The organism is Synechococcus sp. UW106, assembly GCF_900474015.1.
Taxonomy (GTDB): Bacteria; Cyanobacteriota; Cyanobacteriia; order PCC-6307; family Cyanobiaceae; genus Parasynechococcus.
The window spans coordinates 486,747-529,006 of record NZ_UCNV01000008.1 but is presented as its reverse complement, the minus strand read 5'-3'; the positions used below and the strand labels follow the sequence as shown (position 1 = coordinate 529,006).

At 55.8% G+C, this 42,260-nt stretch carries 71 protein-coding genes (1 of these 71 only partly in view); 40 read left to right on the top strand and 31 right to left on the bottom strand.

Translation table 11 applies throughout. The features are described from left to right. Positions 1-335: hypothetical protein (locus DXY30_RS14320; RefSeq protein ID WP_206749523.1), on the top strand; the 335-nt coding region annotated here is incomplete at its 5' end. 80 nt (positions 336-415) lie between these two features. On the opposite strand, the gene DXY30_RS07760 is transcribed toward DXY30_RS14320, so the two are convergent. Beyond that, the gene (locus DXY30_RS07760; RefSeq protein ID WP_115094158.1) at positions 416-1,030 is read right to left on the bottom strand and encodes a helix-turn-helix domain-containing protein; all 615 of its coding nucleotides are present in this window, start codon (positions 1,028-1,030) and stop codon (positions 416-418) included. Between the two features lie 737 nt (positions 1,031-1,767). Between DXY30_RS07760 and DXY30_RS07750 the strand changes: the two genes are divergently transcribed. Beyond that, the gene (locus tag DXY30_RS07750; protein ID WP_115094156.1) at positions 1,768-1,941 is read left to right on the top strand and encodes a conjugal transfer protein TrbI; all 174 of its coding nucleotides are present in this window, start codon (positions 1,768-1,770) and stop codon (positions 1,939-1,941) included. Here DXY30_RS07750 and DXY30_RS14315 read toward each other — a convergent pair. The 6 genes from DXY30_RS14315 to DXY30_RS07720 form a co-directional block, all read right to left on the bottom strand. Further along, positions 1,861-2,022 carry a hypothetical protein gene (locus tag DXY30_RS14315; protein ID WP_206749524.1) on the bottom strand — a complete coding sequence of 54 codons (162 nt, stop codon included), beginning with the start codon at positions 2,020-2,022 and terminating at the stop codon, positions 1,861-1,863. The two genes, DXY30_RS07750 and DXY30_RS14315, sit on opposite strands and share 81 nt — an antisense overlap. Further along, positions 2,013-2,285: a hypothetical protein gene (locus tag DXY30_RS07745; protein WP_115094155.1), complete on the bottom strand. Its 273-nt coding sequence runs from the start codon at positions 2,283-2,285 to the stop codon at positions 2,013-2,015. Before DXY30_RS07745 ends, DXY30_RS14315 begins: the two co-directional genes overlap by 10 nt. Next, positions 2,282-2,503 (bottom strand): DUF3721 domain-containing protein, encoded by a 222-nt coding sequence (locus DXY30_RS07740; RefSeq protein ID WP_115094154.1) that lies wholly within the window; start codon positions 2,501-2,503, stop codon positions 2,282-2,284. Before DXY30_RS07740 ends, DXY30_RS07745 begins: the two co-directional genes overlap by 4 nt. A 4-nt stretch (positions 2,504-2,507) precedes the next feature. Beyond that, positions 2,508-2,765 (bottom strand): hypothetical protein, encoded by a 258-nt coding sequence (locus DXY30_RS07735; protein WP_115094153.1) that lies wholly within the window; start codon positions 2,763-2,765, stop codon positions 2,508-2,510. A 68-nt stretch (positions 2,766-2,833) separates the two neighbouring features. Then, the gene (locus tag DXY30_RS07730; protein WP_115094152.1) at positions 2,834-3,544 is read right to left on the bottom strand and encodes a phosphoesterase; all 711 of its coding nucleotides are present in this window, start codon (positions 3,542-3,544) and stop codon (positions 2,834-2,836) included. A 2,537-nt stretch (positions 3,545-6,081) separates the two neighbouring features. After that, entirely contained in the window at positions 6,082-6,450 is a 369-nt protein-coding gene (locus DXY30_RS07720) for an AbrB family transcriptional regulator (RefSeq protein ID WP_115094150.1), read from the bottom strand. 162 nt (positions 6,451-6,612) lie between these two features. Between DXY30_RS07720 and DXY30_RS07715 the strand changes: the two genes are divergently transcribed. Next, positions 6,613-7,335, top strand: coding sequence for a hypothetical protein (locus DXY30_RS07715; protein ID WP_115094149.1), 723 nt, complete (start codon positions 6,613-6,615; stop codon positions 7,333-7,335). 189 nt (positions 7,336-7,524) lie between these two features. On the opposite strand, the gene DXY30_RS07710 is transcribed toward DXY30_RS07715, so the two are convergent. The 4 genes from DXY30_RS07710 to DXY30_RS07695 all read right to left on the bottom strand — a co-directional run bounded on the left by DXY30_RS07710 (position 7,525) and on the right by DXY30_RS07695 (position 11,453). Further along, positions 7,525-8,046, bottom strand: a complete 522-nt coding sequence (locus tag DXY30_RS07710; protein ID WP_115094148.1) for a DUF1269 domain-containing protein — start codon at positions 8,044-8,046, stop codon at positions 7,525-7,527. A gap of 110 nt (positions 8,047-8,156) precedes the next feature. Next, positions 8,157-9,635 carry a hypothetical protein gene (locus tag DXY30_RS07705; RefSeq protein ID WP_115094147.1) on the bottom strand — a complete coding sequence of 493 codons (1,479 nt, stop codon included), beginning with the start codon at positions 9,633-9,635 and terminating at the stop codon, positions 8,157-8,159. A 217-nt stretch (positions 9,636-9,852) separates the two neighbouring features. Further along, entirely contained in the window at positions 9,853-10,668 is an 816-nt protein-coding gene (locus DXY30_RS07700) for a metallophosphoesterase (protein WP_115094146.1), read from the bottom strand. Positions 10,669-10,673: 5 nt separating this feature from the next. Then, on the bottom strand, positions 10,674-11,453 hold the full coding sequence (locus DXY30_RS07695; protein ID WP_115094293.1) for a GTP-binding protein: 780 nt from the start codon (positions 11,451-11,453) through the stop codon (positions 10,674-10,676). 151 nt (positions 11,454-11,604) lie between these two features. On the opposite strand from DXY30_RS07695, the gene DXY30_RS07690 reads away from it, so the two are divergent. Beyond that, positions 11,605-11,874 (top strand): hypothetical protein, encoded by a 270-nt coding sequence (locus DXY30_RS07690; RefSeq protein WP_115094145.1) that lies wholly within the window; start codon positions 11,605-11,607, stop codon positions 11,872-11,874. A 617-nt stretch (positions 11,875-12,491) separates the two neighbouring features. Here DXY30_RS07690 and DXY30_RS13610 read toward each other — a convergent pair. Both DXY30_RS13610 and DXY30_RS14155 read right to left on the bottom strand, forming a co-directional pair. Continuing rightward, positions 12,492-12,683 carry a hypothetical protein gene (locus tag DXY30_RS13610; protein ID WP_137006817.1) on the bottom strand — a complete coding sequence of 64 codons (192 nt, stop codon included), beginning with the start codon at positions 12,681-12,683 and terminating at the stop codon, positions 12,492-12,494. Between the two features lie 130 nt (positions 12,684-12,813). Further along, positions 12,814-12,990: a hypothetical protein gene (locus tag DXY30_RS14155; protein WP_166017056.1), complete on the bottom strand. Its 177-nt coding sequence runs from the start codon at positions 12,988-12,990 to the stop codon at positions 12,814-12,816. A 173-nt stretch (positions 12,991-13,163) separates the two neighbouring features. Between DXY30_RS14155 and DXY30_RS07680 the strand changes: the two genes are divergently transcribed. Both DXY30_RS07680 and DXY30_RS14150 read left to right on the top strand, forming a co-directional pair. Next, positions 13,164-13,583, top strand: coding sequence for a hypothetical protein (locus DXY30_RS07680; protein ID WP_115094143.1), 420 nt, complete (start codon positions 13,164-13,166; stop codon positions 13,581-13,583). A gap of 548 nt (positions 13,584-14,131) precedes the next feature. Continuing rightward, positions 14,132-14,296: a hypothetical protein gene (locus tag DXY30_RS14150; RefSeq protein ID WP_170951195.1), complete on the top strand. Its 165-nt coding sequence runs from the start codon at positions 14,132-14,134 to the stop codon at positions 14,294-14,296. Between the two features lie 28 nt (positions 14,297-14,324). Here the strand turns inward: DXY30_RS14150 and DXY30_RS07670 are convergent, their stop codons facing one another. Together DXY30_RS07670 and DXY30_RS14145 are read right to left on the bottom strand one after the other, a co-directional pair. Continuing rightward, complete coding sequence (locus DXY30_RS07670; RefSeq protein ID WP_244281325.1) at positions 14,325-15,164, bottom strand: GNAT family N-acetyltransferase; 840 nt, start codon at positions 15,162-15,164, stop codon at positions 14,325-14,327. 97 nt (positions 15,165-15,261) lie between these two features. Next, entirely contained in the window at positions 15,262-15,435 is a 174-nt protein-coding gene (locus DXY30_RS14145) for a hypothetical protein (protein ID WP_170951194.1), read from the bottom strand. Positions 15,436-15,527: 92 nt separating this feature from the next. On the opposite strand from DXY30_RS14145, the gene DXY30_RS13605 reads away from it, so the two are divergent. Together DXY30_RS13605 and DXY30_RS07665 are read left to right on the top strand one after the other, a co-directional pair. After that, positions 15,528-15,755 carry a hypothetical protein gene (locus DXY30_RS13605; protein WP_170951193.1) on the top strand — a complete coding sequence of 76 codons (228 nt, stop codon included), beginning with the start codon at positions 15,528-15,530 and terminating at the stop codon, positions 15,753-15,755. A gap of 144 nt (positions 15,756-15,899) precedes the next feature. Next, positions 15,900-16,292, top strand: coding sequence for a DoxX family protein (locus DXY30_RS07665; RefSeq protein WP_115094291.1), 393 nt, complete (start codon positions 15,900-15,902; stop codon positions 16,290-16,292). Positions 16,293-16,308: 16 nt separating this feature from the next. Here DXY30_RS07665 and DXY30_RS07660 read toward each other — a convergent pair whose 3' ends face one another. The 3 genes from DXY30_RS07660 to DXY30_RS07650 form a co-directional block, all read right to left on the bottom strand. After that, entirely contained in the window at positions 16,309-18,036 is a 1,728-nt protein-coding gene (locus tag DXY30_RS07660; RefSeq protein ID WP_115094289.1) for a gamma-glutamyltransferase family protein, read from the bottom strand. 442 nt (positions 18,037-18,478) lie between these two features. Next, a complete protein-coding gene (locus DXY30_RS07655) occupies positions 18,479-18,712 on the bottom strand; it encodes a hypothetical protein (protein WP_115094140.1) in 234 nt (77 codons plus the stop codon). Between the two features lie 13 nt (positions 18,713-18,725). Continuing rightward, entirely contained in the window at positions 18,726-19,130 is a 405-nt protein-coding gene (locus DXY30_RS07650; protein WP_371638725.1) for a DUF1651 domain-containing protein, read from the bottom strand. A 21-nt stretch (positions 19,131-19,151) separates the two neighbouring features. Between DXY30_RS07650 and DXY30_RS14310 the strand changes: the two genes are divergently transcribed. The 3 genes from DXY30_RS14310 to DXY30_RS07635 all read left to right on the top strand — a co-directional run bounded on the left by DXY30_RS14310 (position 19,152) and on the right by DXY30_RS07635 (position 20,008). Next, positions 19,152-19,361 (top strand): hypothetical protein, encoded by a 210-nt coding sequence (locus DXY30_RS14310; RefSeq protein WP_115094139.1) that lies wholly within the window; start codon positions 19,152-19,154, stop codon positions 19,359-19,361. Between the two features lie 112 nt (positions 19,362-19,473). Beyond that, positions 19,474-19,761 carry a hypothetical protein gene (locus DXY30_RS07640; protein WP_115094284.1) on the top strand — a complete coding sequence of 96 codons (288 nt, stop codon included), beginning with the start codon at positions 19,474-19,476 and terminating at the stop codon, positions 19,759-19,761. Beyond that, on the top strand, positions 19,754-20,008 hold the full coding sequence (locus DXY30_RS07635; protein WP_115094138.1) for a hypothetical protein: 255 nt from the start codon (positions 19,754-19,756) through the stop codon (positions 20,006-20,008). The genes DXY30_RS07640 and DXY30_RS07635 overlap by 8 nt, the downstream gene beginning before the upstream one ends. Before the next feature lie 280 nt (positions 20,009-20,288). On the opposite strand, the gene DXY30_RS14140 is transcribed toward DXY30_RS07635, so the two are convergent. From DXY30_RS14140 to DXY30_RS14130, 3 genes are all read right to left on the bottom strand, one after another. After that, positions 20,289-20,456 carry a hypothetical protein gene (locus DXY30_RS14140; RefSeq protein WP_170951192.1) on the bottom strand — a complete coding sequence of 56 codons (168 nt, stop codon included), beginning with the start codon at positions 20,454-20,456 and terminating at the stop codon, positions 20,289-20,291. Between the two features lie 141 nt (positions 20,457-20,597). Next, positions 20,598-20,774, bottom strand: coding sequence for a hypothetical protein (locus DXY30_RS14135; protein WP_170951191.1), 177 nt, complete (start codon positions 20,772-20,774; stop codon positions 20,598-20,600). Between the two features lie 40 nt (positions 20,775-20,814). Continuing rightward, on the bottom strand, positions 20,815-20,991 hold the full coding sequence (locus DXY30_RS14130; protein ID WP_166017045.1) for a hypothetical protein: 177 nt from the start codon (positions 20,989-20,991) through the stop codon (positions 20,815-20,817). A 197-nt stretch (positions 20,992-21,188) separates the two neighbouring features. Between DXY30_RS14130 and DXY30_RS14125 the strand changes: the two genes are divergently transcribed. Then, positions 21,189-21,359 (top strand): hypothetical protein, encoded by a 171-nt coding sequence (locus DXY30_RS14125; RefSeq protein WP_170951190.1) that lies wholly within the window; start codon positions 21,189-21,191, stop codon positions 21,357-21,359. A gap of 708 nt (positions 21,360-22,067) precedes the next feature. On the opposite strand, the gene DXY30_RS07620 is transcribed toward DXY30_RS14125, so the two are convergent. Then, complete coding sequence (locus DXY30_RS07620; protein WP_170951189.1) at positions 22,068-22,796, bottom strand: class I SAM-dependent methyltransferase; 729 nt, start codon at positions 22,794-22,796, stop codon at positions 22,068-22,070. On the opposite strand from DXY30_RS07620, the gene DXY30_RS14120 reads away from it, so the two are divergent. The 9 genes from DXY30_RS14120 (at position 22,795) to DXY30_RS07575 (ending at position 27,150) form a co-directional block, all read left to right on the top strand. Next, the gene (locus DXY30_RS14120) at positions 22,795-22,965 is read left to right on the top strand and encodes a hypothetical protein (RefSeq protein ID WP_170951188.1); all 171 of its coding nucleotides are present in this window, start codon (positions 22,795-22,797) and stop codon (positions 22,963-22,965) included. The two genes, DXY30_RS07620 and DXY30_RS14120, sit on opposite strands and share 2 nt — an antisense overlap. A gap of 89 nt (positions 22,966-23,054) precedes the next feature. Further along, positions 23,055-23,240: a hypothetical protein gene (locus DXY30_RS07615; protein WP_115094134.1), complete on the top strand. Its 186-nt coding sequence runs from the start codon at positions 23,055-23,057 to the stop codon at positions 23,238-23,240. A 25-nt stretch (positions 23,241-23,265) separates the two neighbouring features. Further along, the gene (locus DXY30_RS07610; protein WP_115094133.1) at positions 23,266-23,976 is read left to right on the top strand and encodes a response regulator transcription factor; all 711 of its coding nucleotides are present in this window, start codon (positions 23,266-23,268) and stop codon (positions 23,974-23,976) included. A gap of 93 nt (positions 23,977-24,069) precedes the next feature. Beyond that, a complete protein-coding gene (locus DXY30_RS07605) occupies positions 24,070-24,303 on the top strand; it encodes a hypothetical protein (RefSeq protein ID WP_115094132.1) in 234 nt (77 codons plus the stop codon). A 197-nt stretch (positions 24,304-24,500) separates the two neighbouring features. Continuing rightward, a complete protein-coding gene (locus tag DXY30_RS07600; protein WP_115094131.1) occupies positions 24,501-25,373 on the top strand; it encodes a phycobilisome rod-core linker polypeptide in 873 nt (290 codons plus the stop codon). Between the two features lie 191 nt (positions 25,374-25,564). Further along, positions 25,565-25,804 (top strand): hypothetical protein, encoded by a 240-nt coding sequence (locus DXY30_RS07595; RefSeq protein ID WP_115094283.1) that lies wholly within the window; start codon positions 25,565-25,567, stop codon positions 25,802-25,804. 180 nt (positions 25,805-25,984) lie between these two features. Continuing rightward, on the top strand, positions 25,985-26,593 hold the full coding sequence (locus tag DXY30_RS07585) for a hypothetical protein (RefSeq protein ID WP_115094129.1): 609 nt from the start codon (positions 25,985-25,987) through the stop codon (positions 26,591-26,593). A gap of 12 nt (positions 26,594-26,605) precedes the next feature. Beyond that, entirely contained in the window at positions 26,606-26,830 is a 225-nt protein-coding gene (locus DXY30_RS07580) for a hypothetical protein (protein WP_115094128.1), read from the top strand. Between the two features lie 65 nt (positions 26,831-26,895). Next, entirely contained in the window at positions 26,896-27,150 is a 255-nt protein-coding gene (locus tag DXY30_RS07575; protein ID WP_115094127.1) for a hypothetical protein, read from the top strand. Here the strand turns inward: DXY30_RS07575 and DXY30_RS07570 are convergent. Continuing rightward, entirely contained in the window at positions 27,132-28,370 is a 1,239-nt protein-coding gene (locus tag DXY30_RS07570; RefSeq protein ID WP_115094126.1) for a cytochrome P450, read from the bottom strand. The genes DXY30_RS07575 and DXY30_RS07570 overlap by 19 nt on opposite strands. An 82-nt stretch (positions 28,371-28,452) precedes the next feature. Here DXY30_RS07570 and DXY30_RS07565 point away from each other — a divergent pair, with 82 nt between their 5' ends. Then, positions 28,453-28,710, top strand: a complete 258-nt coding sequence (locus tag DXY30_RS07565; protein WP_244281324.1) for a hypothetical protein — start codon at positions 28,453-28,455, stop codon at positions 28,708-28,710. A 19-nt stretch (positions 28,711-28,729) separates the two neighbouring features. Here DXY30_RS07565 and DXY30_RS07560 read toward each other — a convergent pair whose 3' ends face one another. Beyond that, a complete protein-coding gene (locus DXY30_RS07560) occupies positions 28,730-29,185 on the bottom strand; it encodes a lipocalin-like domain-containing protein (RefSeq protein ID WP_115094125.1) in 456 nt (151 codons plus the stop codon). Positions 29,186-29,777: 592 nt separating this feature from the next. On the opposite strand from DXY30_RS07560, the gene DXY30_RS07550 reads away from it, so the two are divergent. From DXY30_RS07550 to DXY30_RS14110, 5 genes are all read left to right on the top strand, one after another. Next, the gene (locus DXY30_RS07550) at positions 29,778-30,143 is read left to right on the top strand and encodes an AbrB family transcriptional regulator (RefSeq protein ID WP_115021855.1); all 366 of its coding nucleotides are present in this window, start codon (positions 29,778-29,780) and stop codon (positions 30,141-30,143) included. Between the two features lie 77 nt (positions 30,144-30,220). Further along, positions 30,221-30,412, top strand: coding sequence for a hypothetical protein (locus DXY30_RS07545; protein WP_115021857.1), 192 nt, complete (start codon positions 30,221-30,223; stop codon positions 30,410-30,412). A gap of 65 nt (positions 30,413-30,477) precedes the next feature. After that, complete coding sequence (locus tag DXY30_RS14115) at positions 30,478-30,645, top strand: hypothetical protein (RefSeq protein WP_170951187.1); 168 nt, start codon at positions 30,478-30,480, stop codon at positions 30,643-30,645. 29 nt (positions 30,646-30,674) lie between these two features. After that, positions 30,675-30,914, top strand: a complete 240-nt coding sequence (locus tag DXY30_RS07540) for a hypothetical protein (protein WP_115094124.1) — start codon at positions 30,675-30,677, stop codon at positions 30,912-30,914. 78 nt (positions 30,915-30,992) lie between these two features. Beyond that, entirely contained in the window at positions 30,993-31,142 is a 150-nt protein-coding gene (locus tag DXY30_RS14110) for a hypothetical protein (RefSeq protein ID WP_166017022.1), read from the top strand. A gap of 57 nt (positions 31,143-31,199) precedes the next feature. Here the strand turns inward: DXY30_RS14110 and DXY30_RS07535 are convergent, their stop codons facing one another. Next, entirely contained in the window at positions 31,200-31,643 is a 444-nt protein-coding gene (locus DXY30_RS07535) for a tellurite resistance TerB family protein (protein WP_115094123.1), read from the bottom strand. Positions 31,644-31,753: 110 nt separating this feature from the next. After that, positions 31,754-31,915 carry a hypothetical protein gene (locus DXY30_RS14105; protein ID WP_170951186.1) on the bottom strand — a complete coding sequence of 54 codons (162 nt, stop codon included), beginning with the start codon at positions 31,913-31,915 and terminating at the stop codon, positions 31,754-31,756. 106 nt (positions 31,916-32,021) lie between these two features. Between DXY30_RS14105 and DXY30_RS14100 the strand changes: the two genes are divergently transcribed. From DXY30_RS14100 to DXY30_RS14090, 3 genes are all read left to right on the top strand, one after another. Then, on the top strand, positions 32,022-32,174 hold the full coding sequence (locus DXY30_RS14100) for a hypothetical protein (protein WP_170951185.1): 153 nt from the start codon (positions 32,022-32,024) through the stop codon (positions 32,172-32,174). Positions 32,175-32,255: 81 nt separating this feature from the next. After that, positions 32,256-32,417: a hypothetical protein gene (locus tag DXY30_RS14095; RefSeq protein ID WP_166017019.1), complete on the top strand. Its 162-nt coding sequence runs from the start codon at positions 32,256-32,258 to the stop codon at positions 32,415-32,417. Positions 32,418-32,420: 3 nt separating this feature from the next. Continuing rightward, the gene (locus DXY30_RS14090; protein WP_170951184.1) at positions 32,421-32,597 is read left to right on the top strand and encodes a hypothetical protein; all 177 of its coding nucleotides are present in this window, start codon (positions 32,421-32,423) and stop codon (positions 32,595-32,597) included. Between the two features lie 27 nt (positions 32,598-32,624). Here DXY30_RS14090 and DXY30_RS14085 read toward each other — a convergent pair whose 3' ends face one another. Further along, entirely contained in the window at positions 32,625-32,771 is a 147-nt protein-coding gene (locus DXY30_RS14085) for a hypothetical protein (protein WP_170951183.1), read from the bottom strand. Between the two features lie 107 nt (positions 32,772-32,878). On the opposite strand from DXY30_RS14085, the gene DXY30_RS07525 reads away from it, so the two are divergent. Both DXY30_RS07525 and DXY30_RS07520 read left to right on the top strand, forming a co-directional pair. Then, positions 32,879-34,552, top strand: a complete 1,674-nt coding sequence (locus DXY30_RS07525; protein WP_115094122.1) for a protein adenylyltransferase SelO family protein — start codon at positions 32,879-32,881, stop codon at positions 34,550-34,552. Then, entirely contained in the window at positions 34,549-35,076 is a 528-nt protein-coding gene (locus DXY30_RS07520; protein WP_115094121.1) for a DUF924 family protein, read from the top strand. Before DXY30_RS07525 ends, DXY30_RS07520 begins: the two co-directional genes overlap by 4 nt. Positions 35,077-35,323: 247 nt before the next feature. Here DXY30_RS07520 and DXY30_RS14080 read toward each other — a convergent pair whose 3' ends face one another. Continuing rightward, positions 35,324-35,494, bottom strand: a complete 171-nt coding sequence (locus DXY30_RS14080; RefSeq protein ID WP_166017014.1) for a hypothetical protein — start codon at positions 35,492-35,494, stop codon at positions 35,324-35,326. Between the two features lie 141 nt (positions 35,495-35,635). On the opposite strand from DXY30_RS14080, the gene DXY30_RS07515 reads away from it, so the two are divergent. From DXY30_RS07515 to DXY30_RS07505, 3 genes are all read left to right on the top strand, one after another. Beyond that, on the top strand, positions 35,636-35,953 hold the full coding sequence (locus DXY30_RS07515) for a DUF3303 domain-containing protein (RefSeq protein WP_115022096.1): 318 nt from the start codon (positions 35,636-35,638) through the stop codon (positions 35,951-35,953). A gap of 30 nt (positions 35,954-35,983) precedes the next feature. Continuing rightward, on the top strand, positions 35,984-37,177 hold the full coding sequence (locus tag DXY30_RS07510) for a glycosyltransferase family 2 protein (RefSeq protein WP_115094120.1): 1,194 nt from the start codon (positions 35,984-35,986) through the stop codon (positions 37,175-37,177). 441 nt (positions 37,178-37,618) lie between these two features. Further along, complete coding sequence (locus DXY30_RS07505; protein WP_115022097.1) at positions 37,619-37,864, top strand: RNA-binding protein; 246 nt, start codon at positions 37,619-37,621, stop codon at positions 37,862-37,864. Positions 37,865-37,960: 96 nt separating this feature from the next. Here DXY30_RS07505 and DXY30_RS07500 read toward each other — a convergent pair whose 3' ends face one another. Beyond that, positions 37,961-38,218 (bottom strand): hypothetical protein, encoded by a 258-nt coding sequence (locus DXY30_RS07500; RefSeq protein ID WP_115094119.1) that lies wholly within the window; start codon positions 38,216-38,218, stop codon positions 37,961-37,963. A 111-nt stretch (positions 38,219-38,329) separates the two neighbouring features. Here DXY30_RS07500 and DXY30_RS14070 point away from each other — a divergent pair, with 111 nt between their 5' ends. Further along, complete coding sequence (locus tag DXY30_RS14070; protein WP_170951181.1) at positions 38,330-38,500, top strand: hypothetical protein; 171 nt, start codon at positions 38,330-38,332, stop codon at positions 38,498-38,500. 221 nt (positions 38,501-38,721) lie between these two features. On the opposite strand, the gene sodC is transcribed toward DXY30_RS14070, so the two are convergent. Then, complete coding sequence (sodC, locus tag DXY30_RS07495; protein WP_115094118.1) at positions 38,722-39,258, bottom strand: superoxide dismutase family protein; 537 nt, start codon at positions 39,256-39,258, stop codon at positions 38,722-38,724. Positions 39,259-39,343: 85 nt separating this feature from the next. On the opposite strand from sodC, the gene DXY30_RS07490 reads away from it, so the two are divergent. Beyond that, positions 39,344-39,580: a hypothetical protein gene (locus tag DXY30_RS07490; protein WP_115094279.1), complete on the top strand. Its 237-nt coding sequence runs from the start codon at positions 39,344-39,346 to the stop codon at positions 39,578-39,580. Between the two features lie 465 nt (positions 39,581-40,045). Continuing rightward, positions 40,046-40,399 carry a hypothetical protein gene (locus DXY30_RS07485; RefSeq protein ID WP_115094117.1) on the top strand — a complete coding sequence of 118 codons (354 nt, stop codon included), beginning with the start codon at positions 40,046-40,048 and terminating at the stop codon, positions 40,397-40,399. Here DXY30_RS07485 and DXY30_RS07480 read toward each other — a convergent pair whose 3' ends face one another. Then, positions 40,400-40,810: a YccF domain-containing protein gene (locus DXY30_RS07480; protein ID WP_115021881.1), complete on the bottom strand. Its 411-nt coding sequence runs from the start codon at positions 40,808-40,810 to the stop codon at positions 40,400-40,402. 65 nt (positions 40,811-40,875) lie between these two features. Here DXY30_RS07480 and DXY30_RS07475 point away from each other — a divergent pair, with 65 nt between their 5' ends. Both DXY30_RS07475 and DXY30_RS07470 read left to right on the top strand, forming a co-directional pair. Beyond that, positions 40,876-41,736: an SDR family oxidoreductase gene (locus DXY30_RS07475; protein WP_115094116.1), complete on the top strand. Its 861-nt coding sequence runs from the start codon at positions 40,876-40,878 to the stop codon at positions 41,734-41,736. A 313-nt stretch (positions 41,737-42,049) separates the two neighbouring features. Continuing rightward, positions 42,050-42,260 carry the 5' portion of a hypothetical protein gene (locus tag DXY30_RS07470; protein ID WP_115094115.1) on the top strand. Its footprint extends 59 nt past the window's final position, so 211 of the gene's 270 nt are visible here — the first part of the coding sequence; it begins with the start codon at positions 42,050-42,052; its stop codon lies beyond the right edge, outside the window.

Below are 42,260 nucleotides of genomic sequence, written 5' to 3'. Positions count from 1 at the left end.
AGGCCAGAAGGCCAAGGGCGGCAGGAGCCACCAGCAGTTGCTGGAAAAGCTTCATTGAATTCCTCACACAGGAAAGCCCAAATTGGGCACGCCCATACTGCCGTTGCGCTGTATTTGCTGCTACTCGTATAGAGCAATTCCAAGTAGCTTTTTATACGTCTGTCTGTTCTTTTCTGTTATCAGCCTCATCGCAGTCCCTTTTGCAGATGTCTGTGCTCTGCTTGGGGCTTCGCTTTGTCTCTTCAGGCATCAATAAGAAGACTGACGGGCTTGTGTCATTTGTTACTCACTTCCATGTTTTGGGCCTGTTGGAGCGATTAGAGTTAAAAAGTTGATTCCCATCGGATCTTGGCCAATTCATCCGACGACAATTTACGGCAGAGCAAGAAAAAGGGCTGTAAAAAGTCAAAGTGTTCTAAATGGAAGGGTGGAACATGTCGGTGTGGTCATTGATTTGATTTGCCGGCAATATCAGTTGATTCTTTAGTTCGTCAATATAAATTTTATTAGATTTCCTGAGAGAGCTTATGCTTCTGGAAACAGTTGATCTTGTAGTTCCAATGATTTCAGCGATGCGCCCATGAGAGAGAGTGTGCTCTAGCAAATAGCCATCGGTTGTACGTATACCAAGTCTGGTCGTTAATAGTTGGAATAATTTCATGAGACGACTTTCTATGTTTGTTTCGAGTCTGACAATGTGTAGTTGTAACACCCATTCCAAGATGCTGTCATTGGATCTTTGTTCTGGATCATGGCCATAGCTTGCTTGGCATTTTGTTTCTGTTATCGCCTCTATCCTGATCCATAATTCTTCAGGGTAATTGAACCTGCATGGTTCAGATTTGCATGCAAAAGCTAAAGTCAAATCAATTGTCTTGCCTTCTTGGTAGGCGCCAATTCTTACGATTCCATCTTCTACTGTTATTTCTACGTCTTCTCTGCCTCTAGGCCTATCGAGAAGCACTGTTTCCGAGGCATTAAGGAATATTGGCCTGTTCTGCCTGGGGTTATGTCCGCCCTTCGTATTCATTGACGTGCTGACGTGTGCTTTTTGATACTTGCTGATGTAGTTGCGTTACCGCCTATTTATTTACTGTTCTGTATAAACAAGTCATCGTGGTTTTGTGTTGAATGGATTTTATAGCACGTTGTGGATTGTTGGCTTTGTTCGTTGTTGTGATATTTGCTCTTTTTGAAGTTCGATATGACACATTGCGGCGTCGTGATAACGGTTCTCTGCCTGTTAATGCTTCAACCACAGCATTTTTTCCGGCCTAATTGTCTCAAGGGCTTCCATGTGCTCGTTGGTTAGTGCCTGAGCGGCCTGATGTTGACCTGCAAGAGACAGGTGCGACGCTCGTCCGAAACACCAGTCTTTGATGTCATTGAGTGTCTTGGCTCTATGGCGATTTTTGTTGATATTTTCTGATGGCATGTCTTCACTTGATGGTCCTCTTATTTTCTCGCGTTGTATTTCTAGCTTTCTTTTTTTGTGAACGTTTGAACGTAGTCAATTGTTGCCTCCCCTGTAACCATTGGTTTTCTTCTCTTTTGGGCCTGCCTTTTGAAGCTTTTTGATTTTAACCCCACTTTTGGTCTTCAACGTTTTTGTTAGCGGCGCCTATCTGCACGTGCTTTGTAGCCCTTGGTCGCGTTTTTTGCTGATAATCATTCTCGCTATTTTCTTCGCTCTTTGTGTTGGTTTGTTCTTTTATCTGTCTCTGATGTTTCAAGCCTCTATAGATATCCGCAGATCATCCGTCCGTTATGCCTTCAGCCCTTCTGCGTTGTGCTTGTGAGCGTTGCACCTGCGAGGTTCAGGAGACTAAAGCTGTGATCCTTCATGGCCTGAACTTCTGTTCAGAGGCCTGTGCCAGCGGTCACCCCAACAATGAGCCATGCCATGGCAGCGGTTCCTGTGGATGCACCTGCGCGGATTGAGCGAGTTGGATTGAGCTCAACTCCCTTACTTGCTGTTTGTTTTGCCTGCTGTTTTTTGACTGCCGTGTCGTTCAGCGGCATGGCTTCAGCAGCATCGTCAGCCCTGACACGGTGACAACAATGGTCAGCCCTCCCAGCAGGATTGGATAAATCGGTTGGAGGTTCAGCCAGCCGAATTGTCCCGTGTGCAGCTTGAGCAGCCAGAAGGCATCGATGTTCCGCTCAAGGAGCAAGCTGTAGAGGGAGCCAGTGCCCGCTGTAATCAGTAGTGGTGCTGCGGCGATTGGCACAAGCCAGCGGTGGATGCGTCGTGCCTGACGGCTCGTTGTTCTGGAGGTTTTCATTGCTTGCGCAGCTGTTGATGGAGTTCCCTTTCATCAGCGCAAGGCATCCAGCGTCCGTTGTTCTCGTGAACGCTTTTACAACCGATTTCGGCAGCTCGCTGCTCAGCTTCCGCCTTGGTGGCGTAGAGCCCTTTGCCGTGGGCCAATCCTGGCGTTTGGTTCACCAAGAGGGTCACGACACCGACGGCAAGAGCCGTTAAAGGTTGGATGGCGGGCATTGGTTCAGAAGCCTTCGCAGTGTTCGATGGCTTTCAGGTAATTCATCTTGCCGGGCTGCGTGTGTCCGTCGGTGTTGATCGCGACCCGCATGGCGATCTGGGCATCGACGCAGCGGTTGTAGCGATCGGTTTTGACGGCTTGCGGAATCAACAGAACAGCAATGCTGACCAGGCTGAGGCTGCTCACTGCAGCCAGCAGCGGGTAAGCGTGGGCTCTCACCATTTCACGCACCGTGAGCTGTTGTTGGTTGTGATCGTTCATGTACTGATTGCGATTGCCCCAGCGTATGAACGCCCTTTCGGTTCGTTTGGCCTGAATGAACGAGGCAGTCAGCCAAAGCCCCGCCCCGCGGCGTGGACGGGTTCTCCCGCAATCCGAAACTCGATGTGATCCGTTGCGGGGTCGTACAGGGTGTAGTTCCTCCCTCCGCCAATCCCGATCACACTGCGCTTGGGTACGGCCTGTTCGCTCTGCTCTTCTCCGGCATGGTCCTTCACATGCGATTGGATCGATCCACCGGAGAGTTCAAGCCGGAACTGACGCTGGCAGCGTGCTGTGAAGAGGCGATTGACATCCAGCCGCGTCAGGCGATCCAGTAACACCAGGGCAGAAGTGTCTTCTGTCAGCCGGTCACCAACATCAGCTGAACTGCCATGGATAAGGGCGCAGTCGAGTTCGATGAAACCGAATTGCAGCGATGCCAGCCAGTTGAGATGGTCTGCATCCACGGCAGCAAGAAGTGCGTTGACGCTAGCCTCGCCGTGCTTTTGTCTGAGACCTTCAGCCTTGCGCTCCCCTCGGTAGCCAGACTCAGCAAGCAGCTGCTCTTCCCACCAGCCATAGATGCATTCGGGCTGGAGATCCGAGCGTTGTGGATGCCGTAGGCGCTCGAGCAGTGCATTGCACTCGCGTTGTGATCCGATCAAATCACCAAGAACAAAGAGATTGGCGACTCCTCGTTGTTGCATTAACTCCTTCTGGATCTGCTCGTACAGATCCAGGTCTCCTTGGAGACCACTCACCAGGGCCCAGCGTTCCATCAGCGCTCACACACAGCGTCAGCGTTCATAAGACTGTCCTTGAGACTCCAGTGATGGCAATGGTTCTTGATTTCATCCCGAAGGACGTAGTGCCTACTGTTGTGCCTACGTAGTGCGTCCTTTGCTGGCATTTCTCCAGGTATGTGAGAACGATTCTCGCTGTGCTTTATAGCCACGTGCGTCAAATGAGGCAGCCCTTCGTGACATAGGTGGCAAGTCGCCGCTTTTCTGTAGTAGTACAGATATATTGCTGCGCATTCAAGGGTGGAGGACTGGAGCTTTCTCGATGAGCGTGACCTCGTCAGCTTTCGTGGCATGCAGAGCTGTGCAACATGCCATCACTTCGGCTACGTCACCTTGTCTCAATGCCAAGTGCTGGGTGGGTGCCACCTCAAGCAAGGACTACTGGCCCCTGGTGCTCATGCTTTGAAGCGCTGCAAGCACTGGAGTTACGCAACCCCGTGGGCAAAAAAAGCCATCCCCCTCTCTCAATCAAAATAGGGATGACTGGAGTGCTCCAGAGCGACACGTCTGTCAACCAGAGCTCTTTTGTCCTACCTCCCGCTTTGCACTGACAACTGCATCACAGGACACAAGGGTGCCGTCACTCCATAGGCCAGTACTTCCATGCATCGAACAGAGTGAGCTCGCTGCTCCGTGAAATGCAGATCAAGCAAAGCACCTGTGTTGCCTCCCTTAACCCTGCCTATGACCGATATCCCTGCCCCTTGGGATGACCCACTGATGTGAGGCGCTTAGCCAAAGCCTTTTTAGGGAAAGCGCTGGGCCCTCGTTAAGCCCAGCACATTCATGGGCAAGCGCTCTGCAAGCCCGCCGGTAAGTATATGTACGCACCTACTTGACCTAGCTTGCCTAGTTTGCATAGGCGTAATAATTCTTTGGCAATAACTAAGTGAGCGCTTTTTTCTCTGTCACCTCACCTTCTGTACTGAAGAATTGAGAATAATTATCTTTCGGCCACGAGTGCTTTTTTCTTGTGCTCGTCAGCCCCTTTATCAAGTTCTGCAGAGCTGCGGGGGCTTTTTCTAATGCCAAGCGAAGCCACCACTCCTCGAACAGGGTGACCTCGCCGCTCCGTGAAGTGCAAATCAAACAGAGCCCCCATTTTGTAACCCTGGTGTTCGCAGGCTTTACGCATCACCTACTACAGAATCAATATCAGTCAGTAGGCCAGTGTTTCCACTTGTTGGTTGAGCGGAACCACCGGCCACAACGACCGAGCGATAGGTGGTTCCGCCGCCCCAGTCGACTCTTCAGAAACTGGGGCAACTACGTCGTAACCGTCTGCCTCGCAGGGGCAGCGCATCACCTACTACGGAATTGATATCAGTCAGTAGGCCAGTGCTTCATTGCCGCCCTTAACTTGCTCTTAACTTTGCCTATGACAGTGGCGATTGCTATTCAGCACTTTGATATTTCTCTGCGCCACCGTTGCAAATTTGGACCGCACTAGCAACCATGTTGGCTTGCTGTCCAGAGGTGAGCTGACTCCACATCTTTGAATCATTGATGCCTGATGTAGTCATCACGCAGAGATTAAAATAATTAGCCCGAAATATTACTGGCGAAAAATATGCGGCAGTGCCGATTGCAGCTCCTACGCATAGCAAGCCTTTGGTCAATGGATGCATCACCCACTTGTGCGATATCTTGCCAATGCTAATGCTGATAGCTTAATTGGTCTTAAACGATCTCCACTGTTAAATGTTTTAAGGATTCATGTCATAAAAGCAATCAAGGCAAAAGAATATTGAAAAACTCATTGAGCTTGCTATGGTGACCACTCACTTCATCAATAGATGCTCAACAAGTATCCAGTCATCCGAAGAGTTTCCATCTATATGGTTCTCAGTTATTCAGGCTTGGTGCTTGTGAATAACAGTGGCTATCAACTTGAGAACATGTGGGTGATCTATGCCCCAATGTTTGTTGGTGTTTATATCTTCTCAAGATGGATCGATAGCAAGCTAGCCAAGAAAGATTAAGAGGATGGCTCTTCATAAAAAGGACAACCGCTAAAGCGTTTGGTTTGTCTTTGGTGCTTCACCTGTGCTGCCTATTGCTGCACATCGGAAAGGACGACCGCTAAAGCGGTCGATTTACTTTTATTTTCATCTGTTGAAGTGACCAATCACGCTAGTTTTGCAAGACTTTTGTGTAATTTTTGCTCCTTTCTTTTGCTCTCCCATAGCAGTGACCTCTCCGACCACCGTCAATCAAAGTTTTAGATATATAACCACTGTCTCTTTTGTTAACGCAACTGCTAAACCTCGCCCTCGGTTTTCGGGCTTCCACGCGTTTGAAACAGGTGGTTTTTCGTAGCTTGTAGCGACCCCAGGAACACAAGTTTGTCGTTCGTTAACGCATTGGTCTATGCCTTTGGGTTGGGTTGGCATTAGTAAACATTGAACGTCAGAAGAACTTGTAGGTGGGGGTCACTACAAACTACGAGAAAACACACCAGTTCAAATACAGCGGCGGGGCAACGGGTGAGGGCTATCGGTTAGCCGTGGTCCTCACTCTTCCTCGTCTGATCCACCAACAGGAACCAGACGGATCGCTTTCTTGCCAAGTTTGATAGTGAATTCATCACCGCTCTCAAGTTCAAGCAATGCGGTGTAGGCCTTGCCGATCAAAAGGTTGCCATTGCCTTGAACCACAGCCTTGTAGGAAAGCTTGCGTCCACCTTTGCCAATGCCAGCGGTGCCACCAGTCGAAAGGGTGACGCCCTTGGCTTCAAGCAGGGCCTCATAGAAAGCGGTGAAGTTCACCCGCTCACCGCCATCTTTTTTGGTGGAGACGTAGCCACAGCTGCGGGCCAGATCTGTTTTGGAAACGTCGCCAAGATCCTTCACCTTCGATAGAAGGTCGGTGCCGGTCAGCATTTGTTTTCTGTGTATCGGATGACACAAACCTAGCAAACATAATTTCTTCCTGGCAACAACTCACTGCAAATAACAGCCCGCTCGGTTCCACCGAGCACCAAGTCTCATTGATCTTCTTGCCTCATCAGCCGGAAGGTCGTGTTCACCTAACAGATAACTGTGATGACTCTCTCAATCGTGCCCGTCGACCAGGCCGGCATTGACAACATTGCTGATGGCCTCAGTGGGTTCACCGATGAATCCTCTGAGCTGCAGCAATCGATGATGACCACGTTGTTTATTGCTGGTGCCAGTGATGCCAGCAAGGGGCGGTGTGCCTATCTCCTCTTGGAAGATGGCTCTCGCATGTGGGTTCCCAACTCACTGCGCTGCTGGATTGTTGACCTTCAAATCAAGACTCAGCAGTACGAGAGCTATGACCCGACAGAGAAACTGCTCATCCGTGTCACAGCAGTAGACGGCACCACTTATGTGTACCGCTGCGGCTTTGACAGCTGGACTGCCACCAGTTTTCTCACGCAGTTCAAACACATGACCCGTAAGCAACTTGCGGATCAGGTGACCATCACCTTGAGAAGCAAGGGGCGGGCAACCTTTGTCGATGTCTCTTACGTAGAGAACGGACAGTTTCACCGTGTGCAATTGCCTGACTCCGCCTTCACAGGGCAGAAACTTGGCTACGACGAGCGCCTTGATCTGATCTCCTACGTCAACGGGACCAGCCAAGACAACGAGGATTCCCCCGTTGTTGAAGCCCAGGTCCAGGTTGAAGAGGAACCTTTCGAGGTACCTGCTGAGGAGATCGACGAGTTGCTCGACGAAATTCGGAAGCCAAAGCGCTCCCGTCGTAAGGCCAGCGCCAGCACTGAACAAGTCACTGCTTGAACCTCTTGCCCTCACCCTCTGGGTGGGGGCTTTTTTATTTCTTTTATCGCAGCCGAGCCCCAAAACTCCGCATTAATACTCTTGTATTAGCGCTTCGCTTGATCTGCAATAGGTGGTGTCAAAGGTCGTCTGCCCCTGCCTCTAGCCGAGGCGGGGGCTTTTTAGTTCTCTTTCTGCTGGCAATCAGCGTCAGGAAAGGCGAAGCGCCTCCGCTTGCTTAGCTGCTGTAGCCAGAAGATCGCGCAGCTTGTCTTCATCGGTGTGAGACATGTTTGTCTTTACCAAGCGAGCGTGAGGGGCGTGCTTGCGCAGACGCTCGATCACTCGATCAGGCGTGCCATCACGCACCAACAGGGCTAAAGCTGCGCTGCCTTTTGGAAGGGTCTCGGCCAGCTCCCGCAGGAACTGATCGTTGATGCCGATATCAGAGAGGGCGCCAGAGGCAGCACCTGCACCGGCTCCGACAACAGCACCCACCAGAGGGTTAAGGAAGAGCAGACCCACCAGCACGCCCCAGAAGGTACCGCTCGCAGCACCTGCAGCAGCCAAGTTGATGGCCTGGCGGAGATGCACGTGACCGTCTTCACCATGCTCAAGCACCACTGCATCCTCAAGGGAAATCAGATGCTCTTTCTGGATGCTGACCAACTCAAGACGCACCTCTTCCGCCTCCTGAACTTTGGGAAAGCCGACGACAATCAGATCTGACATGCAGAGGGAAAAGCATCTTTTGCAAGCTATGCACGTATTCCAGTGATGTCAGCCAAACTCTGGGCTCATAGGCAGCATCACTTATTTGGCAGATTCACGTTTTATTTCTCTTATGACAGCCAACTCAGGTCCAGCTTCTTTAGTTCCTTTGCCATCACTGCTGGCATGTTCTTCAAGCCTTCGCCGTAGACCCGGTCCTGTACATCCTTTGATGCATGGGCAACGAACGCACGTCTGAACTCCTGGTCGATGCCGCACTCCCGCCACAGGTCAATGGCTGTGTTCCTCAGGCTGTGCAGTCCTGTCTTCCCCTTCTCGTACGCATCAACCTTCTTCAGCACGCAGTCACGGAACCAGACGGTCCAAACGCTGTTGCTCTTTGAACGATCAACGATGTATCCATCCCCCTTCTCTTGTATCCACTTCACGTAATCCTGCTGTAGTAGCAAGGGGTGCCATGGCATCTTGCGCTCGCCTGCCGCTCCACCCTTCAGCGTTGTTGAATACGCAGCAGTTGGCTCGTGCTTGAAGTCGAAGTAGTAAATATCTTTCTTGTCTTTCTTGATGTCCCCTTTACGTAGATAAACAACCTCCCCTTGCCTCGATCCAGTACATAACAAAGCATCAAAGACAAAGGACCGCTCAATGTCACCAATCTGATGGACCTTCTGGTATATCTGCTTGAGTTCTTCCCTTGAGAACGACCGGTACGTCTGATGTGTTGTGCCTTTCGGCTCTTTGATCTTCATTGCTGCGAACACATCCGTATCAACCAAGCCAAACTGCAGGCCTGTCTTAATCAACGTCTTGATTAGCGTGAGCTTCTGTTGCTTGGTGCGTATTGCCAGTGTCGATTGCTGAAGTGTGTTAATGAAGTGCCTTGCATCGTCAATCGTCAGCTCATTAGGGAAATGTTTCTGTGTTGTCTCGACAATCTGCTTGATTGCTACTTGATAACTTCCCAATCGCGCTCGACTGATGCCTATCCCTTGCTCTTCAGTGATGCCACCCGCAAATAAGACGTATTGCTCTAGTAATTGTTCCCATGTCACCTGGCTGTCGGGAAGAGGTGGTGCCTTCGTTTCGATATCCCCCGAACTGAAGTCTCCTTCGCTCCGGCGCTTGTCGTCTGCTCCAAACATCGGGACATAACCCAGCAATCGCTGCTGGATCTGGCGCATTGCCTGCGAATCAAGCTGGATCTGCAGCTTCTCCAGTGTTTCTCCCACCATGCGCTGGGTAATTGCTGCTTTGGCTGCCTTGATTTGCTCTAGTGCCCCCGGCTTGCCCGCCTGACCCATGGCTTGCGATGCAATTAGCACCACCTCCGCCACCATGTCCTCGATATCAGTGGTGATTTGCCCCTGATCACCTGCATTCAGCAGCTTTCGCCAGGGTTCAGCCGCAATTCCTGCCGCATCACGGGGAGAAAGCGGTGTGACCTCCGCTGATTGCTGGAGTTGTCCGGCTTCTTCTGCCTGGGCCTTGGCAATCAACGCTTCTGCCTCGGTGTGTATGGCAGACCAGGCCGTAATCACAGCTTGGTCCTTCGGATCAACGCTGGTTAGCCCTAGCGAGCGGCTGAACACCCGCAATCCACCACACTTCTCCCTGATTTCTGCGGGGATACGGCGGTAATAGGTCAGCCTGCCCGCCCTATTCAGGCGTAAGTAAGGAAGCAGGCGTGATTTCCTGGGCACAACCTGGCTGTATTGCGCTGTTGTGCCTACTTTGTGCCTATTAACTCCCCTCAAACCCGTCGATACGACTGAGACCTAGTAATTGCAGGTCGTTTTGGTTGTGCGTTCAGCGTTCACACACGTGGCTGGCGTCTTCAGCCCGCTCGGCGTATTCGAATCCGTGGCTGAGCCTCCAGGCAAACACTTCCGGTAAGCCCGCATCAACGATGGCCTGACAGGTTTTGGCGACGTCGTAGTCGACCTCTCGAATTGTGACGTCTCCTGTGTTGTCGTCATGAATTACATAGGTCGCCTTCGTGCTCCCGTGACGAGGTTCTCCCACGGAACCTGCATTGACGATCCGTCGCATTGGTAAGTCCAGCTCGTGTTCTGTTGGTTTGTTGTGATCGCGTTGTTGCACCTTGATGCGAATGGAGCCCTCGCGTAGTTCGCGCACATAGGGCTGATGCGTGTGGCCGCAGAACAAGGTTTCCGCTCCCGCTGTTTCCACCCGCTCAAGGGCTGCAAATGCGTTCATGTCAGGCAACAGATACTCGTGCTGACTGTTGGGACTGCCATGCACAAACAGCAGCTTGTCTCTGCGCAATGTCATGGGCAGTTCGGCCAGAAATGCTTTGTTCGCCTCCGTCAGCGTTGCGGCTGTCCAGTGGTGGGCACGATGGCCTCGCCGTTCCGCCAGCTGGGAGGGATAGCTGCATTCACAGGCATTCAAGCCATCAATGATGTCCTCATCCCAGCACCCCTGGCACGTGTCAATTTGGCGCTGTCGCACCAACTCCACCACCTCATTGGGCTGTGGTCCGTAACCAACAAGGTCGCCCAGACAGGTGATGGTTTTGATCCCGTGGGAGTCAATGTCGTCGAGGACGGCCTCAACGGCTGCCAGGTTGGCGTGCAAACAGGAGATGACGGCATGCTTCATGTCAGTCAGCTTTCCAATGTGGGTTGTTGTTGCTGGAGCTGTTGTTGTTGCGCGGTGAGCACGTCATCTGCGAGCAGGCAATCGTTGATGGTTGCTTGCATTCCTTCAGGATTGAGTGCCTTGCCTTGAACGACCAGTTCTGAAGTGCGACTGGGGCGCCCCGTGGGGGGATCCGTGGTGTCCAAGGGCAGAAACTGTGATCCCTGTTGGCTCACCATCCAATTGCAGAAAAATGAACGCCCGTCGGGGAGATTCATCAATCCTTTGGCGCGGTACACATCGCCGTAGGCACCATTGACGAGTTCAAACCAGAAGCTGCTGAGGCTGTCTGGGTCCCATACACAACCTGAAAGGGATGTATGCCAAGCCTCAAGCTTGCTGAACTCCAAGGTGTCATTCGAAGGCAACTCTGGGTCTCGCCCAAAGTGCATGACTTGGTCAGGTCGCAGCTGCAATGCGTCCAGCTTTGCGCGGACGTTGATTCCGAAGCCATCGATGCCCTCCTCGGTGGGAGTACGAAACCTCTGAACTTCGATCAACGTGAGCGCATCGTCCTCCTCCTTCAGGTCTGCTGCATTGGATGGCGTCGCCTCCTCAAGCCTGGGGATCTGGTCCTTGAGCCAGCTCAGGTCGATACCGCTGTCGGCTCCCTGCTCAAGCCCCGCTTCTGGTTCTTCCTCCAGGCGCAGGTAAGCGCAGGGGCCGCCGTGATCTTGGAGCGTTTTGAGTGCCCAGGATGTTTTTCCGCACCCCGGAGGACCTGAAATCAGGCACACCTGACCCATCGCAGCCTCCACAAAGCTCGAGAATCATTCTCATTATGGTCGCTCGTCGCTGCCCTGTCGCGCTTCGGCTCCATTGCATTGAGGTTGGTATCGCTTGTTATGGGCTGTGCTTGCATCTCTCGCTAGGGTCACCAGAACTCGGTTTTGACCTATGCAGGCCTTGGAGTTCCTCGCCCTCGTGCTGGTGAACTTGGCTCTGATCGTTTATCTGTTTGAAAAAGGCTTCAAATTCTGGAAGGAGAACCGTCGTCTCGATCGCCTGGTCAATCAGCATCCCGAAATGAAGGGCGTGCATCCTGACGAGGATGGCCTTTTTATTTTTGAAAGTGATGACTCCTTAAAGGTTCTAGTTCTGGAGAACGATGAGCCCGGTGTGGATGAGCCCTTCTATGTGAAAGAAGAGGATTTCGAAGAGGAGTGAATGCAACGCCTGACCTGAAGTTTTGGGGGTAATTCGTGCAGGAATGGAATGATGAATTTGTTTCCCAGGCTCAACATGAGCTCACCTCTATGGTGACTGACTGGAAATACGATTTCGGCGTCAGTGATCGTGATTGTTCGGCCATGTTGCTCTGGATGCTGATCAAGCTCAATCCCGATTGCAATCTCGATGCCGGTGTTCTGGATCCCTGAGCAGGTTTTGTGTCTTGGGCAGCCAACTTGGCCCGCCAGTGGGGGCTGTTTGGATTGATGGGGGTGATGCGTTTGTCTGCCCCCTAGGTGAAAGCACCGATGTCAATTGGTTCTTGACGATACACACTGAAAGGGTGACCCCCAGCTCAGAACAGGGGGAATCTGCGTCGAACAAGGGGAGGGACTAGGGAACCCTCCCTTTTTTGTGGCTGGCCTGCAGTTCAGCTCACCTAGGCCTTTGTCTGGGGTCTAATCACAAAAAAGCCCGCCAAAGCAGCGGGCCGGGTGATGGGGGATCCCAACATAACGACCACTGCCAAAGGATGCAGTGTTTCTTTCTTATTCATGCTGCGGATCCGGTTGCACTTATGGCCCTGCTGTGAGTGGTATCGCTTTGCGCAAGATCTAGTTCAGTCGCCTGCGCGAGCCGCTGTTACGCCCAACTGCCGGAACGTTTCGGCTCAGATACAGGGCATTGCTGAGTCCCATCACGACGGTGCATCCTGCCGGGCCGCAGACTCGGTAGAAGTGATGCCCAATGGATTCGACTGTTCCGTTGCCTTGAACGGAGTACGGCAGATGCAGAGGCTCGGCCATGGGACGACGCTTGAGGCAAAACCGTCCTACGGATCCTGGATTGGGCTTGACTGCGACATCTGATACGGGTTTGCTTTTCTTTGCCTCCCTCAGTGTTTCTTGAGGATTCAGGCCTGTGCCTTCGTGGGCCTCAGGTGCCTGGGAAGTGACTGGCCTTGAGTCGAACAAGGTGATCCCGCACTTCCAGGTCTGGCATTCGCATCACGCGTTGCATCAGGTCTTGCCGATGGGCGTAAAGCCCCCTGCAACCCTTGATGGGTTCGGTGAGCAGCTCGAGCAGTTGTGCTTTGGCCGTTGTGCTTGTCATGGTCTTTTGCTGCGTCTGGTCTCGTCTTGTTCCCCAAAGCATCGCGAACATGTGATCGCAACACATCACCCATTTGAGTGGTTGTCTGCACTGATCCCAGGCGACGTCTCCCCCATTCGAGGGGTGGCTCCCAGGGTCAGCTTCTTTATCGTGACGTGTCTTTCGAGGTTCGGATGAGGGTTCTGCAATCCGTTCTGGCGTTGCTGTTGGTGTTGGTGCTGGGTTGCGCAACAGCTTCACCGGTCTTTGCTGCAATGAGCGAGGAGTCGGCGAGTAGTGATTTGATTGCGACGCTCGAACAAGCGCGGGATGTGCGGGAGCAGGCGGATCTAAAAATCCGGGAAAATCTCAAATTGATGGCGTCCAGTTGCCTCTATATGAGTGATTCGTTGAAGGAGTTGATGGCTTTGGAGAATCAGTTTGAAGACCGCCAGATCGCAGATTTCACCGTGGGCATGGCCGACGCGGTTGAGCTGGAATTGCTCGATGAGGAATCCCGGAAGATCAAGGCGCTGTACCGGCGATCCCACTGTGACGACCCGATCATCCTGCGGGAACAGTTGCGGCAGGCGGATCAAAAGCGGAAGGCCTGACTCAAGCAAGCTTCGCAACAGCAGACCCCCGACCCCTTTGACGGAAGGGGCCGGGGGTCTGGTTCTGAACGGTGTCGTTCAGGCTTGAAGTGGCCGTCCCGTTCCGATGAACGGGCGGCCTAAATCGCTCGCTTGTGCATGACGCACTCCATCAGGTTTTCGGCTGAAGGAAGGTCGAAGCGTCTGGCTCGTGGCGCCTGGGGCCATGTTCCAAGGGGTCGGGTGAAGGGGGCTCCTTAGGGCACCTGACACGGTGCAGATGGAGTGCCGATCGGCCTGGCCTTTCGCACAAGGCCTGTCGAAGGGCGCACCCGACAAGAGGTGTGAAAACTGTTGGAGCAGGGGCCTGAAAGTCAGTTTGCTTCTGACGTCTGCTCGGTTGGACCGTCGTCACGCATGGACGCCTCCGATCTCGATGGACACATTCTTGGGGGTGGGTCGAGTCCCGGCAATCAGCACGAACACGCATTGCCTTTCAGGGCTGAATCGGCTGACAGTGGGAAGGCCGTGGCCGTGATCTGATTAGCCTGAACCGCCGACCGCGGTTGATGACCATTCCCTTCGGCACACCTGAGTTTTCGGATGGTCTGCTGAACAAGTCGGTCTCATCCACACGACTGCGTGCCTGGTTGAACACACGTCTTCGCCAGCTCGCCATGGGGCAACGCTTACAGGATGCGCGGGCGTTGCGTAGTGAATTCCTCGTGGAGTGATCAGTGCCCTCAGGTCTGCTCCCGGAGATCAACCCAGCTCGAGGCAGGCCAGGCCATAAATGTTGCGATCGTGGCCTTTCGGCATCACGCCTTTGTACATGCGCACCGTTGATCCCATGGGTTTGAAACCCTTCGCGGTTGTGAGGGTTTTGGCGGAGTGGTTGTGGCCGGGGGTGTCGATCAGAACGACACCCTTATGGCGGTCCATGGCGTTGTTCAGCAACAGCGATGCCATCCCGGCGTCTTCTGCAAGCCACGGACCCACCCGCCAACCGTCGCCAATCGGGAGGAGGCAGGGTCGAATGCGCACATAGCCATGGCATTCACCCTTGCTATCCATGGCCACGAACACCTCCCCGGCCTTGTGGCGAAGCCACAGTTCAAGGAAATGGGGCCGCGGGCTGATTTCGTGGCGTTCGTCGTAACGCTGAATCGCCTCGAGTGAGATGTCGCGCAATGACACGACGTTGATGTCGCTGCGATGGAGCAGGGTTGTGTTCGGGTTGTTCGATTGATCGCTCAGGCACAACATCTGCCGGCGAGTGGTGACGCAGTCCTTCTGAAAACCGGCTTTTTCATAGAAGCCAACCATCTGCACCGCTGCTTCCAGGCCGATGCACTCCACACTGTTGAGGGTCTGCAGGGCATGTCGCCAGAGGCGATGGCCAATGCCCTGGCCGCGATGGTCCTGCTTCACAACAAACAGGCCGATGAAGGCGTAGCCGGGGTTGTAGGTCACCGCGGCGATGCAACCCAACGGCTGGTTGTTTTGCCAAGCCAACCAGATTCCCTGGCGATCGGTGTTTGCATAGATCTCGATATCGCCCACACCAGGAGCGAAACCCTGCTCACGGGCCAGCCCTGTCACAAAGTCAAGGTCGGATGACGTGAATGGTTTGATCTCCAACATCGACAGTCAGGCGAGGGGGCAGCAACCTGAGTGTTCGAACAATTTTCAGGCGCCGTCAGGCGGCCCGGAGAATTGAATCCACACTGGTTGGATAACGGCGCACGTACGCATTTGTTTCCATGGCGACGATGCGCGCCTCTTGGCGATCAGCTGCCTGGAGTTGCAGCGTGTGTTGGCTGCCGTCGTTTGTTTTGTAGCGAACGAGAAAAGGTTGAGGATTGGCTGTCATCGGTCTGAGATCTTCCGTCCGATCCGTAGTGTTGTTGGCCGTAGCGCACAGGCAAGAGCGTGAAATGGTCTGTGGTTTCCCTCAACGATGAGATGTCCCATCGGTTGCGCGTGAGCCAGGTCGAGCTTCATGGCTTTGCCGTGAATGCACCCGTCTTACTGCGTCTGCAACCGGATCTCCATCCCCCTGTCATGGGATACGTCGACCTGTCGGTCGCCGATCCTGTCGTGATGGGCTCTTGGCCGTCTGTTTCGGCTTGGGGAAGGGGAGATCCGAACCGTTGCGGGCGGTTCTCCTCTCCCTGTGTTGCAACCTTCTGAGCGACGCTCGACCCGGACAGATGTTCATGAGGGGACCAACCCTGAGGCGCGACCCTCAGGGGTTTTTTATGGCTGTTCAGAATGAACAGTTGCTCCCTAGGGTGATTCCCATGACTCACGTGCCCTTGCGGGCTTTTGCTGACCATGACTGCTTCGAAGCTGTTCGACTTTCTCGGCCGGGTGCTGATGGCGGCCGTGTTTGTGAATGCATTGCCGGGGAAGTTCAGCAACTTCGCTGAAACAGCAGGCTTCATTGCCTCCAAGGGCATTCCTGAGCCGCTGGCATCGGTTCTGCTGGTGGCGGCAATTGTGGTGTTGATCGCCGGATCGATCCTGCTGGTTTTCGGCAGCAATACGGTGCTGGGGGCTTCCCTGCTGCTGCTGTTCCTGGTGCCCACCACGCTGATCTTTCACACCTTTCCGGTGGACAGTGGTTTCGCGATGAACTTGGCTTTGATCGGAGCGTTGATCCTGGCCATCACCCGTGCCTGGGGCAATGGAGTGCCCAGCTTCACGAACATTCGCTCCAAGTGGTGATCGACCGCTGGCTGGGTCATGGCAGGGCCAGGGCCGTTCCCTCACGGCGCGGGTCTGCCACCCCTTGCCAAGCCCCATCGATTTTCTGCACCAGGGCGGTGCCGCTGCCAATGGGCTGACGACGCAGTGGCCCTTTTGTTGTCAGCTGCTTCAGCGGTAACGGCCAGGCGAGCGGGGGATCGTCTTCCAGCACCAGCGTCTCGCCCCTCCTGGAGAGATGCGGCAGGGCCACCGCTCGCGTTGGCGGCTCGTTCCAGACCATTGATGCCAACAACACTCGGCTGAGTAGGTGCGGAATGCTCCGACCGCCAGGGCTGCCGAGGGCCAGCACCGGTTGACCATGACGGAACACCAGGGTGGGCGCCATCGACGACATCGGTCGCCGTCCTGGCAGGCGACGGTTCGCCACCGGTTTGCCTCCAAGGCTGGGTCTGAAGGCGAAGTCGGTGAGCTGATTGTTCATCACCATGCCGGCCACCAGGTGCCGACTCCCGAAGATTGTCTCCACTGAGGAGGTGTAGGAGGCAACATTGCCTCCGGCATCCACAATCGTGATCTGGGTGGTCCCCTGCTCCTGCCCCTGACCAGGCAGACCGAAGGGGTAGCGATCCGTCCCTGGTGGCAGCCCTGGAGTGGGTTGCGTTGCCTCAGCGATCTGCATGGCCTGGGCTCGCTTTGCGATGTACCCCGGATCGAGCAAGCCAACGGTGGGAACCGCTCCATCGCGCGGGTCACGCACCCAATAAAGGCGGTCAGCATCGGCCCAGGCTTGGGCTCGGCCCAGCTGCCTCCAGATTTCAGGCTCAGCGGCGCTGGACCCTGGAAGATCGCTGCTCTGGCTCAGCAGGGCGAGGGTCTGCAGAAGCGCCAACCCACCACTGCTTGGGGGCGGCATGGTGCAGATCTGATGTTGAAGCTGTTGGCGGCAGAGAGGGGCGCGATCCAGCACGGCATAGCTGCTCAGATCGGCTGGGCTCCAGCCACGGAAGTCTGGTTCGCTGACCTGCAGGGCATTGATCCCGTCGAGGATCTGCTGCGCCAACGGCCCTTGATAGAAGGCCGGCCCACCGTCACGGGCCAACAGCCTCAGGGTCTGGGATAGGGCGCTGTTGCGGAACGCTTGATCCGCCGGCGGGGGCTGGCCACCGGGCAGGTACAGCGCCTGAAAACCAGGGCTGTGGGCCACACCGAAACGCTGTGCAAGACGAATGGAGCGCCGCAGCCGGGGGCTCGGTTGAAAGCCAACGCTGGCCAGGCGGATCGCCGGTTGGAAGGTGTGGGCCCAGGCCAGACGACCGTGGTTTTGGTGCGCCTCCCAAAGCAGGGCAACGGTGCCAGGAATGCCGATGGCGTTGGCTTTGGCGGTGGCCTGCCGCCAGGGCAAAGGTGAACCGGAGGAGTCGAGCAGGTCGCCTGGCCGGCTGCGTTCGGGGGCCACTTCACGGCCATCAAGCACATCCAAGTTGCGTTGCTTTGCATCCCAGTGGAGGAGGAATCCGCCGCCTGCGAGGCCGGAGCTCTGGGGTTCCACCACGGCCAGCACCGTTTGCGCGGTGACCAGGGCATCGATGGCGGTGCCGCCCTCCCTGAGACTTCTCAGCGCAGCTTCACTGGCCAGGGGATTGGCGGTGACCACCACGGCTGATCCGCTGGCGCTGGAGATGCCCTGGCTGCCGGGGTCGGCCGATTCCGGATCATCGCGGCTGATTGGTGCTGCTGTTGTGGGGGGGCAGATCAAGAGCATCAGAGCCAGCAGCAAGGCTCTGATCAGCGGCAGCCCGCTCCTGCTTGTGTCAATGAAAACATCGCTGCAAAGGCTTTTGAAGGAAAAAATGATCAAATTCCCTCACTCACCCCTCTCGGATTTCAATCCAAGGGCTGAACCTGTATAGGAAGAGATGTATCCGCAGGCCCACCTACGGGATACATCGCAGTCCTGAGGAACAACTTACCGAAAAAAAGGTTCCCAAAGAGCCCACTCCTCGGGAACGACTCGTGCATGCGTATAGAACTTAATGCTGCTCAATCTCCCTTAACAATGAGTAAATTTGCTCAGCATGAGAGGGCTGGGTTTTTGCCTGGCATCGCTGATTGCCGTTCCCTCTGGCGTCTCGTTTCAACCGGGCAAAAAGAAACCCCCGTACAGGCGGGGGCTCATGTCTATGGCGTTGTCGCGCTGGGATTGATCAAAGACCAAGGAATTTTGCAGGAATGCCATCCAAGCTGTTGTTTCCCATCATTTGGAAAATGACGTTGATCAGCATCCCTCCAATGTGGATGGCTCCCACCAGTGCCAAGCCTCTCCAGAGCTTTTCAAATGCTGCTGGGGGCTGATTGTTAACCCACGTGCCGGATCCGTTGGTCATCAATTCATCGAGACTTTCGCAACCTTGGCGGAAGTTGTTGTTTTGGTCCAGCATTCGTCATTGAGATTCACCAGCGCACGGGGGGGGAACAGCGCCGCCAGCCTGTCTTGAGCATCGTGTTCCACGCTTCGATCGCGTTGTGGCGGAGCATTCGTCGCCGGGTTTGTGGCATCGGTGGCCGAGGCGGAACCCAGCAGTAGGTGTGCACCGCAACCCACTGGGAATGGACGGTGGCAGAGTCTGGTTTGAACTGCACCACCTTTTGCTGCTCAGGGCTCACCAGCCAGCCTTCACCGCCTGGCTTTTCCGTTGGTTCGTGGGTGGCGCGGTATCGAGGCAAGCGGGTGGAGCGACGGCAACAGAAGACAGCTCTGCGAAGCGCGTGCTGCCGGAGCGGTGCCCCGACAGGATCATGGCGAGCCCGATCATGACTGGTGGGCCAAATCGAGCGCGAACCCGTTGGGATTGCCAAGGAATGAACAGAGTGTCCTGGATGGCGATGGAAATCTCAGTTGAGAAACATCATTCACACCTTTTTGATGCTCCAGAAAAGAAGCTCTTCTCAGTCAAAAAGCCGCATCAGAGAAGCTTCTGGAGGCCTTGGATTGCGACCAATGTCCCATCAAGGCAAGAGAATTTTGCCTGTCCTCTGCTTAAAGGACAGGCAATGAAGATCTTTTTGGTTCTCAACGAAAAAACATAAAGTTTTGCTATCGACTTATAAGCAAGTGTGAGAAGCTTGAATTATTGGCCTGATAAATTAATGCTACTTCATGCTCTTATCGATTATATTTGAGCAAATCAGTTTGACAATAATGGATAGCAGTCAGGTTGAAGATTTTTCCCAAAAAATAGCCTCGGACTTTGCGCAAGCCTGCAGGAATGATGAGAAAAGTGAGGATTGTTTTGGAACTGCGTACAGCTACGGTCGAGACAACGAGACTCGTTTGACCCATGAAATTATTCGCCTCCAGCGAGAAAGTGGTTTGTCGAGAAGAGAAATTATTGACTCGATCAGGGATCTTGCCAGTCGTATGAATGCACTTTCTTATGTTTTTCTAGTGGCGGCTGACGTTGCAGAAAAAGCGCTCGACGATGATTGATCCTGGCGGTTTGCATGATCCAAGCCAGCCAAGTGACGACCCTCCGGGCTATGCCCCGCGAGGAGACTTTCTGATGGGCCTAGCGGAAGAAGCGATCAAGGAGACCAGGAGACGAAAAGTTGAGAAGGAAATTGCCGTACTTGCATTGGCACTGAAGGATTACAAAGACAAAATTTCCATTCGACGCTATGAGCAACTTATGAATCGTCTTGCCGAGCTGAAGAGCCAGCTCAACAGCAATCCTTAAATCCAAAACACAGCGTCATTCGACCACAGAGGAATGGCTTGAGTGCTTGGTTGATCAGGCTTGCGGCTAACAACGGCTGGGCGATGACTATCCCTTTTTTGTGCGTCACCATGATTTGGATCGCTGGATCTCTGAGCCCAGGTCGTGATCTGGCCGCAGTTGATTGATGACGCCGTCGAAAAATTAGTGTTGACCTTGATGCCACACCAATCCACCACCACCATCACCTCAGGATTGGGTCGCCATCGATTGATATCACGGGCTGCTCCATGGCTGCCTGCTATGGAGAGGGTTGATGGTGCTGGCGTAATTTCTTGAGTTGATCATCCATCCGAAAGCGCAACTGCCTCAGGTTTTCAACATTGATCTCGTTTTCGCCCGCACTCCAGTGCTGAGGGTTGGCGACACGAATCTCGAGTTCACGTAGGCGGGAGCGATCGGTTTGCATGTCCAGCTCCGCGGGCGGATTCAGTCTGTTGCCATTGCGCCGTGTTCAACATGAGTTTTTTTACCGCTTCGTAGAAAAGAAGTGACTGCAGTCCATGCCGGTTCAACATCGACTGGATCAACAGCTTCAGCTGGGCAAGGCTTAATTGGAATCAGACTCGAACAGGTGGTCCATTAATGCTGCATAGAGTTTGGTCTTCATGTCCAACAGGAGGGCTTGTTCGTAGGCATCACCCCCAGGCCAGCTGACGTAGGCCTCAGCAATAGCCCTGTGCAAAAGGCGCAGAGCGTCTCTTTCCACCGCGATCGTTGTGATCATTTGGTTGCCCTCCATTTGATTTGAACGAAACAGGCTGTCTTCAGAGATCTCTCGGTTGGCGCATGATCCAGTCTGAGGCGGCTTGCTGTTGTTTCCAGGCCACCAAAAGATCTTTCGCAATACTGCGGAGGGCCTGAAGATCCTTTGAGTTGTCGATCTCGCGTGAAAATTTCTCGATTTCAAATTTCTGGCCCAGAGTCAACGCAATCGGTTCCATTGGCTTGTGGCTTTGAGACCGGAAAGTAACCCAGAATTTTTCCTGCTGCAAATTGAAACCGTAGTGTTTGCAACCGATTAGAGAGAACTATGATCAGCTCAATACATTGCCACCGTTACAGAACATTTCTGAATGCGGCTAATCACTCGGATCGCAAAGGCTTATGGCCTTAGAAAGCATTTGCAGGTCTAGATCTGATGCATTTTTCCTGGGAAAAACATCTTGAATTATCCCGGAATGTAGCTGTTGCTTCAGACGAAAATCATGGTATTGCTCTTGCACTTATGGGTGTTGCTCTGACGATGCTGGCCAAGGATCTCCTGGCCCAGGAATTGAATGGCTCAGCGCTGCCGTCATCCAGGTCTTGAGCCAGAAGGCCAAGTCGTTGGCTCAGAGAAAGTCCATCTCATCTTCGTTGTTCTCGTCTTCCTGGGATTGAATCCACAGCGCCGAGAGTGGAAAGATGAAGCAGCTAGCAATCAGAAATTCCATTTGAACCTGGCTTTGCTGAACTAACGATCAAGCAAAACCGGATGGTTATCTGTATCAACTGATCTCGTTTTTTCTGATTTTGGTCGTCGATTGATCCGTTTTGTCTTGTTGAGTGATTGTGCTTAGTCAGCCCAGGCTGATCAAGGCCACGCCTGCAACAAACAGCAGAACAGACAGCACCAACAAGCTTCCATTCATCGGTTGCTTGTTCTTTTGATTGATTCCATCCCCAGGCGTGCTGCCTGGCGGCCCAGGTCAATAGCTGCTCGGGCGGTGCTTTTGATCACATCCTTGGCTGAGCTTCGAACCCGTCGGGGGCTGCGCTGCATGGCGTCGGGCCAGGATCCTTCCGGCCATCGCGGCACGCGACGAGTGACTCGATCACCGAGTTGAAGCAGGGATTGTCGTAGCCCGCTGCCCACAGCTTTGAAGCAACAGCATCAATCTGCTGGCTGCAACTCAATGGTGTTGTGCCAATTGACACGAAGGCGAGTTGGCATCTGCATGGGATAGCCCCACAACAAGGGCTGGAGTTCCCGCCAGGCCCGCCGCTTGGTGCACATCTTGGCGAGGCATCTACAGGCCTATGTCTCCGGTAAAGCGGCTTCAGCCTGTCCCTCAGCTCGGCACAGCCACAGGCGGATGAACAATCCCTGATAGAGCTGCAGAGGTGCCCGCCAACCGGCTTGGTTCAGCACAGCCGCGAGCCGGCTGGCGTCAAGGGAGAACACCACCTTGTTGCGGCTGTCCCTGATCTTTTCAAGCCTGTCGTCTGGAACGCCCCGGTCGACAAGCCGTTGCCAGGCCACACTGAACACCTCGCGTTGGCTTTCGCCGTCCTCCTCTTCGCTGTGGGCGCTCAGCAACAACACACCACCATCAGCCGTGCACTGCGTCAGTTCGCGCATCATCGCGTTCTGCTCGTCGATGTGCAGCAGGTGAAGCACGTTGTGGCACACCACCAGATCAAACAGGGCGCCCTTCAGTTTGCCGTCGAGCGCCGCGTTCAGGGTGCATGGCAGCAACCGGCAGCGGCTGCTGCCGGGGTGATCCGAAAGGGTTTTGCGGCATTGCTCCAGCATCAGCTCACTGGGCTCGAGCACCGTCAGCTCAGCATCAGCGCAGGCGTTGAGAAGGTGTGGAATTTCATCGCCGGGGCCGGGACCCACCACCAGCACCTGCTGTGCATCGCTTGCTGTGGCCTTGATCGCGGCTCTGGCGATCTCGTGCAGAACGTCGTGGCCGGGAATGGAGTCTTGAATGCTCTTGCGATAGGTGCGGCCATACTCGCCATCGAAATCAAGTGAGGGCATGGGCCACCGCGATGGAGCTTTCCCAATGATGGTTGCTTTGTGCGATTCAGCCCTGGAGGTTGCCGATGCCGTTGTGCATCCCATCGCCTCCCAACCTGACAGCAGTCTTGGCAGCCAGCGCCCTCGTGTCAGCCAGCAACGGTGCCTGCTGGAGCTATCCCTCATCTGAGGGAATGTCTCGCCTCGATTACTCCCTCAACTGAGGGATGTGGAATCCATTCACTTGTTGCTGAATAAGGAAGCGCGACAACCATCTCCATGCCCCCGGTTTACGACTTGATCCTTCAGCGCAAGGGCGAGCTGCAGACCGAAACGGTGCAGGTGGCCGATGCCGCCCAGGCCTGGCGATTGGGGCGTGAGCGCTATCCCCACTGCATTCGTGGTGTTGTTCGTCGGGATAGTTGTCGCGATGGCTCTGCAGCTGAGCCATCCAAACGCCGCTAAAAGGTGGTCATCTGAATGTTTTTGGATGGAGCTGCGGCTTGAGTCGCGTGCGTTGCATGAAGCCATCGAAGCGACGGCGCAGTTCTTTCAGAACCAGCGGGTGGTGGTCTGCTGCGGTGACCGTCTCACCCTCACCTGTCTCTGCCTGGCGGAGCCGATTCGCCGTGCCGTGGTGGGTGCCGCCACCACCGAGGAGGAGGGCTTCGAGTTGGTGTTGCGCACCCGGCCGAGCCTGCTGATCTGCAGTGCGGATCTGGAGACCGGCTACGGCATGAATCTGCTGCGGCGGGTGAAAGCGGAGCTGCCCACCTGTCAGCTGCTGATCGTGCTGGTGCGCGAAACCCAGGCCGTGGTGCAGGAGGCGATGGAGGCCTATGCCGACGCCGTGATCTTTAAATCAAGCCTCGGCACAGGAAAGGGTGATTTCGTTCAAGCCCTTCACACCCTCGCAGAAGGAGGCGTGTATTTCCCCGAGGAGATTCGTAGCCTTGGCGCGGCCCAGGCGCCGAACCGGAATCTGCCCGCGTTGATTGAAGACCTCACCGAGCGGGAGCTGGAGGTGGTGGCGGGGGTGGCCCGAGGTCTCACCAACCAGGGGGTTGGCAGCAGCCTCGGCATCTCGGTGGAAACGGTGAAGACCCATGTGATGAATGCCAAAGACAAACTTGGTGCTGCTGATCGCACCCAGCTGGCGGTGATGGCACTGCTTTATGGCTTGATCGATCCCCTCGGCTGATTCCCTGGGGCAAGCCTGTTCGGTGATCACGGTCGTCATCCCGCTTCGGTCGCTGTCGCTGGATCCATAGGGTCTCAGCGTTGCTTTTTTGTGATGTCCGAGGAAACCACCAAACAGCAGTCCTGCAGCGGCAAGAAGCGGGCAATGCTCGCCTATGGCGTGATTCAGATCTCCGCCACCGTTGTTTCAGCCGTGTCGTTGGCGGCCATTGCCTTCGGTTTTTGTGCCCTGAAGCAGGAAAGCCGTTTGTTCAATGGCTGCGTTGAGGCTGTCGTGGCAGAGGGCAGCTCTCCGTCCGAGGCTGTTCGTTACTGCAACGGCGGTTGAAATTCAATTTCAACCGTTGTCTGCGGTTGATCAAGAGCCCTTGGCTACGCTGCGTTTTGAGCGAGACCAGCCCTTCGTTGTGGGGTGAGTCAGCCAACGCCATTGGGGCGAGCAACTCAGCTTTTAACTATTACTAAGTTCATCTCCATCCATTAAGAGATCGCCATATCTTTGATCTGATTTCACTGTTTCCTCGGATGCCAGCCCTGAAGTACAAGCGGGATTTCACCCACGAACAGCGGGTGTCCTTCGCCTTTGCGAACTCCGTGGACGCAACCAAAAGTGCCAGCTCCAACAAGCGCAAGGCGGCATCCACACCTGCTGAGTACAAGCAAAACCAATGCGCCGCCATGGGCATTGGTATGGGCCCTCGGATCCATGAGGAGTGCCCCTTCTCCGCGATCAACCACTCCTATGCCTCAACGGGCAGCCAGGCTCTGGAAGCTGCCATCACCGCGGGTTACAAGCAGGTGTTCGGCAACATCGGCATCTCCTCCAACCAGCGTCTTGTCTCACTAGAGGCTTTCCTCTGTGATGGCCGCATCAATGTGCAGGGCTTCATGGCCGGCCTGGTCAAATCTGAGCTCTATAAGCAGAAGTTTTTCCACGCCGTGTCTCCCATGCGCGGCATCGAGCTCACCACCAAGCACCTGCTGGGGCGTCCTCCCATCGATCAGAAGGAAGTGAGTGCTGGTATTCAGCTGATCGCTGAAGAGGGCTTCGACGCTTTCGTCGACAGCCTCGTCCGCTCTGAGGAGTATCTCGAAACCTTCGGAACTGACACGGTTCCCTACCTGCGTGGTTTCAAGTCGGAAGCACGGGCTTCCTGCTCCACCTTTGTTGGCATGGCCGAAATCACTCCGGCAAATGCCAGCTCTGAAAACGCCATGTACACCGGTCCTTCTCTGGTGAAGCGCTTCAGCATGGATCTCGGTTCCTTTGCTGCTGCTGCCGTCTACTCAGACGACAGCGATCGTGGTGGCTTCTCCTACACGAATGCAGTCAGCAACCCCCGCAACGCTGCTTACCGTCGGATGTATGGCGGCAAGTTCAACTACGGCCGCTTCTGATTCATTGCTGCTTGCAGCACTGAGCTGAGAAACAAGGAGGGCAGGAGAGCTAACTCTCTTGCCCTTTTTTAATGGCGGCGCTGTTGAGCCGCTGGCGCGGCCCTCAGCCCCCATTGGACCGCTCCTGGGTATGAATACTCATTGAAAATGATCCACTCTTCCGTAAGATCTCGTCGCTCTTGAATCGTTTGATGCATTACTTCGGGCTCTTGGTGCACGAAAGTGGCCAGGTGACTGCTCTCTTTGAAACGCAATTGCTCGAAGTTGCGGTGACGAAATTTTTTCAACAATGCCTGCAGAATGGCTATGCGCCAGTTGATGTTCACCTGCGATTAATCAAGTATTCGTCGCCAAAATTTCCATTTGAGACCTGCCTTGATAAAAGTCTTTTGGTTTCTGGATATAACTTGCAAGTGGAAAATTATCAGTAGTGGATCTGTTCTCGCTCCGATGGCATGCGTTCGCCATCGGAGTTAGTGACGTTGGGCTGTTGCTTGATTCTTGAGTGGATCTCTTGGCCAGGCTTGCTTTCGGCAGTCGCTCCCTTTCTCTTTCCCGTCAGCGCCTGAAGCGGAGATGAGATCTTGGTTAGTGCCCCTGCCTGATGCACCTTGGCCAGCCCAGCCGACGCCGACGCCAATCTCAAGCGCGCTCTTGAGCAGCTCAGCGGCAATGAGGCTGCGGTAGCCGAGGCCATCAATGAAGTGCGGGCCGAGCACGCCCGAAGTGAACCGCCGCTCACTGGGCCTGCCCTGCTTGAGCGAATTGATCAGTTGGCAACCCAGCGGACTCTCGACAGTCAAGACGCCGCGATCCTCTGCCATTGGCCCGATGCCGCTTCCATTGGCCAGGCTTGGTTCGAGCTCAAGCACCCCGGCAGAAGTGTGCCCAGCCCGATGCTCGTGCTCGATGCTTATCTCGTCGGTGCTCCGCCGTTCCTCAGCAAGGCCCAGCGTGATCAGGTGGGTGACTGGTACCGCAGCAAGGTGAGTGCCAATCCTGAGTACACCGATGCCGTCACCGGGGCGGCCAAGGCTTTTGTGCTGATTGGTGATCTCAATGCCAGTGCCGCTGGTATGGCCTGGCAAACGATCATTCCCGATCTGCTTGAGCAGGGGCACGATCTTGAGTTCAGCGTCACCAAGGAACAGGTGACAGCAGCAGCGGCCCGCTGGATTGTTGCGGTAGCTGACACCTTCGCGGCACCATTGCTGGATTAACACGAGCGATTGATGGGGCTCCAGCTGGTATCCGCCGACTTCCTCCACGAGGACGGCATCACCTATCGGATCCGCCGCGACAGCCTCGAGCAGGACTTCACCATTGAGGAGAAGCGCAATGGTGCCTGGGTCGACTGCGGCCTCGATCAGGCGGTGAAGGATGTGAACTTCGCTGAGTTCAAGCGCCTCGGTCTCCTGATGAAGAAGGTGATGGATGCCGACCAGTGGTTGGCTTGAGCTGATCGGAGTCGCGACTTCTGGCCAGGCGCGCCAGGATGTAACAAATTCGTTACACGACTCTCATGACTGTTGGAGAAATCTTCCTCGAGAGCCTGTCCACCGGGGTGATTACCGAGCATGAGGTGAGCTGGCTGACCTCGCATCAGAGCAGTTTTGACCGTCCGGAGGAGGCCGCTGCGATCCGGCTGGGTCGCCTGATGGATCAAGGAGAGATCAACCTCGGCTGCCGCCTGCCGGAGCCGATGTTGCGCCACCAGGAGGTGTTGGTGGATTGGATCGAACCTCTGGGCCGCCGTCGTCACCGCGCTGCCGCCTGAACCAGCAGGCCGTCCTTCGGGGTGGGGCTGGGAATCAGCTGCAGCGCCAGGTCTTGATCTGGCTGCAGCTGCAGCTCCACCGCCTGGAGCAAGCCAACCGTCATTAAGCGGATCTCCAGTTCCGCGAGGGCCTTGCCAAGGCAGACCCGCTCGCCGCCGCCGAAGGGCAACAACGTTTGCCCAAAAGATCCATCCAGGTGCCGTTGTGGCCGGAATGCCGCAAGGTCGGCGTTATCGCTGTCGGATGCCGGACTCAGCACCACCTGAACCACGCTGCCCTGCGGAATGGACACCCCCGCCAGGGTGATTGGGGCCAGGCTGCGCCGGAAGAACCCTCCCACCGGAGGCGTCAGCCGCATCACTTCCAACACCGTGGCATCCAGCCGCGGCGACGTCACGCTTTCAGCTAGTCCCTCCCGCAACCAGGTCTCGATCTCCGGGTTCAGTAGCAGCGCTCGAAACAGGCAGCTCAGTGACGATGCGGTGGTTTCGTAGCCGGCGAACAGCAGCAGCAGCAGTTGCTCGGCCAGGTCGTCATCGTCCAGGGGGATGCCGGTTTCATCCAGTCCGCCACTCAGGAGATCAAGGCCCCCTGCCTTGCTGCCCCGTTGCAGCTCAGCCTTGATCCGCTGCAACAGACGTTGGCGTGCGGCCATGGCTTTGGCGAATGGTGTTCCCGGGATCGCCAGCGGAATCGAGAACAGGGCCCGGGTCCAGATCTCGAAGTCGGCGAACAGGGCATCACGACTGGCGCCATCCAGCCCCAGCACCGTGGTGGCAATCACCGCAAAGGCGAAGCGGCGCATCCGCGCCGCCAGCGGCAAAGGCTTCTCGGTGGTGACCAGCTCCTGGCACAGCTCTTCCACCAACTGCTGAATCGAAGGGGTGTAGCGCGCCAGAGCAGCACTGGAGAACAGTTGTCCCACCACCCGCCGGCGGGCTTTGTGGCCAGTACCACTGCGGTTGGCCAGCGACTTGCTGCCCAGCAGTTGCTGCACACTGTCGGGCCACCAACCCTCTAGGGCATCGCCCTGGCCCAGCAGGTCGGCGATGGCCCGTTCACCACGGATGAACACCATGCGCTGGGCCAGCAGCTTGGTTTCGAATACATCCCCGTACGCCTGGAACCGTCGTTGGGCGAAGTCAGCTTGAGTGAAGAACGCCAGGGTTTCACCCAGTCCGCTTACGGCGCCCGTGCTGGGGAGGGGAGTGGTCGTCATCGCAGCAGTGGGGGAATGGCTGTTTTAGGGCTGACAGTGCTGCAGGTGCTGGCTACCTGAAGGTGTGTGCTGCGCCAACTTCGTGGATCTCAAGTTCCTGGTCATGGTGCTGTTCTCCCATTTGATCAGCGCTGGTTTGTCCAAAACTGTTGCCGCCCAGAAGGCACGCAACAGCAACCGCTGGTTGTTGGCTGGCCTGTTGTTCGGTCCGTTGGGTCTGATTGCCGCCGTCGGGATGCCGGATCGTCATCAGATCGTCTATCTCCGTTATCTGGCCGAACAGCAGGGATACCAACCTCGCCATGTCTGTGGTGGGCAGAAGGGTGACACGGTGGCTTGAAAGCTGTGGCTTAAGGGCGTCAGCGGCAGCGTTGAAAGCGAACGATGCTGCGGGTCAGCCCTTTTTCGGGCCAGTTGGGCATCACCCTCCAAGGGGTGCGCACCGTGAGCAGATCACCGTCGATTGAGAAAAATCGGGTCTGTTCGGTGCCAACCCACTCGGGGTTCCAGGCCACATCCACGTTGGTGATCCAGCGATCACCCTCCAGGCGATAAATACCGGTGTAGGCAATCATGTTGCTCAGCAGAGATGAGCGCTCCTCGGCGCTGGCGCCTGGTTGCCGTCCTTCGGCCGAGAGCATGAAGGAGAGACGTCCTTCCGGTGTGAAGATCACATATCCGGTGGGGTGATCGCCCATTGGCGCAAAGGTGTTGCCATTGGATTGTTCTTCGACGCTGTAGCTCAACAACTGCCAGGCGCCATGAACTGTGGGTGGAGTGATGGTTTGGGCGGGTTGAACTGAACTGCCGCTCACAACTGAACCTGTTCCTGACGGGCAACCTATCGATCTCCATCCAGCTTCTACTGCTTGGATCTCGGGATTCCTGTGAAATTGAAGCCATTGAATGCCGATCCAGTAACAACAACCACGAAACTGCTCGGGTTTGGATGGCGTCGTCCTGCGGTGCGCGTCGATGGCTGACTGGTGCCAGCGGACGTGGAGGTTCATGGTGATCCGTCCTGATCGACAGCCAGCAAGCGTTTTCTGAAGTTGGATCTGGTCTGAAACTCACAACCTGATGTCGGTTCGTGTTGACCAACCAACCGACGCCCCCCTGATCAGCATCTGATTGGAACTGAGAGTCGGTGTCTGTCATCTCGTTCAATCTTCGATTCCATCTGTTGGCATCTGATGGCTGTGTCAAACCATCCACACACGGCGATCGAGGTTGTCGCTTAATTCTTGCTCGCAATCCGTTGTATCGGTCGGCTTCATCGATCGGGTTTATCGATCGAGCCTGCGGTGTTGAAAGACTTCCGAGCAAATCAACTGAAATCAGCTTTTTTATCCCCTTGTGATCTTGCAAATATGGGGTCTAATACGTGGGCCTCGTTCTTACAGTCCCATGCTTACCGGAGCTGAATTGCTCAACCGCGTCAAGGAACTTGGCGATTGCGCCAAAACAGATCTGGCCAAAGGTTGTGGCTATGTCGTCACCAAGAAAGACGGCTCTGAACAGGTGAAATTCACGGCGTTCTACGAGGCTCTGCTGGAAGCCAAAGGCCTCTCTTTCTCTACCGGTGGATCCGGTGTTGGTAAGGGTGGGCGCAAGCTGTCTTACAAAGCTGTGGTTCAGGGCAATGGCAATCTGCTGATCGGTAAGGCCTACACCGCCATTCTTGAACTGCAGCCTGGTGATGAATACGAAATCAAGCTGGGACGTAAGCAGATCCGACTGATTCCCGTGGGTGGTTCTGAAGAAGAGGATTGATTTCCTTTCTGGTTCAGCAGAAACAACATTTCTCCCTGTGGCCCCTTTAGGTTCCACGGGGAATTTTTTTTGCTCCAATGCCCTACCAACCCACCAAGGAGCATTTGGACCATCACATTCCAGACACCTTCAAGAGCATCAACAACATGATGCGGCAGCTGAAGCAAGACATCGGCATGGATGACCGTTACATCGCTCTGATGCTTGACGCTTTGTCGCGGGAATATTCAGCCAAGCAGCCAATTGGTGATGGTTTCGGCTTTCGCTGAACGTTGAAGGGCTGTTCCAATCAACCTGTTGCTACCAACCGGTGGAATAGCGCCTCTGTTCACCGATGAAACGACTTCTGCTCGTCCACAACTTGGTGCATGGTCAGAGCGTTGTTCATGAACTAGACGACAAGGATTTCGCTGTGGAGTTGGTGGAGGGCGATCCCGAGGTCGATGAGCAGGGGGAGATGGACGTGGAAAGTCGTTTTTTCATCCGGGTCGACACCGAATGATTCCGGTGAGCAGCTCAGCACAGAGGTGATTGGTTGCACTTGATCAGCGCTATTTCGAAGGCATCAGTTGGTGGATCGTGATGTCGACGCGCTACGTGCTTCGGACGGGAGAAATCATTCTCTCCAATCGCAACCCTGAGGGGCTTGATGTCTACTGCTACCGAACGGGCTACAACCACCACACCTGTCTATTGCTCTCCGAGCAATCCGAGGCGGACTTTCTGCTCCGCTATGGATCGGAGGAGTTGAACGTGGCCTACCCAGGCTGACTGCTGCCTTGGCCCTTCCCCCAGGCCCTTGACGCTGCTCAGATCGTGGCCTGAATGGGTTGGCATCAAGGCAATTCCATGGATGACGTCAGGCTGCAACTGCTGCTTCAGGAAGCTGAGGACCATCTCCGTTCCCGCAGCTGCCGTCAACGCTATGAGCGCGCCGTCGTTCGTCTGCCCGACAGCCGCCGTGGCATCTGGTTCGGTGATGACAAGCGTGCTGCCTGATCCTCTTTATTGGTGCTGAGCGGCTGCACATCCAGCTTGATCTTGGGGCGATCGCCCTCAGCTGATAGCTGACGGTATTGCGGCTGGTGCCTTGCAGGCCGACTCCAAGGGGGCATGCAGCAAGTCGAAGACCGAATCGATGCGCTCAGCTTCCACTTGCGAAATGGAGAGCATCAAGGCCAACAGATCAAGCCGGCGCCGCTCCTCGGCTGAATAGGGCCCGTCGGAGCGCATCAGTTCCGAGGCCATGGCGTAGGCCGTGAGCGCCTGATCGGCCGAGAGCACTTTGGCTGCCTCCACCATCAGAGCTTTGGTGCCCCGCTCCAGCCGCATGGCCAGCACCGCATCCATCAGCAACACCAGCTCGTTGTCACTCATCCGGCAGTAGGGCTCGCGGTAGTCGAGGGCGTGCCGGAATGCCCTTGCTCCGGCCCGGCTGAGGGTGTCGTCCCACGACACTGCTGTGAGGCCAACGGCCGCAAAGGCTGTGACGACATTCATCGGGGATGACGCAGGTGTTGCCCAACTGTCAACGCAATCCCCGGTTCGTGATTGTCTAAAGCGCCACAGAGCGACCCAGATGAGTCGTTTGGCCTACCTGGAGGATGGCCTCACTCCGGAAGACGCTCCACGGCCACATGCATGAACCGTTTCACCATGGCGATTGGCCAGCCTTCCCGCTGCAGCTCCTCAGCAATCTGATCAATCTGATAAACGATTTCCTCGGCGACGAGCTCTTCCAGCAGATGGTTGGAGTGTTGCGTGGTGGTCATGGCTCGATTGCACTGCTTCGGGGCTAACCCATCCAGGCCACGTTTTGCCACTTCGATTCTGTGGCGTCCGGTTGCAGGCTGGTGCTGCTGTTGCCAACTTGAGGTGATGAAAGAAGCCTCCCTGCTCCGGCGCATCGGCACCTACCTGCTCGGTCTGGTGGATGAGTATTGGGCGATGCGTCGTCCTTGGCAGTACGGCGCCAAGCAACCCCAATGCGGATTGCAATGCGATGGCGACCACTGCGAACGGATCGACTGAGCCACTGAAAAAAATGCGCCTTTACACGGGTTGCCGTTGCTCTGTGCCCTCACAACAGTGAGGTCAGCACTTGGAGATTGGATGGAGTTCAAAAGCCGCATTTTTGCCACCTCGCGAGGCTCCACCATTGATGCCATCGGTGAAGGGCGTTATCTGGTCTGCAATCCGGCTTACTGCTTCATGGTGCATGGCCTGCGTCAGGCCCATGAAGCCGTTCAACGCCAGGAGAAGTCTGCGCTTTGAGCCATGGCTGAGTACCGAATTCACTGCAAGCACTGTGGCTACGAGGGGAAGGACAACTCCCGCTGGATCCCTTTCGTGCAAGTGGAGCGTCGGGGGCAGGATTGCCCCCACTGCGGTCGCCCGACTCTGCTTGAGCCTTGGTGCACCTTGCGGGCTGAAACGTCCATGCCGGACTACTGATTTCGCCTTTGCGACGCAGCTGCCGGGTTAAAAGTTTTGCCAGCTGCTGGTGAGCCACTGGGGAGCCAGGCTCCACCAGATGGCGGTCGCCACGAAGATGGCGGCCAGGCCGATCAGGCTGGTGATCAGTTCCTCTTGCCTGTTGTCGGAGCGAAGTTTCTTGGTTTTGCCCATCGTTCCCTCGTTTGCTTCCCTCGGTGTAAGGCCTCTGCTCACAGTTGGCCATCGGTCAAAACACCCGGCCACAGTCCTGGCGATGATGATGTCAGCTTCAAGGCCCGATGAGCACCGCCACGTTTGCTGAGTTCGCCGAGCGGGCCGACTATTCCCTGTTGGATACCCTCACGCCTGATCCTGAGGCGACAGCGGATGGGGAGGACCACCGACCACGTCAGGTGCTCTCCGGCCACTACGTGCCGGTGACCCCCACCCCGATTCCCGATCCTGAATACCTGGCGCACAGCCGATCCTTGTTCGGCGAGCTTGGCCTCAGTGATGACCTGGCCCAGGACGTTCAGTTCCGCCGGATGTTCTCAGGCGATCTCCGTGTGGCCACTGGTCCAATGCGGCCTTGGGGCTGGGCCACTGGCTATGCCCTGTCGATCTACGGCACGGAATACACCCAGCAGTGCCCCTTTGGAAATGGCAATGGCTACGGCGATGGCCGAGCTATGTCGGTGTTTGAGGGGGTGTTTGAAGGCCGCCGCTGGGAGATGCAGCTCAAAGGGGGTGGTCCGACGCCCTATTGCCGTGGTGCTGATGGTCGAGCGGTGCTCCGCTCCAGTGTTCGTGAGTTTCTGGCGCAGGAGTTCATGCACGCCCTTGGTGTGCCCACCTCCCGTTCGTTGACTCTCTACGTCTCCCATGCCGAGACGGTTCGTCGCCCCTGGTATTCCGAGAACTCACGCTCCATGGACCCGGACGTGATGGTCGACAACCCCGCGGCCATCAGCACCCGGGTGGCGCCATCGTTTCTGCGGGTGGGTCAGCTGGAGTTGTTCGCCCGCCGTGCTCGCAGTGATGCCCATCCCAAGGCGCACCAGGAGCTGCACCTGATCGTGGCGCACCTGATCGAACGCAATTACCGCCAGGAGATCGATCCCCGCCTGCCCTTCAGTGATCAGGTTGTGCTGTTGGCGCAGTTGTTCCGTGATCGCCTCATGGCCTTGGTCGCCAACTGGATCCGCGTTGGTTACTGCCAGGGCAATTTCAACAGCGACAATTGCGCCGCCGGTGGCTTCACCCTCGATTACGGGCCATTCGGATTCTGTGAGCTGTTCGATCCGCGCTTTCAGCCCTGGACCGGTGGCGGAGCTCATTTCTGCTTTTTCAACCAGCCGGTTGCCGCTGAGGCCAACTACCGCATGTTCTGGAAATCCCTGCGCACGCTGATGGAGGGCCAGGCGGAGGCCCAGGCCCAACTCGATCAGTTGCTGGAGGGTTTCCCTGTTGCCATGCAGGACGCCATGCAACGGATGTGGAGCAGCAAACTCGGCTTGTCCGGCACCGCTCAAACACTGGTGCAGGAGTTGCTGCAGCTCCTGGTGGAGTCGAGCGCCGATTATTCGATGTTCTTCCGCTGCTTGTCGGATCTGCCCGATCAGATCGATCCGCTGCGGGACTGTTTCTATCTACCCCTCTCGGCGACCCTCGAATCCCAGTGGCAGGACTGGTTGCAACGCTGGCGTGCCCAGTGGCCCCATGGCGTCGATCCGGCCCTGATCTCCGCGGGCATGCGGCGGGTCAATCCGGCGATCACCTGGCGTGAGTGGCTGATTGCTCCGGCTTACCAGCAGGCAGCCGAAGGCGATACCTCTCTGATGGCTGAACTGCAGCAGCTGTTCAATGCCCCCTACGACACCCCTTCCCCCGACCTGGCGGCCCGCTACGACCGCTTGAAGCCCCGGGAGTTCTTCAGCGCTGGAGGGGTGTCCCACTACAGCTGTTCGTCTTGACCGCTGACGACGTTCTGCACTTCTGGTTCCAGCAGTGCCGTCCTTGGCAGTGGTTTCGTCGCCGCGACAGCTTCGATGCTCTCGTCTCGGATCGTTTCACTGCTTTGGTTGAGCGTGCCCTTGCCGGTGATCTTCAGGAGTGGGCGGATCGGCCCTCCAGTGCTCTGGCTCTGGTTTTGTTGCTGGATCAATTCAGCCGTCAGATCTGGCGCGGGGAGGCCAGGGCCTTTTCAGGAGATCAACAGGCGTTGGCTGTTGCCCTGATGGGCCTCCAACAAGGATGGGTTGCGGCTGAACCGCAGCGACCGCGACGTCAGTTTTGGCTGATGCCTTTGCTGCACAGCGAAGAGGAAGGCGTGGTGGCGAAGGCCATTCCCTTGCTGGAGCAATGGGCGGATGCCGCCACAGCGGATGTGGCCCGCCGCAATTTGATGCAGCTGCAACGCTTCAGTCGTTATCCCCAGCGCAATGCTGCCCTCGGACGCAACAGTTCACGGGCAGAAGTCTTGTTTCTGGAAGGATGATCCCGTTGCGCGTGTGTCTCGCTCTATCTCCGCAATCGGTTCTCAGCACTCGATGGTCTCAACGTAAAAGGTATCTCGTTAACGCTCGGTTTTTCAGGAATTTATTGCAGTATCAAACGCTAGATCAAGGAGTCCAATCTTGATCCAGTTTCCCGATGGGCAAAATGACAAAGGAGTTGAGGTGAATGCACATCAATGCAATTATTTCTCCTCCTGATGACAGCTCAGCTTTGTTGTAGAGCTCTGCTTACTTCTGTTCCCCTTCATCAGCCATCAATCGAAGCGCCGCATTCATGACGGCAACTTTTACCTCCCGTCGCTCCAATCCTTGACGTTCGAAGTGACGGACGATGCGCGACAGGTCCCACCAGACAGCGACTTCGACTTCATCCATTTCATTGGCGACGTGGAGAGCCATGAGTGCGCTAAGACCTATTTCAGCTGTAGCCCGCTGCCAGCTCTTCGCGAAGCTCCTCCTGAATGACTGCTGAATTCAGTTGCGATTTAGCGTTGATGGCTGCATTCCGTGGCTACGAATCAGTTGGATGCACCCTTCACCTTGCAGCACTATCTGATTGTCTGGACGTTCCCGACTGTGGAGGGGGCGTGGGAGTCATCTCCAGGCTTTGCTGAGTACATCAATGCTGGAGCCCCTGGAGATGTCTTTGATGGCTTCGCACTCAAATATCGCGTCTGCGAGCCGATCAGCGGTAGTGGTGTGGCAATTGCCGTTGCCAGTGATATCGGCAAGGTCTGGGCGCATCTCGGCCCTTGGATCAAGGATTTCGGTATTCAGTTCGATGTCACCGCTGTGGTTTCGGATGCCGAATTTGCTGCCATGTGGCCGATGGTGGAAGCTGCAGCATCCGTCGACTGAGACGGCTCTCCTTCACACCCTTGTCTGGCCGTGACGCTCGCCTTGCTTGAGCCTGTGCTGTTTCTTGTGACGGCCACAGCAGCTTCAGCGGGATTGTTGATCCTTCAGTTGGGTCTGCGACGGGTGTTTGCTGTTGCACCCCGATTAAAGCCGGCCCAGGAGGCTCCCGCCCCAGACACTTCTCTGACGGTGGTCATCCCCGCCTTCAACGAAGCCCACAACATCGCTGACTGCCTGGGCAGCGTGCTGGCCAGTGCGCCCCCTTGCCGGGATTGGTCGGTGGTGGTGGTGGACGACGAGTCAACAGATGCGACCGTCGAGAACGCCATCAGGGCCGGTTCCACCGCTTCACGGTTCCGCCTGATCAAGGCGGGCCCCCGACCTGCCGACGAGCGCTGGGTCGGCAAGAACTGGGCCTGTAGCAAGGCCGTCGAGCAGGTCTCCAGCGATTGGCTCTTGTTTATTGATGCAGACGTTCGACTGAAGCCGGATGCTCTTCAGCGGTCTCTGGCGCAAGCTGTTGATGAGCATGCCGATCTGCTGAGCCTGGCGCCGCGGTTGAGCTGCGGATGCCTGGCGGAGTGGATGGTGCAGCCGATCATGGCCAGCCTGCTGGGCCTTGGCTTTCCCATCCTTGAAACCAATGATCCGGAATCGCCGGTGGCGTTTGCGGCAGGTCCGTTCATGTTGTTTAAGGCATCCACCTACGAGTGCATCGGCGGTCACCGGGTTCTCGCGGGCGAAGTGGTTGAGGATCTCGCCCTCGCCCGGGCCATCAAGGCCGGCGGCTATCGACTTAGCTATTTGCTGGGTCTTGATGCGGTCGACCTTCGGATGTATGCCGACCTCGCTGCCCTCTGGGAGGGGTGGACCAAGAATTGGTTCATCGGGTTGGACAGGGATCCAGGCAAAGCCATCGGTGCCGCCTTGGTGGTGGTCCTGATGTTCACAGTCCCGTGGCTGTTGTTGCCGACATCGGTCGTTCTGCTCTGGCTTCAGCCCGTGCTGTCGGTCGCTTGGTTGTGGCTCATGGCTTTGGCGGGTCTAGCCATCGTTCAGCAGCTTCTGCTGCGGCTCTGGACACGCAGCACCTTTGATGTGCCCATCAGCTACTGGTACCTGATGGGTGTGGGTGGTTTGCTGGTGGGTGCGATCGGTCCTGTTTCGATTTGGCGCACACGCACGGGTCGTGGCTGGACCTGGAAAGGACGCGCTCTCGGCTAAGGGAGTTTGGTCCGATCAGACCATCACGAGTGGCGAGCTTGTTTACGTGCATCTTCAGCCCGACGCCGCAGCGCTGCATGTCGGAATGCCGTTTCCAGCTTGGTCAATCTGGGCTGTTTGTCTTTTAAAGCAGCCTCTCCGCGTGCCTTGGCTGCGTTGATGAAATCGTCTGATTTTGTGCCGCTGAGTCCAGTCATCTCAAGGCCTTAACTGCTTCAAGCCTGCTTTCGTTAAGGCTCAACTTTGCTCGAATAAAAGGCCTTCTATGGAATTCACGCTTGAACGATGCTTTTTGGTCTCTCTGGACCACGCCATTGCGCTGACCCATCCAGAGCGCCTTTTGGGCCCCGCTGAGCCGATGCTGTTCCATGGGAAAAAGGAACGTTGATCGGCTTCGGTTCGCTGTGTGCGAAGGTAATCAGTGTTGAGCCAGTCTTTTTTTTGACGATCTTTATTGGAAATCTCTCCTGGGACGCTGAGCGGGAGGATTTGGTACACCTGTTCGGCCAGTACGGCGAAGTGAGCAAATGCTCCTTACCGCTGGACCGGGAGACAGGCCGCAAGCGTGGTTTCGCTTTTGTAGATCTCAGCAATGAAGCCGATGAGCAATCGGCGATTGATGATCTTCAGAACGTCGAGTGGATGGGGCGTGCCATCTCGGTTCGTAAGGCCGAACCTCGCCGCTGATCCTCGGGATCAATCAACGGGTGATGGGCCGGTGATCAACCACTGGCCCATCACCCTTTCGTTCGCCAAGGCGTTCTTTTGATGGGATTGCTTGGCTCAACTTCCGAAGCCTCGCTCGGTCGATGAGGGTGATCCCTCCTTTTGTGCTGCGCCTGTGTTGATCTGTTGGTTTTGAGAGGCCTGGTTGAACCGGCTATCGATCCAACGCGAGAGCACATATATCCCAATGAACATGGGGATATAGATCTGGTAGGCACTCTGCTGCTCAAGCTGCAGCTGATTGACGACGGTGACGGCGGCTGTGCTGAGCACGAGGTAAATCCCGACGCGGCGAAATAGGGGGGACTTGAACAACGATTTGGAAAGCCGGGGTCTTCATCATGCTCACTCCGTTGAAATCCCTCAGCTGGGGGATGTGCCAAACGAGCTCTGGCGCCTGAATGGAGAGGCCATGCAACGAATCCGATGCCACCCGCCTATGACCTGATCATTGAGCGTGGAGGCTCGATTCTGGTGGAGACCATTGAGGCTTGTAATGAGGATGCTGCCTGGCGCGTTGGTCTGATGTTGCACATCGATTCCCTCATGGCCGTGGTCTGTCGGAACGAAGACGATGCCCAATCAACGCAGGCTTAAGATTCCCGTAAGAGTTGGACCAGTGCTGTGATCAGTTTGATCGCCTCAGGTTTGTTCCTCATGTTTCCATCGATCCCCGGGGCAGATCTCTCCCTGTTCCGTCAGCTGAATAGTGAGCTCGGAGCCCTCTGTCAGGAACCTCCCGTTCAGGCGCTCAGGGTTTGTCTCCTGCACTCGAGGTTGGTGAACCGTTAATCGGGCGGGGCTAGCGCTCTGATCGTTTAGCGATCGTCCTGCACCACGCCACAGGCAACCCGTGCTCCACCTCCGCCGAGGGGTGGTTCGTCTCTGTAGGTGTCGCCACCAGCGTGAACAATCAGTGCCTTGCCCCGGAGATCGGCTGTGCTGAGCCGCGGTGCAACAACGCTGGTGTTTGTGTTGCCGTCGTCATCCACGATCAACTTGCTCAGGTCGCCTCGGTGGCCGTTGCCGAAGGGGCCGAGGTGCTGGCCTGATTCGTCAGGATCCCAATGCCCACCCGCGGCAAGGCCGGCAACTGAGGTGCCATTCTCGGTTTCGCCTGCATCACAGCTACCAACGCTGTGGAGGTGAAAGCCATGCTCCCCTGGTGTCAGCCCCGACAGATCGGGATAGATCATCAGGCCTTGATCGGTGTCCTGCGCTGTGATGCTGCCGATGGATTCGCCAGTGCCGTTGCCATCAATGCGTTGCAGTGTCACCTCCAAGGCTCCGCACCAGCCGGGTGTGATGGTGATCAGACTGAAGAGCAGAAGGAGCTGAGCGAGCAGGCGACGCATCACAGAACAGCATGTTCTTGAATTGTGCCCCCCTGTCGGTGCCTTCTGCGGCGAAGATGGTGCATCGTTCGGTTGATGCTTGGTGATGCGGTGGGAATACACCCAGTTGCGCTTCGTACCCCGTGGTAAGTCATGGACCGGCGAAATTGAGGAGCTCTGGCTGGATGATCGCCAGCTGATTTCCAGAAACCATCCGCAGCGTGATGTCAGTCTGGTGGGATTGATGAATGAGTTGGGTGAGCAGGGTTGGGAGCTGGTGACCTATGCCCAACCCTTTACCGGATACCACGGTGGTTGCTACACCTTTAAACGTCAGAAGTAACCAGATCGTTCAGAGCACGCTGGCATTGATGTGCTGAGCCATCCCCATGAAACCAATGACGAGAAGGGCGACAGCAATTGTTGAAACCAGGGATGCAACGCCGATTTGTCTTTGATGATTCAGGGTTCTCATGCCTCATCCTCACTTTTTAGATGTACAAGAATGCATTGTTCGTAGCAGCTGCCATCGTCAAGATTGCAGAGGGTTAGGCATTCAAAATAGGCATTAACTTGGGATTCAGTTACACAGGCTTGAGCTGCATTTGGTGATTCAAGAGTTCTACTTAGCATGTCTTTCATCGGTTCGCTAGGCGACACTACGCTGGTTTTTCTTTTAAGGCAATTATTTTATTTCGGCGGGTAAATACCTAGATAAGATTACCTATAACCATGTTGATGGATTTGTTTGCACGTCTTGAATCCAAAGTCGATGTGATTGCCAGTCCAGCCTGTTTAAGGTGATTGGATGAACAACCGGAATCCCACTGAGCGGCTTGAGGACGAGCTTGATCGTGCCAAGGCTCTTGGGCGCTGGCTCAGTGAAGATGAGCACGCTGAGCTTGATCGTGCCGCTGACGCCGTGGCCACGCGAGTGGAGACAAGGAAACGGCGTGATCGAAAGCTGGTGATTTTGACGGGCGTCTGTCTGTTGATTCCGCCGCTCTGGCCTTTGGCTTTGGGGCTGACCTTGTTTCTTCTTTATCCAGACACCATGGCCAGGATCGGACTGGCCGCTGGTATCGCTTTCCTGGTCGGCGGACTGTTGCTGGCTGGCGTGCTGGGTTTAGCCATGGTCTGGCTGGTTCAACTGTTGTTCTGATCAGTCCAAGCCCTTGGATTTCACAACTGTCATGCCGACGGGGGCCAGGGCAATCAACGCCAGTTTGATGTGCTGAATGCCGAAGGGAATGCCGATGATCGTGACAAAGCAGGCCAATGCACTGCTGAGGTGACCCAGGGCCAACCACCACCCAGCCACAAGGAACCAAATCACGTTTCCGATCAGGCCGAGGGGCCCCGTTCCCAGGTCGTCTCTACCCCTGAGATCACGGCGGTTGACCGCTTCTGAACCGAAGGGCCACAGAGAGAAAAGCCCCATCACCCAGCACGACCGTGCCCACGGCAGCCCCACGATGGTGATGGCGCAGATCAATGCGGCAACCCACCAGGCCAGAGCCATGGGTAGGCCGCCGAGAACAACCCAGAGGAGGTTGAGGGCCATGGAAATCATGTCTCCATTGTCACGGCAAAGCTGATCTCCGTTCGTTAAATTCTGTAAAAGGTGTTTGACCAGGCATGCCCGGCAGTTTCGGAATTATCGGTTGTGGATATGTCGGATCTGCTGTCGCCGTCCATCTAGGACGTCAGGGTCATGAGGTCGTTGGAACTACCACCAACCCCGGACGGTTGGCCGAACTTTGCGATGTGGTCGACCATCCCCGCATCTACAACGCTTGCGACTCCATGGCCGATGCCAGCTTTCTGGATCGTCTTGATGGTGTTCTGATCGCTATGGCCCCAACCACCTCCACTTTTGAGGAGGATCAATACGAAAAGGTCTATGGCCAGGCTGTTCCAGCCCTTGTTGAAGCCCTGAGTCAGCGCCAAGGTCGCAGACCGCTGCATGTCTCGTATCTGAGCAGTGCAGGGGTTTATGGGGATCAGTCCGGTGCCGTTTGCAATGAGCTGACGCCCTTGGATTGTTCCAACAGTGCCAACGCTCTTCTTGCCAGTGCCGAGACAGCTGTTCTCGCCTTGAACGATGCTTCAACCCAGGCCTGTGTTCTCCGGCTCGGTGGCATTTATGGCCCTGGGAAGGACATCCCGTCCTACATCCGCAGTGCTGCGGGCCAGTCGGTTCGTAAAAACGGCAATCACATCAATGCCTGGGTCCATCTGCAGGACATCATCCGGGGCGTCGACTTCGCTTTCGGGAAACGGCTTCAAGGGATTTACAACCTTGTGGATGATCTCCAGTTCACCCGTCGTCAGCTTTCCAATGCACTGTGTGACGACCAAGGCCTCCCCCCCGTGATCTGGGACAACCACGACCGCCCGGGCGCTCGCATCTTCAATGCCCGTGTCAGCAACGCACGCCTGCGTGAAATCGGTTTCCAGCCCAGCATTTCGTCCATGCTTGAGCCAGTGGCGGCCTGAAACTCATCGAGAATTAGCGATTCCGCTTGAGCGCCGCGACTGTATTGATCTTTTGAGTCGTGTTGATCTTTGACGACCGACTGTGCGTGTTTGTGTAAAGCGAGATTGCGAGATCCACGGTCGGCTCGTTGCATTGTTTAGACCTTGCTCATTCAAATTGATGTGTTGTGAGAGAAGACTCATTTTGTATCCAATTCGCTTCGTCTCTGGCACTCATGCTGCTTGAGCTCAATGCAGAATTGCTTGATCTTGCAGAACAAGAGTCCTGCATCATTGCCGAGTCTTCTGTTGTTGAACTTGAGAACGCCTGCTGATGTTGAGCCGCATCCGTGCCGTCTTTGCTGAGGCACAAGTGGAAGGTTTGGATCAGCTTTACGACGTGATCAATGCGGCGCGCGACCTTGCGCCCGATTCAGATTTTCAAGCCTGTTATGACCTTGTGATGGCCTCCGGTGGGCCGGAAGTGGAGGCATGGATCAACTTCACAGTGATCACTGCCACACAGTTCGACATCGATGATCAAC

What these genes read in the sequence shown, in the direction of transcription:
- DXY30_RS07760 (WP_115094158.1), bottom strand. Translation starts at nt 1,030, where the DNA reads ATGAATACGAAGGGCGGACATAACCCCAGGCAGAACAGGCCAATATTC.
- DXY30_RS07750 (WP_115094156.1), top strand. Translation starts at nt 1,768, where the DNA reads ATGCCTTCAGCCCTTCTGCGTTGTGCTTGTGAGCGTTGCACCTGCGAG.
- DXY30_RS14315 (WP_206749524.1), bottom strand. Translation starts at nt 2,022, where the DNA reads ATGCCGCTGAACGACACGGCAGTCAAAAAACAGCAGGCAAAACAAACA.
- DXY30_RS07745 (WP_115094155.1), bottom strand. Translation starts at nt 2,285, where the DNA reads ATGAAAACCTCCAGAACAACGAGCCGTCAGGCACGACGCATCCACCGC.
- DXY30_RS07740 (WP_115094154.1), bottom strand. Translation starts at nt 2,503, where the DNA reads ATGCCCGCCATCCAACCTTTAACGGCTCTTGCCGTCGGTGTCGTGACC.
- DXY30_RS07735 (WP_115094153.1), bottom strand. Translation starts at nt 2,765, where the DNA reads ATGAACGATCACAACCAACAACAGCTCACGGTGCGTGAAATGGTGAGA.
- DXY30_RS07730 (WP_115094152.1), bottom strand. Translation starts at nt 3,544, where the DNA reads ATGGAACGCTGGGCCCTGGTGAGTGGTCTCCAAGGAGACCTGGATCTG.
- DXY30_RS07720 (WP_115094150.1), bottom strand. Translation starts at nt 6,450, where the DNA reads ATGCTGACCGGCACCGACCTTCTATCGAAGGTGAAGGATCTTGGCGAC.
- DXY30_RS07715 (WP_115094149.1), top strand. Translation starts at nt 6,613, where the DNA reads ATGACTCTCTCAATCGTGCCCGTCGACCAGGCCGGCATTGACAACATT.
- DXY30_RS07710 (WP_115094148.1), bottom strand. Translation starts at nt 8,046, where the DNA reads ATGTCAGATCTGATTGTCGTCGGCTTTCCCAAAGTTCAGGAGGCGGAA.
- DXY30_RS07700 (WP_115094146.1), bottom strand. Translation starts at nt 10,668, where the DNA reads ATGAAGCATGCCGTCATCTCCTGTTTGCACGCCAACCTGGCAGCCGTT.
- DXY30_RS07695 (WP_115094293.1), bottom strand. Translation starts at nt 11,453, where the DNA reads ATGGGTCAGGTGTGCCTGATTTCAGGTCCTCCGGGGTGCGGAAAAACA.
- DXY30_RS07690 (WP_115094145.1), top strand. Translation starts at nt 11,605, where the DNA reads ATGCAGGCCTTGGAGTTCCTCGCCCTCGTGCTGGTGAACTTGGCTCTG.
- DXY30_RS13610 (WP_137006817.1), bottom strand. Translation starts at nt 12,683, where the DNA reads ATGGCCGAGCCTCTGCATCTGCCGTACTCCGTTCAAGGCAACGGAACA.
- DXY30_RS14155 (WP_166017056.1), bottom strand. Translation starts at nt 12,990, where the DNA reads ATGACAAGCACAACGGCCAAAGCACAACTGCTCGAGCTGCTCACCGAA.
- DXY30_RS07680 (WP_115094143.1), top strand. Translation starts at nt 13,164, where the DNA reads ATGAGGGTTCTGCAATCCGTTCTGGCGTTGCTGTTGGTGTTGGTGCTG.
- DXY30_RS14150 (WP_170951195.1), top strand. Translation starts at nt 14,132, where the DNA reads ATGACCATTCCCTTCGGCACACCTGAGTTTTCGGATGGTCTGCTGAAC.
- DXY30_RS14145 (WP_170951194.1), bottom strand. Translation starts at nt 15,435, where the DNA reads ATGACAGCCAATCCTCAACCTTTTCTCGTTCGCTACAAAACAAACGAC.
- DXY30_RS13605 (WP_170951193.1), top strand. Translation starts at nt 15,528, where the DNA reads ATGTCCCATCGGTTGCGCGTGAGCCAGGTCGAGCTTCATGGCTTTGCC.
- DXY30_RS07665 (WP_115094291.1), top strand. Translation starts at nt 15,900, where the DNA reads ATGACTGCTTCGAAGCTGTTCGACTTTCTCGGCCGGGTGCTGATGGCG.
- DXY30_RS07660 (WP_115094289.1), bottom strand. Translation starts at nt 18,036, where the DNA reads ATGCTCTTGATCTGCCCCCCCACAACAGCAGCACCAATCAGCCGCGAT.
- DXY30_RS07655 (WP_115094140.1), bottom strand. Translation starts at nt 18,712, where the DNA reads ATGCTGGACCAAAACAACAACTTCCGCCAAGGTTGCGAAAGTCTCGAT.
- DXY30_RS14310 (WP_115094139.1), top strand. Translation starts at nt 19,152, where the DNA reads ATGGCGATGGAAATCTCAGTTGAGAAACATCATTCACACCTTTTTGAT.
- DXY30_RS07640 (WP_115094284.1), top strand. Translation starts at nt 19,474, where the DNA reads ATGGATAGCAGTCAGGTTGAAGATTTTTCCCAAAAAATAGCCTCGGAC.
- DXY30_RS07635 (WP_115094138.1), top strand. Translation starts at nt 19,754, where the DNA reads ATGATTGATCCTGGCGGTTTGCATGATCCAAGCCAGCCAAGTGACGAC.
- DXY30_RS14140 (WP_170951192.1), bottom strand. Translation starts at nt 20,456, where the DNA reads ATGCAAACCGATCGCTCCCGCCTACGTGAACTCGAGATTCGTGTCGCC.
- DXY30_RS14135 (WP_170951191.1), bottom strand. Translation starts at nt 20,774, where the DNA reads ATGATCACAACGATCGCGGTGGAAAGAGACGCTCTGCGCCTTTTGCAC.
- DXY30_RS14130 (WP_166017045.1), bottom strand. Translation starts at nt 20,991, where the DNA reads ATGGAACCGATTGCGTTGACTCTGGGCCAGAAATTTGAAATCGAGAAA.
- DXY30_RS14125 (WP_170951190.1), top strand. Translation starts at nt 21,189, where the DNA reads ATGCATTTTTCCTGGGAAAAACATCTTGAATTATCCCGGAATGTAGCT.
- DXY30_RS14120 (WP_170951188.1), top strand. Translation starts at nt 22,795, where the DNA reads ATGGGCCACCGCGATGGAGCTTTCCCAATGATGGTTGCTTTGTGCGAT.
- DXY30_RS07620 (WP_170951189.1), bottom strand. Translation starts at nt 22,796, where the DNA reads ATGCCCTCACTTGATTTCGATGGCGAGTATGGCCGCACCTATCGCAAG.
- DXY30_RS07615 (WP_115094134.1), top strand. Translation starts at nt 23,055, where the DNA reads ATGCCCCCGGTTTACGACTTGATCCTTCAGCGCAAGGGCGAGCTGCAG.
- DXY30_RS07610 (WP_115094133.1), top strand. Translation starts at nt 23,266, where the DNA reads ATGGAGCTGCGGCTTGAGTCGCGTGCGTTGCATGAAGCCATCGAAGCG.
- DXY30_RS07605 (WP_115094132.1), top strand. Translation starts at nt 24,070, where the DNA reads ATGTCCGAGGAAACCACCAAACAGCAGTCCTGCAGCGGCAAGAAGCGG.
- DXY30_RS07600 (WP_115094131.1), top strand. Translation starts at nt 24,501, where the DNA reads ATGCCAGCCCTGAAGTACAAGCGGGATTTCACCCACGAACAGCGGGTG.
- DXY30_RS07595 (WP_115094283.1), top strand. Translation starts at nt 25,565, where the DNA reads ATGCATTACTTCGGGCTCTTGGTGCACGAAAGTGGCCAGGTGACTGCT.
- DXY30_RS07580 (WP_115094128.1), top strand. Translation starts at nt 26,606, where the DNA reads ATGGGGCTCCAGCTGGTATCCGCCGACTTCCTCCACGAGGACGGCATC.
- DXY30_RS07575 (WP_115094127.1), top strand. Translation starts at nt 26,896, where the DNA reads ATGACTGTTGGAGAAATCTTCCTCGAGAGCCTGTCCACCGGGGTGATT.
- DXY30_RS07570 (WP_115094126.1), bottom strand. Translation starts at nt 28,370, where the DNA reads ATGACGACCACTCCCCTCCCCAGCACGGGCGCCGTAAGCGGACTGGGT.
- DXY30_RS07550 (WP_115021855.1), top strand. Translation starts at nt 29,778, where the DNA reads ATGCTTACCGGAGCTGAATTGCTCAACCGCGTCAAGGAACTTGGCGAT.
- DXY30_RS07545 (WP_115021857.1), top strand. Translation starts at nt 30,221, where the DNA reads ATGCCCTACCAACCCACCAAGGAGCATTTGGACCATCACATTCCAGAC.
- DXY30_RS14115 (WP_170951187.1), top strand. Translation starts at nt 30,478, where the DNA reads ATGAAACGACTTCTGCTCGTCCACAACTTGGTGCATGGTCAGAGCGTT.
- DXY30_RS14110 (WP_166017022.1), top strand. Translation starts at nt 30,993, where the DNA reads ATGGATGACGTCAGGCTGCAACTGCTGCTTCAGGAAGCTGAGGACCAT.
- DXY30_RS07535 (WP_115094123.1), bottom strand. Translation starts at nt 31,643, where the DNA reads ATGAATGTCGTCACAGCCTTTGCGGCCGTTGGCCTCACAGCAGTGTCG.
- DXY30_RS14105 (WP_170951186.1), bottom strand. Translation starts at nt 31,915, where the DNA reads ATGACCACCACGCAACACTCCAACCATCTGCTGGAAGAGCTCGTCGCC.
- DXY30_RS14100 (WP_170951185.1), top strand. Translation starts at nt 32,022, where the DNA reads ATGAAAGAAGCCTCCCTGCTCCGGCGCATCGGCACCTACCTGCTCGGT.
- DXY30_RS14095 (WP_166017019.1), top strand. Translation starts at nt 32,256, where the DNA reads ATGGAGTTCAAAAGCCGCATTTTTGCCACCTCGCGAGGCTCCACCATT.
- DXY30_RS14090 (WP_170951184.1), top strand. Translation starts at nt 32,421, where the DNA reads ATGGCTGAGTACCGAATTCACTGCAAGCACTGTGGCTACGAGGGGAAG.
- DXY30_RS14085 (WP_170951183.1), bottom strand. Translation starts at nt 32,771, where the DNA reads ATGGGCAAAACCAAGAAACTTCGCTCCGACAACAGGCAAGAGGAACTG.
- DXY30_RS07525 (WP_115094122.1), top strand. Translation starts at nt 32,879, where the DNA reads ATGAGCACCGCCACGTTTGCTGAGTTCGCCGAGCGGGCCGACTATTCC.
- DXY30_RS14080 (WP_166017014.1), bottom strand. Translation starts at nt 35,494, where the DNA reads ATGGCTCTCCACGTCGCCAATGAAATGGATGAAGTCGAAGTCGCTGTC.
- DXY30_RS14070 (WP_170951181.1), top strand. Translation starts at nt 38,330, where the DNA reads ATGCCACCCGCCTATGACCTGATCATTGAGCGTGGAGGCTCGATTCTG.
- sodC (WP_115094118.1), bottom strand. Translation starts at nt 39,258, where the DNA reads ATGCGTCGCCTGCTCGCTCAGCTCCTTCTGCTCTTCAGTCTGATCACC.
- DXY30_RS07490 (WP_115094279.1), top strand. Translation starts at nt 39,344, where the DNA reads ATGCGGTGGGAATACACCCAGTTGCGCTTCGTACCCCGTGGTAAGTCA.
- DXY30_RS07485 (WP_115094117.1), top strand. Translation starts at nt 40,046, where the DNA reads ATGAACAACCGGAATCCCACTGAGCGGCTTGAGGACGAGCTTGATCGT.
- DXY30_RS07480 (WP_115021881.1), bottom strand. Translation starts at nt 40,810, where the DNA reads ATGATTTCCATGGCCCTCAACCTCCTCTGGGTTGTTCTCGGCGGCCTA.
- DXY30_RS07475 (WP_115094116.1), top strand. Translation starts at nt 40,876, where the DNA reads ATGCCCGGCAGTTTCGGAATTATCGGTTGTGGATATGTCGGATCTGCT.